Annotated in this window: 61 protein-coding genes and 1 riboswitch (2 of these 62 cut by a window edge); of the genes, 17 read left to right on the top strand and 44 right to left on the bottom strand. The window is 61.8% G+C overall.

Going from position 1 to position 55227, the window contains the following annotated elements:
- The 5 genes from I2C21_RS06760 to ptsP all read left to right on the top strand — a co-directional run.
- On the top strand, positions 1 to 328 hold the 3' end of the coding sequence (locus I2C21_RS06760; RefSeq protein WP_101692324.1) for a DeoR/GlpR family DNA-binding transcription regulator. 431 nt of this gene lie to the left of the window's left edge; the window shows 328 of its 759 coding nt (coding positions 432–759); its start codon lies beyond the left edge, outside the window; its stop codon occupies positions 326 to 328.
- Positions 325 to 1227: a 1-phosphofructokinase gene (gene pfkB, locus I2C21_RS06755; RefSeq protein ID WP_101692325.1), complete on the top strand. Its 903-nt coding sequence runs from the start codon at positions 325 to 327 to the stop codon at positions 1225 to 1227. The genes I2C21_RS06760 and pfkB overlap by 4 nt, the downstream gene beginning before the upstream one ends.
- 39 nt (positions 1228 to 1266) lie before the next feature.
- Positions 1267 to 3189 carry a PTS fructose transporter subunit IIABC gene (locus tag I2C21_RS06750; RefSeq protein WP_195278846.1) on the top strand — a complete coding sequence of 641 codons (1923 nt, stop codon included), beginning with the start codon at positions 1267 to 1269 and terminating at the stop codon, positions 3187 to 3189.
- A gap of 93 nt (positions 3190 to 3282) precedes the next feature.
- Positions 3283 to 3546 (top strand): HPr family phosphocarrier protein, encoded by a 264-nt coding sequence (locus tag I2C21_RS06745; protein ID WP_101692327.1) that lies wholly within the window; start codon positions 3283 to 3285, stop codon positions 3544 to 3546.
- 27 nt (positions 3547 to 3573) lie between these two features.
- Positions 3574 to 5295 (top strand): phosphoenolpyruvate--protein phosphotransferase, encoded by a 1722-nt coding sequence (ptsP, locus tag I2C21_RS06740; RefSeq protein WP_353654784.1) that lies wholly within the window; start codon positions 3574 to 3576, stop codon positions 5293 to 5295.
- Between the two features lie 66 nt (positions 5296 to 5361).
- Here the strand turns inward: ptsP and I2C21_RS06735 are convergent, their stop codons facing one another.
- On the bottom strand, positions 5362 to 6960 hold the full coding sequence (locus I2C21_RS06735; protein WP_101692328.1) for an MBL fold metallo-hydrolase RNA specificity domain-containing protein: 1599 nt from the start codon (positions 6958 to 6960) through the stop codon (positions 5362 to 5364).
- 55 nt (positions 6961 to 7015) lie between these two features.
- Positions 7016 to 7228 (bottom strand): hypothetical protein, encoded by a 213-nt coding sequence (locus I2C21_RS06730; protein ID WP_101692329.1) that lies wholly within the window; start codon positions 7226 to 7228, stop codon positions 7016 to 7018.
- 172 nt (positions 7229 to 7400) lie between these two features.
- On the opposite strand from I2C21_RS06730, the gene I2C21_RS06720 reads away from it, so the two are divergent.
- Positions 7401 to 9056, top strand: a complete 1656-nt coding sequence (locus tag I2C21_RS06720; RefSeq protein WP_353654787.1) for an S-layer homology domain-containing protein — start codon at positions 7401 to 7403, stop codon at positions 9054 to 9056.
- Between the two features lie 116 nt (positions 9057 to 9172).
- Here I2C21_RS06720 and I2C21_RS06715 read toward each other — a convergent pair whose 3' ends face one another.
- The 3 genes from I2C21_RS06715 to I2C21_RS06705 all read right to left on the bottom strand — a co-directional run bounded on the left by I2C21_RS06715 (position 9173) and on the right by I2C21_RS06705 (position 12383).
- Positions 9173 to 9379: a PspC domain-containing protein gene (locus tag I2C21_RS06715; protein ID WP_101692331.1), complete on the bottom strand. Its 207-nt coding sequence runs from the start codon at positions 9377 to 9379 to the stop codon at positions 9173 to 9175.
- A gap of 145 nt (positions 9380 to 9524) precedes the next feature.
- Positions 9525 to 11660, bottom strand: a complete 2136-nt coding sequence (locus I2C21_RS06710; protein ID WP_195278844.1) for a sensor histidine kinase — start codon at positions 11658 to 11660, stop codon at positions 9525 to 9527.
- A gap of 21 nt (positions 11661 to 11681) precedes the next feature.
- A complete protein-coding gene (locus tag I2C21_RS06705; RefSeq protein WP_101692333.1) occupies positions 11682 to 12383 on the bottom strand; it encodes a response regulator transcription factor in 702 nt (233 codons plus the stop codon).
- A gap of 291 nt (positions 12384 to 12674) precedes the next feature.
- Between I2C21_RS06705 and I2C21_RS06700 the strand changes: the two genes are divergently transcribed.
- Positions 12675 to 13745, top strand: coding sequence for a DmpA family aminopeptidase (locus I2C21_RS06700; protein WP_286167223.1), 1071 nt, complete (start codon positions 12675 to 12677; stop codon positions 13743 to 13745).
- Complete coding sequence (locus tag I2C21_RS06695) at positions 13738 to 15054, top strand: sodium-dependent transporter (protein WP_186963111.1); 1317 nt, start codon at positions 13738 to 13740, stop codon at positions 15052 to 15054. The genes I2C21_RS06700 and I2C21_RS06695 overlap by 8 nt, the downstream gene beginning before the upstream one ends.
- A 43-nt stretch (positions 15055 to 15097) precedes the next feature.
- Here the strand turns inward: I2C21_RS06695 and I2C21_RS06690 are convergent, their stop codons facing one another.
- The 4 genes from I2C21_RS06690 to I2C21_RS06675 all read right to left on the bottom strand — a co-directional run bounded on the left by I2C21_RS06690 (position 15098) and on the right by I2C21_RS06675 (position 18621).
- Complete coding sequence (locus I2C21_RS06690) at positions 15098 to 16408, bottom strand: [Fe-Fe] hydrogenase large subunit C-terminal domain-containing protein (protein ID WP_195278842.1); 1311 nt, start codon at positions 16406 to 16408, stop codon at positions 15098 to 15100.
- A gap of 31 nt (positions 16409 to 16439) precedes the next feature.
- A complete protein-coding gene (locus I2C21_RS06685; protein WP_101692337.1) occupies positions 16440 to 16862 on the bottom strand; it encodes an ATP-binding protein in 423 nt (140 codons plus the stop codon).
- 5 nt (positions 16863 to 16867) lie between these two features.
- On the bottom strand, positions 16868 to 17209 hold the full coding sequence (locus tag I2C21_RS06680; protein WP_195278841.1) for a DRTGG domain-containing protein: 342 nt from the start codon (positions 17207 to 17209) through the stop codon (positions 16868 to 16870).
- A gap of 227 nt (positions 17210 to 17436) precedes the next feature.
- Entirely contained in the window at positions 17437 to 18621 is a 1185-nt protein-coding gene (locus tag I2C21_RS06675) for a DEAD/DEAH box helicase (protein WP_101692665.1), read from the bottom strand.
- A 297-nt stretch (positions 18622 to 18918) separates the two neighbouring features.
- Between I2C21_RS06675 and I2C21_RS06670 the strand changes: the two genes are divergently transcribed.
- Entirely contained in the window at positions 18919 to 19995 is a 1077-nt protein-coding gene (locus I2C21_RS06670; RefSeq protein ID WP_101692339.1) for a 6-phosphofructokinase, read from the top strand.
- Between the two features lie 66 nt (positions 19996 to 20061).
- Here the strand turns inward: I2C21_RS06670 and I2C21_RS06665 are convergent, their stop codons facing one another.
- The 4 genes from I2C21_RS06665 to murA form a co-directional block, all read right to left on the bottom strand.
- Entirely contained in the window at positions 20062 to 21789 is a 1728-nt protein-coding gene (locus I2C21_RS06665; RefSeq protein WP_101692340.1) for a phospho-sugar mutase, read from the bottom strand.
- A gap of 115 nt (positions 21790 to 21904) precedes the next feature.
- Complete coding sequence (gene rlmH, locus I2C21_RS06660; RefSeq protein ID WP_101692341.1) at positions 21905 to 22387, bottom strand: 23S rRNA (pseudouridine(1915)-N(3))-methyltransferase RlmH; 483 nt, start codon at positions 22385 to 22387, stop codon at positions 21905 to 21907.
- Positions 22388 to 22417: 30 nt separating this feature from the next.
- On the bottom strand, positions 22418 to 23206 hold the full coding sequence (locus tag I2C21_RS06655; protein ID WP_186963113.1) for an MBL fold metallo-hydrolase: 789 nt from the start codon (positions 23204 to 23206) through the stop codon (positions 22418 to 22420).
- A 100-nt stretch (positions 23207 to 23306) separates the two neighbouring features.
- Positions 23307 to 24602 (bottom strand): UDP-N-acetylglucosamine 1-carboxyvinyltransferase, encoded by a 1296-nt coding sequence (murA, locus tag I2C21_RS06650; RefSeq protein WP_193535894.1) that lies wholly within the window; start codon positions 24600 to 24602, stop codon positions 23307 to 23309.
- A gap of 396 nt (positions 24603 to 24998) precedes the next feature.
- On the opposite strand from murA, the gene I2C21_RS06645 reads away from it, so the two are divergent.
- A complete protein-coding gene (locus I2C21_RS06645; protein WP_101692344.1) occupies positions 24999 to 25196 on the top strand; it encodes an alpha/beta-type small acid-soluble spore protein in 198 nt (65 codons plus the stop codon).
- A 65-nt stretch (positions 25197 to 25261) separates the two neighbouring features.
- On the opposite strand, the gene obgE is transcribed toward I2C21_RS06645, so the two are convergent.
- From obgE to I2C21_RS06500, 29 genes are all read right to left on the bottom strand, one after another.
- On the bottom strand, positions 25262 to 26539 hold the full coding sequence (gene obgE, locus I2C21_RS06640) for a GTPase ObgE (protein ID WP_193535892.1): 1278 nt from the start codon (positions 26537 to 26539) through the stop codon (positions 25262 to 25264).
- Positions 26540 to 26688: 149 nt separating this feature from the next.
- Entirely contained in the window at positions 26689 to 26973 is a 285-nt protein-coding gene (rpmA, locus tag I2C21_RS06635) for a 50S ribosomal protein L27 (RefSeq protein WP_101692346.1), read from the bottom strand.
- 48 nt (positions 26974 to 27021) lie between these two features.
- Positions 27022 to 27348, bottom strand: coding sequence for a ribosomal-processing cysteine protease Prp (locus I2C21_RS06630; RefSeq protein ID WP_186963114.1), 327 nt, complete (start codon positions 27346 to 27348; stop codon positions 27022 to 27024).
- A 7-nt stretch (positions 27349 to 27355) separates the two neighbouring features.
- Positions 27356 to 27667: a 50S ribosomal protein L21 gene (rplU, locus tag I2C21_RS06625; RefSeq protein WP_101692348.1), complete on the bottom strand. Its 312-nt coding sequence runs from the start codon at positions 27665 to 27667 to the stop codon at positions 27356 to 27358.
- Positions 27668 to 27826: 159 nt separating this feature from the next.
- Entirely contained in the window at positions 27827 to 29044 is a 1218-nt protein-coding gene (locus I2C21_RS06620; RefSeq protein WP_195278840.1) for a M20/M25/M40 family metallo-hydrolase, read from the bottom strand.
- An 8-nt stretch (positions 29045 to 29052) separates the two neighbouring features.
- The gene (locus tag I2C21_RS06615) at positions 29053 to 30072 is read right to left on the bottom strand and encodes an ABC transporter substrate-binding protein (RefSeq protein ID WP_195278839.1); all 1020 of its coding nucleotides are present in this window, start codon (positions 30070 to 30072) and stop codon (positions 29053 to 29055) included.
- Positions 30073 to 30094: 22 nt separating this feature from the next.
- Positions 30095 to 30850 carry an ABC transporter permease gene (locus tag I2C21_RS06610; protein WP_101692351.1) on the bottom strand — a complete coding sequence of 252 codons (756 nt, stop codon included), beginning with the start codon at positions 30848 to 30850 and terminating at the stop codon, positions 30095 to 30097.
- Entirely contained in the window at positions 30847 to 31623 is a 777-nt protein-coding gene (locus I2C21_RS06605; protein WP_235964112.1) for an ABC transporter ATP-binding protein, read from the bottom strand. The genes I2C21_RS06610 and I2C21_RS06605 overlap by 4 nt, the downstream gene beginning before the upstream one ends.
- Positions 31605 to 32264, bottom strand: a complete 660-nt coding sequence (gene tenA / locus I2C21_RS06600; protein WP_186963116.1) for a thiaminase II — start codon at positions 32262 to 32264, stop codon at positions 31605 to 31607. Before tenA ends, I2C21_RS06605 begins: the two co-directional genes overlap by 19 nt.
- Positions 32261 to 32902, bottom strand: a complete 642-nt coding sequence (locus I2C21_RS06595) for an HAD family hydrolase (protein ID WP_195278838.1) — start codon at positions 32900 to 32902, stop codon at positions 32261 to 32263. The genes tenA and I2C21_RS06595 overlap by 4 nt, the downstream gene beginning before the upstream one ends.
- Positions 32895 to 33554: a thiamine phosphate synthase gene (gene thiE / locus I2C21_RS06590; protein WP_195278837.1), complete on the bottom strand. Its 660-nt coding sequence runs from the start codon at positions 33552 to 33554 to the stop codon at positions 32895 to 32897. The genes I2C21_RS06595 and thiE overlap by 8 nt, the downstream gene beginning before the upstream one ends.
- Positions 33535 to 34371, bottom strand: a complete 837-nt coding sequence (thiM, locus tag I2C21_RS06585; protein WP_195278836.1) for a hydroxyethylthiazole kinase — start codon at positions 34369 to 34371, stop codon at positions 33535 to 33537. The genes thiE and thiM overlap by 20 nt, the downstream gene beginning before the upstream one ends.
- An 8-nt stretch (positions 34372 to 34379) precedes the next feature.
- Positions 34380 to 34916, bottom strand: coding sequence for an energy coupling factor transporter S component ThiW (gene thiW, locus I2C21_RS06580; protein ID WP_186963119.1), 537 nt, complete (start codon positions 34914 to 34916; stop codon positions 34380 to 34382).
- A 13-nt stretch (positions 34917 to 34929) separates the two neighbouring features.
- Positions 34930 to 35226 (bottom strand): thiamine-binding protein, encoded by a 297-nt coding sequence (locus I2C21_RS06575; protein ID WP_101692358.1) that lies wholly within the window; start codon positions 35224 to 35226, stop codon positions 34930 to 34932.
- Positions 35223 to 36023 carry a bifunctional hydroxymethylpyrimidine kinase/phosphomethylpyrimidine kinase gene (gene thiD / locus I2C21_RS06570; protein WP_195278835.1) on the bottom strand — a complete coding sequence of 267 codons (801 nt, stop codon included), beginning with the start codon at positions 36021 to 36023 and terminating at the stop codon, positions 35223 to 35225. The genes I2C21_RS06575 and thiD overlap by 4 nt, the downstream gene beginning before the upstream one ends.
- A gap of 121 nt (positions 36024 to 36144) precedes the next feature.
- A riboswitch (TPP riboswitch) is annotated at positions 36145 to 36251 on the bottom strand.
- 53 nt (positions 36252 to 36304) lie between these two features.
- Positions 36305 to 37699, bottom strand: a complete 1395-nt coding sequence (locus I2C21_RS06565) for a sodium-dependent transporter (protein WP_101692360.1) — start codon at positions 37697 to 37699, stop codon at positions 36305 to 36307.
- A gap of 163 nt (positions 37700 to 37862) precedes the next feature.
- Entirely contained in the window at positions 37863 to 38141 is a 279-nt protein-coding gene (locus tag I2C21_RS06560; protein WP_101692361.1) for a DUF6514 family protein, read from the bottom strand.
- 261 nt (positions 38142 to 38402) lie between these two features.
- Entirely contained in the window at positions 38403 to 38849 is a 447-nt protein-coding gene (locus tag I2C21_RS06555; protein ID WP_101692362.1) for a hypothetical protein, read from the bottom strand.
- Positions 38850 to 38861: 12 nt separating this feature from the next.
- Positions 38862 to 39926, bottom strand: coding sequence for a type IV pilus twitching motility protein PilT (locus I2C21_RS06550; RefSeq protein WP_101692363.1), 1065 nt, complete (start codon positions 39924 to 39926; stop codon positions 38862 to 38864).
- Between the two features lie 32 nt (positions 39927 to 39958).
- Entirely contained in the window at positions 39959 to 40360 is a 402-nt protein-coding gene (locus tag I2C21_RS06545) for a hypothetical protein (RefSeq protein WP_145996844.1), read from the bottom strand.
- Positions 40353 to 40682 (bottom strand): type IV pilus modification PilV family protein, encoded by a 330-nt coding sequence (locus I2C21_RS06540; RefSeq protein ID WP_186963122.1) that lies wholly within the window; start codon positions 40680 to 40682, stop codon positions 40353 to 40355. Before I2C21_RS06540 ends, I2C21_RS06545 begins: the two co-directional genes overlap by 8 nt.
- Positions 40679 to 41176, bottom strand: coding sequence for a DUF4860 domain-containing protein (locus I2C21_RS06535; RefSeq protein ID WP_101692366.1), 498 nt, complete (start codon positions 41174 to 41176; stop codon positions 40679 to 40681). The genes I2C21_RS06540 and I2C21_RS06535 overlap by 4 nt, the downstream gene beginning before the upstream one ends.
- A gap of 35 nt (positions 41177 to 41211) precedes the next feature.
- Positions 41212 to 41547, bottom strand: coding sequence for a hypothetical protein (locus I2C21_RS06530; protein ID WP_101692367.1), 336 nt, complete (start codon positions 41545 to 41547; stop codon positions 41212 to 41214).
- Between the two features lie 27 nt (positions 41548 to 41574).
- A complete protein-coding gene (locus I2C21_RS06525) occupies positions 41575 to 42621 on the bottom strand; it encodes a type II secretion system F family protein (protein WP_193535876.1) in 1047 nt (348 codons plus the stop codon).
- Positions 42622 to 42645: 24 nt separating this feature from the next.
- Complete coding sequence (locus I2C21_RS06520) at positions 42646 to 43566, bottom strand: transglutaminase-like domain-containing protein (RefSeq protein WP_235964110.1); 921 nt, start codon at positions 43564 to 43566, stop codon at positions 42646 to 42648.
- Complete coding sequence (locus I2C21_RS06515) at positions 43563 to 44318, bottom strand: sortase (RefSeq protein ID WP_193535874.1); 756 nt, start codon at positions 44316 to 44318, stop codon at positions 43563 to 43565. Before I2C21_RS06515 ends, I2C21_RS06520 begins: the two co-directional genes overlap by 4 nt.
- A 23-nt stretch (positions 44319 to 44341) precedes the next feature.
- On the bottom strand, positions 44342 to 45556 hold the full coding sequence (locus I2C21_RS06510; RefSeq protein ID WP_193535872.1) for an AfsR/SARP family transcriptional regulator: 1215 nt from the start codon (positions 45554 to 45556) through the stop codon (positions 44342 to 44344).
- A gap of 188 nt (positions 45557 to 45744) precedes the next feature.
- Positions 45745 to 46362 carry a TatD family nuclease-associated radical SAM protein gene (locus tag I2C21_RS06505; RefSeq protein ID WP_193535870.1) on the bottom strand — a complete coding sequence of 206 codons (618 nt, stop codon included), beginning with the start codon at positions 46360 to 46362 and terminating at the stop codon, positions 45745 to 45747.
- A gap of 48 nt (positions 46363 to 46410) precedes the next feature.
- Positions 46411 to 47181 carry a TatD family hydrolase gene (locus I2C21_RS06500; protein WP_195278834.1) on the bottom strand — a complete coding sequence of 257 codons (771 nt, stop codon included), beginning with the start codon at positions 47179 to 47181 and terminating at the stop codon, positions 46411 to 46413.
- 105 nt (positions 47182 to 47286) lie between these two features.
- Between I2C21_RS06500 and I2C21_RS06495 the strand changes: the two genes are divergently transcribed.
- Positions 47287 to 48243, top strand: a complete 957-nt coding sequence (locus I2C21_RS06495; RefSeq protein WP_195278833.1) for a hypothetical protein — start codon at positions 47287 to 47289, stop codon at positions 48241 to 48243.
- 81 nt (positions 48244 to 48324) lie between these two features.
- On the opposite strand, the gene I2C21_RS06490 is transcribed toward I2C21_RS06495, so the two are convergent.
- Complete coding sequence (locus I2C21_RS06490) at positions 48325 to 49269, bottom strand: NAD(P)-dependent oxidoreductase (protein WP_195278832.1); 945 nt, start codon at positions 49267 to 49269, stop codon at positions 48325 to 48327.
- Between the two features lie 411 nt (positions 49270 to 49680).
- On the opposite strand from I2C21_RS06490, the gene I2C21_RS06485 reads away from it, so the two are divergent.
- The 5 genes from I2C21_RS06485 (at position 49681) to I2C21_RS06465 (ending at position 53632) form a co-directional block, all read left to right on the top strand.
- Positions 49681 to 49917, top strand: coding sequence for a hypothetical protein (locus tag I2C21_RS06485; protein ID WP_101692375.1), 237 nt, complete (start codon positions 49681 to 49683; stop codon positions 49915 to 49917).
- 88 nt (positions 49918 to 50005) lie between these two features.
- Entirely contained in the window at positions 50006 to 50695 is a 690-nt protein-coding gene (gene vanR, locus I2C21_RS06480) for a VanR-ABDEGLN family response regulator transcription factor (RefSeq protein WP_186963128.1), read from the top strand.
- A gap of 94 nt (positions 50696 to 50789) precedes the next feature.
- A complete protein-coding gene (locus tag I2C21_RS06475; RefSeq protein WP_195278831.1) occupies positions 50790 to 52310 on the top strand; it encodes a Mur ligase family protein in 1521 nt (506 codons plus the stop codon).
- Positions 52297 to 53136: an epoxyqueuosine reductase gene (locus tag I2C21_RS06470; protein ID WP_195278830.1), complete on the top strand. Its 840-nt coding sequence runs from the start codon at positions 52297 to 52299 to the stop codon at positions 53134 to 53136. The genes I2C21_RS06475 and I2C21_RS06470 overlap by 14 nt, the downstream gene beginning before the upstream one ends.
- Before the next feature lie 67 nt (positions 53137 to 53203).
- Positions 53204 to 53632, top strand: coding sequence for a CBS domain-containing protein (locus I2C21_RS06465; protein ID WP_101692379.1), 429 nt, complete (start codon positions 53204 to 53206; stop codon positions 53630 to 53632).
- Between the two features lie 12 nt (positions 53633 to 53644).
- Here the strand turns inward: I2C21_RS06465 and I2C21_RS06460 are convergent, their stop codons facing one another.
- The gene (locus I2C21_RS06460; RefSeq protein WP_101692380.1) at positions 53645 to 54685 is read right to left on the bottom strand and encodes a M42 family metallopeptidase; all 1041 of its coding nucleotides are present in this window, start codon (positions 54683 to 54685) and stop codon (positions 53645 to 53647) included.
- Positions 54686 to 54770: 85 nt separating this feature from the next.
- Here I2C21_RS06460 and ybaK point away from each other — a divergent pair, with 85 nt between their 5' ends.
- Positions 54771 to 55227 carry the 5' portion of a Cys-tRNA(Pro) deacylase gene (gene ybaK, locus I2C21_RS06455; RefSeq protein WP_101692381.1) on the top strand. 20 nt of this gene lie beyond the right edge of the window, so the window shows 457 of its 477 coding nt (coding positions 1–457); its start codon is at positions 54771 to 54773; its stop codon lies off the right edge, out of view.

Genomic DNA, 55227 nt, shown 5'->3' with positions numbered 1-55227 from the left:
GCTCAAGCTGGGCACCGAGGCCATCGTGGGCGCGGAGGCCATTGCCGCACTGGAGCGCTACAACTTCACCAAGGCCTTTCTGGGAATCAACGGCATTGCCCTCCGGCAGGGATGCACTACCCCCGACGCAGAGGAGGCCGCAGTCAAGACCCGGGCGGCAGAGCAGGCCTACCTCACCTATGTGCTGGCCGACTCCAGCAAATTCGGCAAGGTGACGGCGGTGACCGTCCGTCCTCTCAGCCAGGTCTGTATCATCACCGACACGCTGCCCGACGAGAGCTTCCGCGCCCATGCCGTCATCAAGGAAGTAGGAGAAACGCACCTATGATCTACACCGTCACCTTTAATCCGGCCATCGACTATGTGGTCCGCATGGACCGTCTGGAGCCGGGAAGCATCAACCGCGCCAGCCAGGAGCTGATCCAGTTCGGCGGCAAAGGCATCAATGTCTCCACCGTCCTGGGCAATTTGGGAACGGAGAGCGTCGCTCTGGGTTTTCTGGCCGGGTTTACCGGCCGGGCCATTGAGGCCGGCCTCTCCGCCGCAGGAGTACGCACAGACTTTATCCACCTGCCGGAGGGATTCACCCGGATCAATGTCAAGATCAAGGCGGGGGAGGAGACCGAGCTCAACGGCCGGGGACCCGCCATTCCCCCGGAGGCGCTGGAGGCCCTGTTCCGCAAGCTCGATGCGCTGACCGGCGGGGATATTCTGGTACTGGCCGGTTCCATTCCCGCCTCCCTGCCCAGTGACATCTACGAGCGCATTCTGGAACGGCTGGATGGCCGGGGCATCTCGGCCGTCGTCGACGCCGAGGGCGATCTGCTGGCCAACGTGCTCAAATACCGTCCCTTCCTCATCAAGCCCAATCGACTGGAGCTGGGCGGTATGTTCGGACAGACCCTGGAGACACTGGACGAGGTCCGCGCCTGCGCCGCCAAACTTCAGGAGCGGGGCGCCCGAAATGTGCTGGTCTCCATGGCAGGGGATGGGGCCATCCTTCTGGATGAGACCGGCCGCTTCCACCAGGCCCCGGCAGCCCGGGGCACCGTACGCAACTCCGTGGGAGCGGGTGACTCCATGGTCGCCGGTTTCCTGGCCGGATGGCTTGATTCGGGCCAATATGAGTCCGCCCTGCGCCTTGGGACGGCCGCCGGCGGGGCCACCGCCTTCTCCGACGGTCTTGCCTCCCGGGACGCGGTCGAGGCCGTCCTCCGTACCCTCTGAGCATTGTTTCTTCAAACCTGATTTGAAAGGATGAGAGTCATGCGCATCACCGACCTTCTGCGCGCCGAGAGCATTCAGCTCAACGCGTCGCCTGCCGATAAGGCCGCCGCAGTGGACCTGCTGGTGGCCCTGCACAGCAAGGCGGGCAATCTGACCGACCAGGCCCTCTATAAAAAGGACATTCTGGCCCGGGAAGAACAGAGCACCACGGCCATCGGCTGCGGGATCGCCGTCCCTCACGCCAAGAGCGCCGCGGTCAAGCGGCCCGGCCTCGCGGCCATCACCGTTCCCGGCGGCGTGGATTATGACGCCCCGGACGGCCAGCCCTCCACCCTCTTCTTTATGATCGCGGCCCCCAAGGACGGGGGAGACACCCACCTGGAGATCCTCTCCCGGCTGATGGTCATGCTGATGGACGAGACCTTCTGTCAGCGCCTGCTCTCCGCCGGGGATGTGACGGAATTCCTGGCCTGCATCGACCAGCAGGAGGCCGAGAAGTATCCCGATGAGGTGCCCGCTCCCGCATCGGCTCCGGAGCAGGCGCAGGAGCAGGGCTACCGCATCGTGGCGGTCACCGCCTGCCCCACCGGCATCGCACACACCTATATGGCCGCCGAAGCGCTGGAGAAAAAGGGAACCGAAATCGGCATTCCCCTCAAGGCGGAGACCCAGGGCTCCGGCGGAGCCAAAAACATCCTGACCCGGGACGAGATCGCCGGGGCGGATGCGGTCATCATCGCCGCGGACAAAGAGGTGGACCTGAGCCGCTTTGACGGCAAGCATGTTCTCCGGGTACCCGTGGCAGAGGGCATCCACCACCCGGAGGAGCTCATCCGAAAGGCCCCCGACGCCCCCATCTACCACCACACCGGCGCCGTCGTCCAGGAGGAGATCCGGGAGAGCCTGGGCCGCAAGCTCTATAAGCAGCTCATGAACGGCGTGTCCCATATGCTGCCCTTTGTCATCGGCGGCGGCATTCTCATCGCCCTGGCCTTCCTGCTGGACGATCCCTCCATTGACTACGCCAACTTCGGTACGAACACCCCGCTGGCCGCCTGGTTCAAGAACATCGGCGGAGTTGCCTTCAACTTCATGCTGCCCATTCTGGCCGGCTATATCGCCATGGCCATTGCCGACCGGCCCGGTCTGATGGTGGGCTTTGTGGGCGGTTCGCTGGCCGTATCGGGCGCCACCTTCCTGCAGCCCGGCGGCGGCTCCATTTCCGCCGGATTCCTGGGCGCCCTCATCGCCGGCTTTGCCGCGGGCTATCTGATGCTGGGACTGCGCAAGCTCTGCGACCGGCTCCCCCGGGCCCTGGAGGGCATCAAGCCCGTCCTCATCTATCCGGTGGTAGGTCTGCTGATCATCGGCCTCTTCATGTGTGTGGTCAATCCCTTTGTGGGCATGCTGAACAACGCCCTCTACGCCGGCCTGGCCTCCATGAACGAGGGCAGCCGTGTGGTCCTCGGCTTTGTGGTAGCCGCCATGATGGCCATTGATATGGGCGGCCCCTTCAATAAGGCTGCCTACCTCTTCGGCACCTCCACCCTGGCCACCGCGGACATCGCCGCGGGAGGCTCCGGTGTGATGGCGGCTGTGATGATCGGCGGCATGGTCCCGCCCATCGCCATCGCTCTGGCCACCACCTTCTTCGGCAACCGCTTTACCCCCGAGGAGCGCAAGTCCGGCCCGGTCAACTATATCATGGGCCTGTGCTTTATCACAGAGGGTGCCATTCCCTTTGCCGCCAGTGACCCGCTCCGGGTCCTGCCCGCCTGCATCCTGGGCTCCGGCGTGGCCGGCGCGCTGTCCATGCTTCTGGGCTGCGCCTCCCCCGCGCCCCACGGCGGACTGTTCGTATTCCCGGTCATGCACAATGTGCTGGGCTATTTTGTGGCCCTGGCTGTGGGCTCCCTGGTGGGCATGCTGCTGCTGGCCATCCTCAAGCGCAAAAAAGCGTAAATCCACCTCTTCTGTCCCCGGACGATCCGGGGACAGAAGAGCCCCTAACCATCCATACCAACCCTGTGTTTATGAAGAAAGGAAGATCTGATTATGGTATCCGCCAAGACTACGATCATCAACCCCATGGGCATGCACATGCGTCCCGCGCAGCTCTTTGTCAAGACCATCACCCCCTTTGGCTGTGATGTCACCGTGATCGCCAACGGCCGCGAGATCAACGCCCGCAGCATCATGAACCTGATGGCCGCCTGCATCAAGCAGGGCACCGAGATCGAGATCTGCTGCAACGGCTCCAACGAGGCCGACTGCCTCAAGGCCGCCGTGGCGCTGGTGGAGTCCGGCCTGGGCGAATAAGAGCCCGATCAGCCGGGAGAAAGGAACATGACTATGACGTTACACGGTGTGGGCGCCTCCGCAGGCATTGGAATCGGCACAGCGGTCTGCGTGCGGGAGCAGAATCTGGACTATACCTCCGTTCCCTTTTCCGGGGCGGAGCAGGAAAAGGCCCGGCTGCGCGCGGCGGCAGACCTCTTTACCCAGCGCACCCAGGCCATGGCCGATGACATAACCAACCGCTTGGGGGAGGCCGAGGCGGCCATCCTCACCGGTCAGATCATGATGCTGGAAGATCCCTTCATGCTCTCCCAGATGGAAGAGGCCATCGACGCCGGCAAGTGCGCCGAAGAGGCCCTGGACACTGTCTGCCAGACCTTTATCGCCATGTTTTCCGGGGTAGAGGATGAACTCATGCGTCAGCGCGCCGCCGATATCGGCGATATCCGCACCCGGATGCTGGGTATCCTGCTCCACGCCGAGAGCGTGGATCTGGCCGCCCTGCCCGAGGGCACCGTTCTGGTGGTCCACGATCTGACCCCCTCCATGACGGTGAGCCTCTCCAAGGAGCATGTATGCGCCATCCTCACCGAGGTGGGCGGACAGACCAGCCATTCGGCCATCCTGGCCCGGGCCCTGGAGGTCCCCGCGGTACTGGGCGTGCCCGGTCTGCTGGACGCCGTCCAGGACGGTATGACCGTGGCCGTGGACGGCACCGAGGGTGCCGCGCTCCTCTGCCCGGACGAGGCCACCCTGGCTGCCTTCCAGGCCCGCCGGGACAAGTGGCTGGAAGAGCGGGCTCTGCTCCAGGTCTATCGGGACCGGGATACCCGCACCGCCGACGGCCGGCACGTGGACCTGTACGCCAACATCGGCAGCGTGGCCGACGCGAAAGCGGCCGCCGAGGCGGGCGCCGAGGGGATCGGACTCTTCCGGACCGAGTTCCTCTTCATGGACCGCACCGCCCTGCCCGACGAGGAGGAGCAGTACCAGGCATACGCCCAGGTCTCCGACCTCATGGCTGGGAAAGAGGTCATCATCCGCACGCTGGATGTGGGCGGCGACAAGGGCATCGCCTATCTGGAGATGGAGCGGGAGGAGAACCCCTTCCTGGGCCACCGGGCCATCCGCTACTGTCTGGACCGCCCCGACCTCTACCGGGTGCAGCTGCGGGCCCTGCTCCGGGCCGGCGCCCGGCGCGGGAATATCAAGATCATGCTCCCCCTGGTCTCCGGGGTGGAGGAGGTCCGGGGCGCCCGGGCGCTTCTGGAGGAGTGCAAGGCTCAGCTCTCCGCCGAGGGTTTGGCCTTTGACCCCCACATCTCTTTGGGCATCATGGTGGAGACGCCGGCCGCGGCACTCATCGCCGACTTGCTGGCCCGGGAGGCCGACTTCTTCTCCATCGGTACCAACGACCTGACCCAGTACACCATCGCCGTGGACCGGGGCAACGCCAAGGTGGAAAAGCTCTACACCTGCTACCACCCGGCCGTCCTGCGCAGCATTCGCTCGGTCATTGCCGCGGGAAAGGCCGCCGGAATCCCGGTGGGTATGTGCGGCGAGGCCGCCGCCGACCCCCGCATGATCCCGTTGCTCCTGGCCTTTGGTCTGGACGAGTTCAGCGTCAGCCCCTCGTCCATCCTGGCCGCCCGCAAGCAGATCGCCGATTGGAACGGTCCGGACGCCCTCCGGACCGCGGAACAGGCCATGGCTCTGGATACCGCCGCCCAGGTCTCTGACTTCCTGGCTCAGGCAAGCGCCTCTCTCTAAATGAACAAGACCGGCCCCCGCTCCTTGAAGGAGCGGGGGCCGGTCTTCTGTTGTTCCCGTGTATGCTCAGCGATCCCACTTGTCGATGAGGGCGCGGAGCTGGTCGGCAAATTTGGCCAGATCCTTGTTGGCGCCGCCCCGGTTGTGGGCGATGACCTCCATCAGGCGGCGGCCCGTCTCCTCCAGACGGCGATAGGCCGGGGAGGCCGAGTCCGCCACATAGACCGGCTTGGACTCCAGCACGATGCCGGGCGCCACGATCCGCCCGGTCAGCAGATCATAGACCTCCTCATAGTTGGCCGAGTGGGCCGAGAAGCCCCGCTCCCGCAGGGTCTGGGCATAGATCTCGGTGACATCCTTGTCGCCGTGGACCACAAAGACCTCTTTCGGCTTGGGCTCAAAGGCGCCGATCCACCGCAGCAGGCCGTCCCGGTCTGCGTGGGAGGAGAGGCCGTGGAAGTTGACGATGCGGGCCTTGACGGCGATCTCTTCGCCGAAGAGCTTGACCGACTTCACTCCGTCCAGCAGACGGCGTCCCAGGGTACCCTCGCCCTGGTAGCCCACGAAGACCACCGTACACTCTTTTCTCCACAGGTTGTGCTTGAGGTGATGGCGGATCCGGCCGGCGTCGCACATGCCGGAGGCCGAGATGATGACCTTGGGGGTCTGATCCAGGTTCAGATTTTTGGACTCCTCACTGGTCTCCGTAATGTTGAGTCCGGGGAAGCGGAAGAGGGCCCCGCCCCGCAGGGCCTCAATGGCCTCCTCATCCAGATAGCCGTGCAGGTCTCCGGAGAAGATCTTGGTGGCCTCACCGGCCAGCGGAGAATCCACATAGACCGGGAAATTGGGGACCGATTTCACCATGTGCTGCTCCTTCATCTCCCGGATGAAATAGAGCAGCTCCTGAGTGCGGCCCACGGCAAAGGAGGGGATCACCACATTGCCCCCCTGGCCCAGTGTCTCGTCAATGATCGCGGCCAGCCGCTCGGTATACTCGGGGTCCTCCTCCATATCGTGGTTGCGGTCGCCATAGGTGGATTCCGTGAGGACATAGTCGGCCTCCCGGATATACTGGGGATCCCGGATGATGGGCTGGTCCCGGTTGCCGATGTCGCCCGAGAAGACGATCTTCCGTGTCTCATCTCCCTCGGTAAGCCACACCTCTGCGCTGGAGGAGCCCAGCAGATGCCCGGCATCGGTAAAGCGCACCTTGACGCCCGGCTCAATCTCCAGCACATCCCCGTACTCACAGGTCACCACATGGGAGAGGGCCGCTTCGGCGTCCGCCACGGTATAGAGGGGTTCCACCAACTCCTTGCCCGCGCGCTTGCCCTTCTGATTCTGCCACTGGGCGTCGCTCTCCTGGATATGGGCCGAGTCCCGCAGCATGATGGAGAGCAGCTCTCCGGTCAGGCGGGTGCAGTAGATATTTCCCGTAAAACCCTGTTTGACCAGCAGCGGGATCCGCCCGGAGTGGTCGATGTGGGCATGGGTCACAATGACATCGTCGATATAGCCGGCGTTAAAGTCCAGCTCCCGGTTATCCCGCTCGTCTCGTCCCTGCTGGAGTCCGCAGTCCACCAGAATTTTCTTTCCGCCGCACTCCACGCAGTGGCAGCTTCCGGTCACCGCCTTGGCTGCGCCAAAAAATGTCAGTTTCATACCCCACCTCCTTGTACATTTTGTACAATCATTGTACCCTATTCCGCCTCTTATGTCAATCGCAGCTGTGGAGGGCTTCCTCCAGGCGGCGTTCCAATGCCCGGTAGGAGGGGCAAAAGACCTTTCGTCCCACGGCCCGGGAGAGAGCCTCGTTCCAGAACGGCAGGGGGTAACGCTCCCCCTCCTGTAAGACCAGCAGCGTCCACAGCCACAGGGGAGAGGGCTTTGCCCCCAGCCGCTCCAGCCGGGCAAGGATCGGATTTTCCACACCATATCACCTCTTGGCAGTCTATGATACCCGGCACAGCGTGGTCGACTGTCCCGGTATTGTTTTAAGCACACTACTATGCAACCTGCATATTGTATCGAAGTCCTCCATTCAATATAATGAAATAAATTTAGAAGGAGGTATTTTTCTATGAAAAAAAGGCGCCTCATCCATTTGGGCATCCATACTCGCCGGTGCCCTGTGTCTCTCTCTTTTCCCCGCAACCGCACTGGCCGCGGAGGGAAGCCTGTCCAATTTTAAACGTACCATTCCCTATACCAGCGGACAATTCACAGATGTATCGTCCGATGCGTGGTACGCCGAAAGTGTACGCTCTGCCTGTGAATTTGGCCTGCTCTACGGCAGCAGTGCAACCACGTTTACGCCCTCCGGAAATGTGAGTCTTGCCCAGGCCATTGCCCTGGCCTGTCGTCTTCATAGTATTTACTATGCGGACCAGGCCGTATTCTCAAACGGAGCCACCTGGTATCAGCCTTATATTGACTATGCCATTCAGAATGGGATCCTGACTGCCGGCACCTATTCCGACTACAATGCAAATGCGACCCGCGCCCAATTTGCATCCATTCTGGCCGCTGCGCTGCCGGAATCTGCCCTCGCCCCCATCAATGACACTACTTCCATCCCCGATGTCTCCGCTGCGGACAGCTATGCCGACGCCGTCTATCGCCTCTACAATGCCGGCATCATCAAAGGAAAAGACCGCTACGGAACCTTTGCGCCGGAAAGCTCAATCCAGCGCGCCGAGGCGGCCACGATCGTCACGCTCATGGCCGACCCTTCCATGCGCACATCCTTCACGCTGGACTTCAAACTCACACCGCAGGCCCTGCAGGGTGTTTGGCGCTATGAGGAGCGGGACCCCGATTCCGACTACGTGGAATACCGGGAGCTGATCTTTGACGGGGAAGAGTCCATCCGCATTTTCTACCACGAAAATTATAGCGGCATAGATCACACTGTTCCTAAAACCGGCTATGATCTGTATAGCCGCGGCCGGGTGACCACAGAAGAGAAAGCTACCTTCACCAATCCGAATGCCTCGGCCGCCGCCTATGCGCAGTGGGGTATCTTTACCAATGATTTTGTGGACTGGCGGGGCAGTGGTGACGCCAAACGCCTTACTGGGCGGATCAGTGACTATGTATCGGAACTCAATTTGGAGGAGGGGTATCTGGTCTTGGTAGACATGGCCTATGTCTCTCCCACATATCGCCGCTATGAGCGTGTCTCCACCGAGCCGGTCTCCGATCTGCGTACCGGTGCGGAAAGCCAGATCAAAAATCTGGGCGCACTTCTCGCCACTCCTGTTCCCGCCCCAAATCCCGAGCCGGAGACGCCGGAAGAACCGGTGCAGGCGGATCCCATCTCCTTCGGCACCATATCTCTTCAGTATATCTATGACCGTCTGAAATTCCCCAGCACGATGAACGTGTTAGAGATGCGCTATGGTCCCTATGACCGCGTTGCCTACTATGCCAATCTGCCCGATTGGACCAAGCCCAGCGGAAATATTCTCAGCCTGAACCATGACTACTATGTGGTCAAAGTAACGCTTCAGGCCGCCAACTCCCTGGGCGCCCTGGTCACGGATACCTATGTATTCCTGTTTGATCTGACCACCGGAAAAACGATCTATGACTTTGAAAATTGGGCCCATGAGCGGGTGGAAATGTCCTGGGGCGCCACCAAGTCGGAATACATGAGTCTAGAGAGTGAAGCGCTTTTCCTGGCCGCCTCCGTAAAATTCCAGCTCTTTACGGAAGAGGAGACCCAGAGCATTGTCCGCACCGTTACCTCCGGATAAAGAAGCACACTGTTCTGCAAAAAATTTGGCCCCCGCTCCTAACGGAGCGGGGGCCTTGGCATATCCATCCAAAAATGCTGGCAGCCGTATTTGATTTGGATCCAAATTCCTCCCGCTCAGCTTCCCGGGTAGAGGGTGCTTTTACGGGGCAGGAGGAACGCCGCGATGAGATAGAGGATCAGCGCCGCCCCCTTGAACCACATCAGCAGTACCATCACCACCCGTACGAGGGTGGGGTCCAGGTTAAAATACTCGGCAATGCCGCCGCATACGCCAAACAGCAGGGCCTCCCGGCCCTCTGTCCGATAGAGCTTTTTTTCCATGAGCTTGATCTCCTTCCATAGGGCGCAGGGACACATCCGCCCTTCCGCACCGTTTTCCTTGTCTCTAAGATACCAGACGAGCGTTAAAGGATCGTTCGTCCTGTCTTAAAATTGGATAAAAAGGAGATAAAGAATCTCTGATGCCTCACAAAAGCATCTCGGATTCCCCACTCTGTTCCGGCGGGGAAAGGGGCTCCTCAGGCGCGGCCGGCAGCGAGACCTCCGCTTTGAAGAGATCGCCGTCAATATCCAGCCGGAAGGAACCGCCCTGAAGCTCCGTCAGGCTCCGTGCAATGGAGAGTCCCAGTCCGGAGCCCTCCGTACTGCGGGCGGTGTCGCCCCGCACAAACCGCTCCATCAGCTGTTCCGGCGGGAGATTGAGGGCTGCCCGGGAAATATTCTTCACCGTCAGAAATACCCGCCCATCCCGTGCCGACAAATCCAGGTAGACCCGGGTGCCGCTCAGGGCATATTTACAGCAGTTCCCTAACAGATTGTCAATGACCCGCCACAGGTGGCGGCCGTCGGCCAGAATGACCCGGCTGCCATCGCCCTGGTCCAGTACAGGGGTCAATCCGGCCTGGGCAAATTTCTCCTCATATTCTCCCATGGCCTGCTGCACCAGCTGTCCGAAGTCCAGCCGTTCCAGCGACACGGGCAGTGTCCCCGTCGAGGCCTTGGACGCCTCCACCAGGTCCTCCGTCAGCTTTTTCAGCCGCTGGGACTTCCGGTCCAGCACCTCCAGGTACTCCAGGGCCTTGGGCTCGGTGATCCCCACCTTTTTGAGCAGATCCACATAGTTGATGATGGAGGTGAGCGGGGTCTTGAGGTCGTGGGAGACATTGGTGATAAGCTCGGCCTTGAACCGCTCGCTCCGCAGCCGTTCCTCCACCGCATGGGTGATGGAGACCCCCAGGGCGTTGAGCTGTTGGGCGTGCTCTTTCAGGTCCCGGTACATCCCCCTGGTGTCGATCTGCACCTCGCTGCCTCCGCTGACGATCTCCTCCGCCGCGCTCCGGATCTCCTTCCACTGGCGCACCCACCGGCAGATGCCCCAGAGCACCAGTCCCTGATAGACCGGAATCAGAATGATGGTCGCTCCGGTCAGCACAGTGCCCACCAAATAGAGCAGGAAAATCCACACGGCCCGCCGGGTGATGGGCCAGTGGAGCATCACCTCCCGGAAGAAATGCCCCACCCTGGCGCACAGATGCCAGCACAGGGTATTGCGCAGCAGAATCCCGTTTTTCCACCGCTTCATGGTGCTCATAAGCGCCGCCAAAACCAGGCCCACTTCGGCCATGGTCAGCACGCCCAGGCCAATGCCCGCCCGGAGAGAAAGCCCGTGCTGGTTGATGTTGGTGGTGATGGGATCTCCCGCCGCCTGCGGGATGCAGAAAAGGAAGCTCGCCCCCAACAGGTAGAGCTCATAGGGGATCCTGTCCTGCCAGGAGAGGGGCAGCATTTGACTTTCCTCGGAACAGAATGCGATGCTCCTCCAGAGCCACACCAGCCCCACCAGGGTCAGTGTCAGGGAGATGAGACACAGCACCGTGACCGGTCCCAGCCAGTTCTGGATCCCGTCATAATTCTCCTTCGCCGTCCAGATGGAGTCCCGCACGGTCAGGGGATCGGTCACACCGCTCTCCACCACCAGGCTCGCGGTGTGGACGCGGCTGTCCTGGTCCTCGGTCCAGATCCACCGCTCCATGTCTGTGTCGTAGGAATAACCATATTGTCCCGCTCCGGCTGCGTCTGCCGGGACCACGGGACTGAATTCCACATACTTTTCTCCGGTCCAAACCTGGAGGATCTCATAACTGTCAGTACTGTCCCAGCGGCTTTGATCCTCATTGTACAGCTCATCCCCCTGGGTCACCGTAAAGGAGTAGGTATCCTGTCTGGCCAGATCGTCCAGGGTCTGCTCCTGATCCAGATTGCTCCACAGGATGGTCCCGTCGTCCAGCCGTACCCGGAAGCGGTAGTTGGTCTGCTCCGCCCGGAGCTTTTTCTCGATCTGCTGCAGCTGGAGCTCTTCCAGATATTCCAGGTCCTGTCCCCAGGTCTCCCGAAGGCGCAGCATCATGCCCTGCTCCACCGTTGCCCGGTAGGGCCACAGGGCGCTATACAGGCTGCCGCTCTGATAAAAATCACCGGCGGACCACAGATCGTCCCACCGGGACACCAGCAAAATACTGGACCAGAAGGCCAGTGCGCCGCACACGATACACAGTGCAGCGGCACAGCCCTTCCGAAATCCTCTGTTATGCTTTGCCCCCATGGGCGCCCCTCCCGTTCACGTTTAGATTTTTTCCATTTTATAGCCCAGTCCCCACACCACTTTGATGTACCGTGGGTTGGCCGGGTCGATCTCTACCTTCTCGCGCAGGTGCCGGATGTGTACCGCCACCGTGTTCTCCGAGCCCAGCGAGGGGTCGTTCCACACCTGTTCATAGATCTGCCCGGTGGAAAAGACCCGCCCGGGGTGCTTCATCAGCAGAAGAAGGATGTTGTACTCGATGGGGGTGAGGGAGACCCGTTCCCCATCCACGGTGACCGACTTGGCATTATCGTCCATCGTAATGCCGCCGTTGGAAAAAACGGCGCTGTTGTCCTCCGCCACCTTGCTGCGTCCCCCCAAGGTCGTGTACCGCCGCAGCTGGCTCTTGACCCGGGCGATGACCTCCACCGGATTGAAGGGCTTGGTGATATAGTCGTCGGCGCCGATGTTGAGGCCCAGGATCTTATCCGTATCCTCACTCTTGGCGGTGAGGAGGATGATGGGGATATTCGTGCTCTCCCGCAGCTTGGCGGTGGCCCGGATGCCGTCCAGATTGGGCATCATAACGTCCATGAGAATCAGATGGATGTCATGCTCCTTCACCATTTCCAGAGCCTCCAGTCCATCATAGGCCTTTACGGTGGCATATCCCTCGCTGGTCAGATAGATATCCAGGGCCGAGACGATGTCGCGGTCGTCATCGCAGATGAGAATGTTATACATGGCGCAGTTCCTTTCTCCTGATTGTAGTATACCGCCCCTTTTTTAAGAGACGGAACGGAAGTCTTTTAAGAAGCCTTTAAATTTCTCCATCGGATACGTCCCCATTTTACCCTATCTGTGGGAGAAAAAGCAATGGAAAGCCCAATCCCTCTTTCCACAGCACTTTTACACAGTAGCACACCTATGTATTTATGTTTTGCGCTGCTAAAATCTTCGATTGACTTTCCGCATCCTTTCCGGGATAATAGGGGAGGCAACACCCCATTTGCTTTACCAAAGGAGGAACCGACCTTGCATCAGCTCCGTGCGGCCGACTACGGCCTGTGTGTGGGCTCGCTTCCCAAGGGCCCCCACAACCGCATCACCGATGTGCCCGGCGTCACGGTGGGGCACTGTACGGTGGATACGCCCGCCCATAAGACGGGGGTGACCGTCCTCTTTCCCTGTCCGGAAAATCCCTTTGTCCACAAGTTGCCCGCCGCCGCCTTTGTCCTCAACGGCTTTGGAAAGAGCGCGGGACTTATGCAGATCCAGGAGCTGGGCACCCTGGAATCTCCCATTGCCCTGACCAATACCCTCAACGTGGGCCTGGTCCACGATGCGCTGGTGGAGTACATGGTCCGCCGCTGTGACCGCGAGGGGGTGTCCATGCGCTCGCTCAATCCGGTGGTGTGCGAGTGCAACGATTCCACCCTCAATGACATCCTGCACCGGGCCGTGGGGGAGAAGGAGGTCTTTGCGGCCATGGAGGCCGCCGGGGCCGACTTTGCCGAGGGCGACGTGGGCGCAGGCAAGGGCATGGTCTGCCACGATCTCAAGGGCGGGATCGGCACCGCCTCCCGCTGCCTGGAGGTGGATGGAAAGACCTATACTCTGGGCGTTCTAGTCCTGGCCAACCACGGCAACCTGCGGGATCTGACCATCGCGGGGGAGCAGATCGGCCCCCAGCTGGAGGAGCGCCTGCGCGTGGGCCAGACCGAGGATCAGGGTTCCTGCATCGCCATCGTGGCCACCGACCTTCCCCTGGATGCCCGCCAGCTGGAGCGGGTCGCCAAGCGGGTCAGCGTGGGGTTGGCCCGGCTGGGCTCCTACATCGGCCACGGCAGCGGGGAGGTCTTTTTGGCCTTCTCCACCGCCAACGCCTACGACCCCCGCGCGGAGGAAAAAATCCGCACGGTCTCTGCCTTCCGGGAGGACTCCATGGACCTTCCCTTCCAGGCTGTGGCCGAATGTGCGGAAGAGGCGGTGCTCAACGTGCTCTTTACCGCCCGCACCGTCACAGGCAGTCAGGGCAAGACCGTCCACGCCCTGACCGAGCTTTGGACCCCAAACACTTCCCAGGAGGCTTTCACTCATGAGTAAACAGACAAAATCCGGCCAGTTTACCAGCTCCGTCGGCTTCGTGCTGGCGGCGGTAGGCTCCGCCGTGGGCATGGGGAACATCTGGCTCTTCCCCTACCGCGTGGGCCAATATGGCGGCGGCGCCTTTCTCATCCCCTATTTCCTGTTCGTGGCCCTGTTCAGCTATGCGGGCCTGTCCGCCGAGTTTGCTCTGGGCCGTCTGACCGGCACCGGTACCTCCGGCTCCTTCGACTATATCCTCAAGCGCCGGGGACTGCGGGGCGGCTCCATCATCGGTATCATGCCGCTGGCCGGTGTGCTGGGCATCGCCATCGGCTACTCGGTGGTCGTGGGCTGGGTCCTGCGCTACTGCGCCGGGGCTATCACCGGCTCGGTCCTGCAGGGAGACGCCCAGGCCTATTTCGACACCCTGGCCGTGGACTTCGGCTCGGTTCCCTGGCACATCATCGCCGTGGCTCTCACCGCGCTCATCCTGATCCTGGGCGTCGAGGGCGGCATTGAGAAGATCAGCAAATTCATGATGCCCACCTTCTTCGTCCTCTTTGTCATCATCGCGATCCGGGTCTTCTTCCTGCCCGGCTCGGCGGGCGGATATGCCTACCTCCTCAAGCCGGACTGGAGCTATCTGGCCAATCCCAAGACCTGGATCTACGCCATGGGACAGGCCTTTTTCTCCCTGTCCATCAACGGAGCCGGAATGCTGATCTACGGCAGCTATATGCGCAAGGATGAGGACATCATCAAGCACTCGGGCTACACCGCTATCCTGGATACCATTGCCGCGCTGCTGGCCGGCTTTGCCATCCTTCCCGCGGTCTTTGCCTTCGGCATCGACCCCACCAGCGGCCCCTCCCTCATGTTCGTCACCCTGCCCCAGGTCTTTCAGAAGATGCCCGCCGGACAGCTCTTTGCCATCATCTTCTTCATCTCGGTCTTTTTTGCCGGAATCACCTCTCTGGTGAACATGATGGAGGCGTGCAGCGAGGCCCTGTCCAACCGGCTGCACTTCTCCCGTACTGCCGCTGTGGTCACCATCTCGGTCATCGTCTTCGGCGTATCGGTCTTCCTGGAGTCCCTGCCCAAGATGGGCTCTTGGCTGGATGTGGTCACCATCTATATCTCCCCCTTTGGCGCAGTACTGTGCGCGGTGTTCATCTATTTCCTGCTGGGGATCGAGCCCCTGCGGGAGGAGCTCAACCGCGGCCGTTTGAAGCCGCTGGGCCGTTCCTTCCCGGTCATCGGCTATTTCTACGTCCTGGTTTCCGCCGTAGTTGTGATCTGCGGTATTGCCATGGGCGGTATCGGTTAATCAAAAAGGCGCTTACCCAGTTGGGTAAGCGCCTTTTTTGCCTTTATTCTGTTTCCGCCTTTTTCTGCCGGAAGGGGGGAGGGAGATAGACATCCGTCCCGCCCGGTCCGGCCACATCCCGCATACGCTCCCGTACCCGGAAAATGCAGTCGTCCAGAGAGGCCCGCCCCAGCACCACATCCTCCGCAAAGGCATGGCAGTTGGGTGCGCCGCAGGAGCCGCAGTGCAGTCCCGGCAGGCGGGACTCCAGCGCCTCGATCCGCAGGTGCTTGGCCATGGCCTCCGCCCGGTCTTCATCCAGACGGAAGGCAGGACTATACTGAAGGATCCGGCTGAATTGCAGATCCTTCTCCTCCTCCTGACTCAGGGGCTGGACGCACCGGTCCACCGGCTGCTGCTTCATCATCCGGCGGATGCGCATACGGGCGGCATATGGGTTCTCCACATTTAGGCATCCGCCCACACACCCCTGGGTACAGGCCGAAAGCTCGATGAACTCCACCTCGGGCTGGCGGCCGTCTTCAATCTCCTCCAGCATCTGGATGGAATTCTCAATTCCATCCACCGCCAGATACTTATTGGACCCCCGCGCATGACATTCCCCGCTGCAGATGGCCACGCCGATTCCGGTTGCACCGGCCGAGAGCATGGGCTCCGGCTCTTCCAGCAGCTCCATGGCCCGCAGCAGCGGGATGTAGATGTCACGGATCGCAAAAGCGCCATCCAGTACCGGGGACTCCAGTCCCTCCGGCCGGTGGCAGGCCGTGGCCTTGGCCGGACAGGGGACGATGGCAAAGACCCCGATCTCCTCCGGCGGCAGTCCCGTTTCCTTCTCCGCCTCCCGGCGGGCCAGGGTGGCCGCCAGCTCCATGGGCAGGATGAGGGGGTCAATGTGCTCAATGAGCCGCGGGAAACGGATGCGGATCAGCCGCAGGATGGTGGGACAGTTGGCCGAGATCAGGGGCACGGGGCTTTTCTCCTCCGTCCCCCGGCGGGAGGTGTATTCCGCCAGCAGCTCCGCTGCTTTGGCGGCCTCAAACACTTTATGAAAACCGATTTTTTTCAGTCCGTTCAGCACCAGGTCGATGTCCCACATGTGCTGAAACTGACCATAGAGGGCAGGTTCCGGGATTGCTACACAGTAACGGTAGTCACGCAGCCGCTCCAAATTATCGCTCACCGATTTAATGGCGCGGTGGGGGCACACCTGGATGCAGCGCCCACAATCGATACACCGGTCCGACAAGATCAGAGCCTTTCCCCGCCGGACCCGGATGGCCTCGGTCGGGCAGTTCTTGATGCAGGTCGTGCAGCCCCGGCAGCGGTTCCGGTCCAGGACAACAGAGTGCTTCATCGCAGTATCAACTCCAGGTTCCACGCAGGCATCATCCGATCTTGAGCTTCATGGTGACCACGGTCCCTTTGCCCACCTCGGTCTCAATGTTCATCTCGTCAGAGTAGCGCTTCATATTGGGCAGGCCCATACCGGCGCCAAAGCCCAGACTGCGCACCTCGGGGCCGGCGGTGGAATACCCCTCCTCCATGGCCTTTGCCACGTCGGGGATGCCCGGACCTTCGTCGATCATTTTCAGGACGATCTGGTCCAGCGTAACCTCCACCTCGGCGCGCCCGCCGTTGGCGTGGATGACCATGTTGATCTCACCCTCATACATGCAGATCGCTGCCTTGCGGATGACATCGGACGGAAGGCCCAGCTTCTTCAACGTCATCTTCATCTTGCTGGAAGCCTCACCAGCCTCGATGAAGTCGCCTCCCTCCACAGGGTATACCAATTTAACAGGTTCCATCGGATCTAATTCCCCCTTAATCCATTGCTGTAAAGCAGCCCGCAGGCGCTGTACATACGCTCGCCGCAGGTCATGACCACAATGCCACGATCCTGCGCCATCTGAATAATGTCCTCATCCGGGCGCTTGCCCCGGACAAAAACGATGCACTTGATGTCCGTCATCTCTGCCGTACGCACCACCTGCGGGTTGACCAGACCGGTCAGCAGCAGATTTTGGTTATGGACAAAGGCCAGCACATCGCTGAGAAAGTCGCTTCCGCAGGCAGAAACGACCTCCTGATCTAACCGGTCCTCTCCACAGAGAACAATGGCATTGAGGACCTCCTTAACCTGATGCAGTTGCATAAAAAGACCTCCGCTTCGTGGAATATATTGAAAAGTAAACTTGGAGTTCTAGCTATTTGGTATTTTACCACAGAACGCCGAACGGTGTAAAGAATTTCTTCATAGAAGTTGACACAAAGCGGTAAAATCTCTGAAAAAGCAAATCTTTTTCCGTAATTCGGAATCCTAAGCAAAATGGCTGTGCCCGCGGCATCGCCGCGGGCAGCTCTGCTTCCTTAAAAGACGGCTTACGCCTTTTCCTCCACCAGCATCAGGCATCCGTCCTGGTCATAGCGCAGGCGCTGGATCTCGGCCTTGGTATTGCTGACAATACTGTCCATCCGGATCCCCTCGGTGATGTTGGCCACAAAGGTATAGGCCACTCCGTGGCGCTTGGCGCGGCCGGTCCGGCCGATGCGGTGTGTATAATTCTCCATCTCATCGGGCACATCATAGTTAAAGACCGCATCCACATCGTCGATGTCCAGTCCCCGGGCCGCCACATCGGTGGCCACCAGTACCCGCAGCTCGCCCTTCTTGAACTTGTCCAGGGTACGCTCCCGCACCCGCTGCTGAATGTCCCCGTGGATGGCCTCGCAGGAGATCCCACGCATCTTCAGAAGCCCCGCCAGGCGATCGGTCATGTTCTTGGTATTGCAGAAGGCGATGGCCCGCTCATACCCGCCGTGGGTAATGAGAGCGGCGATGGTATCCAGCTTCTGCTCCCGGTTGTCCAGATCGATCCGGTACTGCTGGATGTCGGGCTTGGAGTCCTCCACCGGGCGGACGGTGATCTCCACCGGGTCGCGCTGGTAGACCCAGGAGATATCCATGACCTCCCGGGAGATGGTGGCCGAGAACATGCCCATATTCTTCCGGTGCTTGATCTGATCCAGGATGCGGGTCACATCCCGCACAAAGCCCATGTCCAGCATCCGGTCGGCCTCATCCAGCACCACGGTCTCCACCTTGTCCAGCCGCACGGTGCGCCGCTTCATATGGTCCATGAGGCGGCCCGGAGTGGCCACCACGATCTGGGGCCGCTTCTTGAGCTGGGTGATCTGCTTTTCAATGGGCTGTCCGCCGTAGAGGCAGGCCACCCGCACGCCCTCCTTGAAGGCACACAGATCCCGCAGCTCATCCTGGATCTGAATGGCCAGCTCCCGGGTGGGGGCCAGGATCAGTCCCTGCACATCGGTGGATTCCGGGTCGATATGCTCCACCATGGGAATACCGAAGGCAAAGGTCTTGCCCGTTCCCGTGGGGGCCTTGGCGATCACGTCTCTCCACTGCATGAAGTAGGGGATGGCACCCGACTGCACCTGTGTGGCCTGCACATAGCCCTTCTTCTCAATGGCCTTCATTACGGCCTCGGAGAGCCCGAGGTCGGCATAGTTGGACAGGCCTTCCACCTGTTCGCCGTTGATTTCCATCATAATACGTTCCTTCCTTTCGCTGTGCCCGATTCAAGGTCCCCATCCATCGGCACACACGTCCGGAACGCCGTTTTCCCGGCGCGACCTCAAATCACAGGGAAGGTTTCTCCCTCGGCTCATTTGCATTCCTGCAATTTTTTAATTGTAACATATAAGGCGATTTTATGCAACTAAAGCCGGGGATTTCCGTGCATTTCCCGCCATAATCCCCCTTCGGGGCTTGACAGGAAACGACCAGACTCCTATGCTGAAGAAAAGCGGATGGAGCGATACAGAAAAGGAGGCATACAGCCAATGAAAAAACGAGTGGGTATCCTCACCTCCGGCGGGGACTGTCCGGGTCTCAACGCCACACTGCGGGGTGTTGCCAAAGCGCTCTACCAGCGCATGGGAGATCAGGTGGAGATCATCGGCATTGCAAACGGCTATCACGGCCTGATCCATGGAGACTGGCGGGTCATGGAGCCCCGGGAGTTCTCAGGCATCCTCACCGTGGGCGGCACCATCCTGGGCACCCGGCGCACCCCCTTCAAGCTCATGCGGGTGGTGGGGGAGGACCAGGTGGACAAGGTCGCCGCCATGAAGCAGCACTATCAGGAGATGAAGCTGGACTGTCTGCTCTGCCTGGGCGGAAACGGCACCCACAAGACCGCCAACCTCCTGGCGGAGGAGGGGCTCAACATCATCGGCCTCCCCAAGACCATCGACAATGACATCTACGGCACCGACGTCACCTTCGGGTTCCACTCCGCGGTGGACATCGCCACTGAGGCCATCGACCGGGTGCACACCACCGCCGGCAGCCACAGCCGCTGCATGGTGGTGGAGCTGATGGGCAACAAGGCCGGCTGGCTCACCCTCTATGCCGGCATCGCCGGCGGCGCGGATATCATCCTCATTCCCGAGCTGCCCTATACCATCGAAAATGTCTGCGCCGCCATTGAGCGCCGGGCCGCCCAGGGAAAGACCTTTTCCATTCTGGCCGTGGCCGAGGGCGCTATGGATGCCTGCGAGGCCCGCATGAAGAAAAAGGAGCGCGCGGCCAAGCGGGCAGAGGCGGGCTATACCACCGCTACCAACCGCATTGCCAAGCAGATCGAGGAGCTGACCGGGTTTGAGACCCGGGTCTGCGTCCCCGGACACATGCAGCGGGGCGGCAGTCCCTCCCCCTATGACCGAGTGCTGGCCACTCAGTTCGGCTCCTACGCCGCCAAAATGGTGGAGGACGAAAACTACGGCATTACCATCGCCATGAAGAACAACCATGTGGGTGAAAATAAGCTCAAGGATGTGGCCGGCAAGAGCCGCCTGGTCCCGGAGAGCCACGGCATGCTGGAGGTGGCCCGCCGCATGGGCATCAGCATGGGCTGAACACACAGGGAAGGACCCGGGGCAGAAGCGATACTTCTGCCCCGGGTCCCTTTGTTTCTGTGACTCTTAGCCCTTCAGGCTCTCGGCCCAGGCGGCATACTTGGCCACCTTCTCGTCACACACGGCCTTGTCCGCGCCGTTGGCCAGGATATAGACCTTGACCTTGGGCTCGGTGCCGGAGGGACGGACGATGATGCTGGTGCCGTCGGCCATCTCATAGCGCAGCACGTTGGAACCGGAGAGCTCCATGGTGCTCTTGGCACCGTCGGAGACCCGGACCACGCTGCCGTCCTTGTAGTCCTTCTGCTGCTCCACGGCCACACCGGCGATCTCCACCGGGGGATGCTCCCGCAGGCCGGCCATCAGGTCAGCCATCTTCTTCAGGCCGTCCAGGCCGGGCATGACCAGGTTGAGGGTCTTCTCCCCGTAATAGCCGTACTTCTCAAAGCATTTCTGAAGGGCGTCGTACAGGGTCATGCCCTGTCCGGCATACCAGGCCGCCATCTCGGTGAGGAGCAGGGCGGCGGTGACGGCGTCCTTGTCCCGGACATAGTCGCCCAGCATATAGCCGTAGCTCTCCTCGTAGGAGAAGATGACCTTCCCCTCGCCGGAGGCCTCCAGCTTGTTCTTCTTCTCGGCCATGAACTTGAAACCGGTGAAGGTATCAAAGCACTTCACGCCGTTGGTCTCGGCCACCTTGCGTGCCATCTCGGTAGTGACGATGGTCTTGAGGGCCACCGCATTGGCGGGCAGCGTACCCGCGCGCTTCCGGGCCCCGATGAGGTAATCCAGCAGCAGCACGCCGGTCTGGTTGCCGGAGATGACGATATACTCGCCCTGGTCGTTGCGGACCATGATGCCCACCCGGTCGGCGTCGGGGTCGGAGCCCAGGATGAAGTCGGCGCCTTCCTTCTTGGCCAGCTCCACCGCCAGGTAGAATCCCTCGGGATTCTCCGGGTTGGGGGAGACCACGGTGGGGAAGTTTCCGTCCACCACCATCTGCTCCGGTACGCAGAGCACATGCTTCATGCCCAGACGGCGCAGCGTCTCGGGAATGAGCTTGTAGCCTGTCCCATGGAAGGGGGTGTAGACCATCTTGAAGGTGTCCGCCACCTTCTCCACGGCGGCCTTGTCGTTCATCTGGCCCATGACATTGGCGAGGAATTTCTCGTCGGTCTCCTCTCCCATCAGGGTGATCATGCCCTTGGCCACCGCCTCATCGTAGTCCATGCGCCGGATGGAGGTGAAGAGATCCAGCTCCTCCATCTTTTTCGCAATGGCCGCGGCGTGGTGGGGGGGCAGCTGGGCGCCGTCGGCCCAGTAGACCTTATAGCCGTTGTACTCCTTGGGGTTGTGGCTGGCCGTGACGTTCACGCCGGCAATGCAGCCGTACTCCCGCACCGCGAAGGACAGCTCCGGGGTGGGGCGCAGGGACTCGAACAGGCGCACCTTGATGCCGTTGCCCGCCATGACGCAGGCAGTCTCCCGGGCAAACTCCTGGGAGTGGTTGCGGCAGTCAAAGCACACCGCTACGCCACGCTCCACGGCCTCGCTCCCCTCGGCCAGGATGACCTCGGCAAAGGCCTGGGTGGCATGGCGGATCACGTGGATATTCATCTGATGCAGGCCCACGCACATGGTGCCCCGCAGGCCGGCGGTGCCGAACTCCAGAGGGGCAAAGAAGCGGGACTCGATCTCTTTTTCATCGTTGGCAATGCTCTGGAGCTCAGCCTTCTCCTCCTGGGAGAGGGCGGGGCTGTTCAGCCACTGCTCATATCGTTCACGATAGGACATGGGAAGGACCTCCAATCCATTGATTCACAAGTATAGACGGGCTCTGACATGGTTATTATAGCGCAAAAAGGCCGCAAATTCCAGCCGAATTTTAGGACTTTCTCCAGAAAGGTCCTTATTTATGATAGCTGGACCCCTCATTGATCTTGAAGCCGCGGTAGATCTGCTCCAGCAGCATGACCCGGGCCAGGTGATGGGGGAAGGTCATGGGCGACATGGAGAGCTTGACCCACGCCTGGGCCTTGATGGAGGGATGCAGACCGTAGGAGCCGCCGATGAGAAAGACCAGATGCTTGGCGCTGTTCTGGCTCCAGTCGGCCAGGAGCCGGGCCACCTCCTCGCTGGAGCGGAGCTTTCCCTCCACGCACAGGGCAACCAGGCTGGCGCTGGGGGGGAGCTTGGCGCGAATGGCGTCGGCCTCCTTTTCCAGCGCGGCGTCGATCTGTCCCTGGGAGGGGTTCTGGGGCAGGCGCTCCTCGGGTAATTCTACCACCTGGAGCTTACAGTACCCGGACAGGCGCTTGACATACTCAGCGCAGGCCTCCAGGTAGAATTTTTCCTTCAATTTCCCCACACAGATGAGGTGCACACTCAGCATGTTCTCTTCTCCTCTTGGCACAGTATGTACTCAGACCACATAGGTCTGTCCCACTTCGGCCCGGGGGGCCACTTCCAGCCGCACATCCCGGCCCACGGCCGCCCCCTGCCGCTCCAGCGCGGCCGAGACCGTCTCATAGGCCCGGGCAGGGGTGTTGTTCTCCTTGGAGAGGTGGGCCAGCAGTATGGTATTTGCTCCCTCCCGCACGGCGGAACAGATGAGCTCGGCGCCCGCCTGGTTGGACAGGTGGCCCCGCTCACCCAGCACCCGTGCTTTCAGAAAATAGGGATAGGGGCCCGACTGTACCCACTCCACCTCGTGGTTGGTCTCAGCCACCAGCAGGTGGCTGCCCTTGATCCCCCGGCGCACCTCCTCGGTGGGACAGCCCAGGTCGGTGACCACCGCCGCCTTCCGCCCGCCCGCCGAGAGGGCATAGCCATTGCTCTGAGCCGTGTCGTGGGGGGTGGCAAAGGTCTCCACGGCCACGCCGCCCACCTCAAAGGATACCCCCGGGGTGAAGGCGTGCATCCGGGCCTCCAATGTGGGGATGCGGCAGCACAGCGCCCCCGCCGTGCCGTGGCTGGCATAGACAGGGAAGGAGAGCTGTTTGGCCAGCGTGGTCAGGCCGCAGATGTGGTCGGAGTGCTCATGGGTGACCAGCACGCCGGACAGACTCCCGGGATCGATCCCCAGCCCTTTGAGCGCCGTTGTGATCCGCCGGGCCGAGATCCCTGCGTCCACAAGGATATGGGTTGTGCCATCCGAGACCAGCGTGCAGTTGCCGCTGGAGCCGCTGGCCAGTGTCGTCAGTGTCAGCAAAAAAATCGCTCCTACTTTCTATGGTCCAAAATCCGAAAAAAGGGGCGGCGGAAATCCGCCGCCCCTCAGTGCGTCAGCATTCTCGTTGGAAAAAGGCCGGTCAGCCCGCAGTGGCCTCGCTCTGCTCCTCATCGGGAGTGATCACCACGCGGATATCCGCGCCCACCCCGGAGAGCTTGCGGACAATGTCCTCATAGCCCCGCTCAATGTGGTGGATGTTGCTGATCTCAGAGGTGCCCTGGGCCGCCAGAGCGGTGATGATCATGGCGGCACCCGCCCGCAGGTCACAGGCGCGCAGCCGGGCTCCGGTGAGCTTCTCCACACCCTCGATGACCGCGATCTTGCCGTCCACCTGGATCTGTGCGCCCATGCGGCGGAACTCGTCCACATAGCGGTAACGGTTGTCCCACACGCCCTCGGTGACCACGCTGGTTCCCTGGGCCAGGCAGAGCACTGCGGCGATCTGGGGCTGCATGTCGGTGGGGAAGCCCGGATAGGGCAGGGTCTTGACGTTGGTACGGGTCAGCTTGCCGGTGCGGCGGACCAGCACCGCGTCGTCCCGCTCCTCCACGTCCACGCCCATCTCCACCAGCTTGGCGGTGATGCACTCCAGATGCTTGGGGATGACGTTCTTAATGAGAACCTCACCGCCCGCGGCCGCCACGGCCGCCATATAGGTGCCCGCCTCGATCTGGTCGGGGATGATGGAGTACATCCCGCCGCCCAGACGCTCCACGCCGCGGATCTTGATAACATCAGTACCGGCGCCCATGATGTCGGCGCCCATGGAGTTGAGGAAGTTGGCCAGGTCCACGATGTGGGGCTCCTTGGCGGCATTTTCAATGACCGTCAGGCCCTCGGCCAGGGTAGCCGCCAGCATGATGTTCATGGTGGCGCCCACCGAGACGATATCCATATAGACAGTGGTACCGGTCAGCCGGCCGCCCTTGGCCTTGGCGTGGATATAGCCGCCCTTTACGTCCACATCGGCCCCCATGGCCACAAAGCCCTTGATATGCTGGTCGATGGGACGGCCGCCCAGATCACATCCGCCCGGCGGGGGAACCTCCGCGCTGCCGAAGCGGCTGAGGAGGGCCCCGATCAGGTAGTAGGAGGCCCGGATCTTGCGGGCCAGCTCCTCCGGGACCTTGGAATTGTGGATATGGCTGCAATCAATGTCCACCGTCGTCCGGTTGACGGTGCGCACATCGGCGCCCAGATCCTGAAGGATATTCAGGATCAGCGTAACGTCGCTGATCTGCGGGATATTCTCGATCCGGCAGACGCCGTCCACCAGCAGGGTGGCCGGGATAATGGCAACGGCCGCGTTCTTCGCGCCGCTGATGGAAATCTCACCAAAAAGCGGTTTCCCGCCGTGAATCACATACTTTGTCAAGACCGCACCTTCTATTCTCCAGTCCGGGAGGACCCGGCAGTAAAACGGCCGGACGAATTGCGCCCGGACCCATCATTATGTCATGTTCCCGGCGGCCGAAAGGCCGCCCATCTCAATGCTAAGATATTATAGCATCATACCCCTGTAAAATCAAAACAATTTTCTTCAAAAACAAAAAGAGTCTGAACCCTTCTCTTTATAACTATACCAAAAACATGCCCCATAGAAACGCTTTTTATGCTACGCGTCCAAATGAAAGCAATTAGTGACGGCTTGAGGCTGTTTCCAGTTTTACTATGAATTAGCAATCAAGAAAAACACATAGAAATCGCCTTCGGGGCAAAGCTATGTTCGGATTCTCAATCCAAACAAACAACACGTAAGGAGATGCATGTTATGTCTACCAATTCTAATCAGCCTTCTGTCCCCAATGCCCGCGAGGCCCTCAACAAGTTTAAGATGGAGGCCGCTTCCGAAGTCGGCGTCAACCTGAAGCAGGGCTATAATGGCGACCTGACCAGCCGTGAGGCCGGTTCCGTGGGCGGCCAGATGGTCAAAAAGATGATCCAGGCCTACGAGAACTCCATGAAGTAATCTTTCCCCAGATACGGACCTGTCATAGATGGAGCCGGGCGGCAAATGCCGCCCGGCTCCGTTTTTTATTTCTGATATTCAAATTCCAGGTTGTAGAGGGAGACGATATCCCCGTCCTGAATCCCCATCTCCTCCAGCCGGTCATAGAGGCCAGACTGGCGGAGCATCTTGTCAAACCAGCTTCTGGATTCGAAGTCCCCAAAGTTGGTGTTGGCCATCAGGCGCTGGAGCCAGGGGCCCTCCACGATCCAGGTGTCGTCCTCATGGCGGATGTCCAGCGGCGCGCTGGTATCCACCTGGGTGGGCCGCTCCACATAGGTGGGCTCATAGACCGTAATGGGGGGCAGGTCCTGCAGCTCCTTGGCTGCGGCGAACATCAGCTCCCGGGTGCCCTGGTGGGCGGCCGCCGAGATCTCAAAGAAGGGCATGCCCAGCCCCTCCACATGGGCCTTGAGGGCCTCCAGGCCGGTACGGTCGGCGGCGATGTCCACCTTGTTGCCCGCCACGATCATCCGGCGGGAGGCCAGCTCGGGGGAGTACTCCTGGAGCTCGGTCTGGATGGCCTCAAAGTCGGCCACCGGATCACGGCCCTCGCTGCCCGATACATCCACCACGTGGATGAGCAGGCGGCAGCGGTCCACATGCCGCAGGAAATCATGGCCCAGGCCGGCGCCCTCACTGGCGCCCTCGATGATGCCGGGGATGTCGGCCAGGATGAAGGACACCCCCTCGTCCACATACACCACGCCCAGGTTGGGGAAGAGGGTGGTAAAGTGGTAGTTGGCGATCTTGGGTTGGGCCTTGGACACCACCGAGAGGAGGGTGGACTTGCCCACGTTGGGGAATCCCACCAGGCCCACATCGGCCAGGAGCTTGAGCTCCAGAATCACGTCCCGGGTCTGACCGGGCAGGCCAGCCTTGGCAAAGTTGGGCACCTGGCGGGTGGGGGTGGCAAAATGCTTGTTGCCCCAGCCGCCCTTGCCGCCCCGGGCCAGCACAAAGGGCTCGTCCCCGGACATATCGCAGATGATCTCCCGGGTCTCAGCGTCCCGGACCACGGTGCCGCGGGGGACCTTGATGATGAGGTCCTCGCCGTCCTTGCCGGTGCAGCGCTTGCCGGAGCCGTCCATGCCGTTTCCGGCGCTGTACTTTCTCTTGTAGCGGAAGTCCATCAGCGTGGACATATGCCCGTCCACCTGAAGGATGATGTTGCCGCCCCGGCCGCCGTCGCCGCCGTCGGGTCCGCCGGCCGCCACATACTTCTCCCGGTGGAAGGCCACCGCGCCGTTTCCGCCGTTGCCGGAGCGGACGGTGATCTTCGCGGTATCAATAAATTGAGGCATCGTAAAATCCTCCTGTTCTATCAGTGGGCGGACAATGTCCGCCCCTACACGGTTTCTCTTCGGTAGGGGCGCACATTGTGCGCCCACGGTCCTATCTTACAAAAAGAGCCCCGAACGGTTTCCGTCCGAGGCTCTCTCATACCCGATTGTTACTGGGCGATCTCCACGATGGAGACCTGCTTGCGATCCTTACCCAGACGCTCGAACTTGACCTTGCCGTCCTTCAGAGCGAACAGAGTATCGTCGCTGCCCTTGCCCACATTGACGCCGGGGTGGATGTGGGTGCCGCGCTGACGGACGAGGATGTTGCCAGCCAGAACGAACTGACCGTCGCCGCGCTTGACGCCGAGACGCTTGGACTCGGAATCACGGCCGTTACGGGTGGAGCCGACGCCCTTCTTGTGGGCGAAGAACTGAAGACCGATTTTCAGCATTGTCGTACACCTCCAGACATGTGTGTCGATGATGCGCGATGGAGAAGGTCAGTCCTCCTCCACCACGAGAATGTGTTGCGGATACTCCTCGTGCAGCTCGGTGAGGTAGAGCATCAGCGCTGTCAGAAGGGTCTGACAGGTGCTCTCGTTGCTCTGGCTCAGGCCGCCGGGGAGCCTAAGGGAAACGCTGTCCTCCCGGACCTTGACCGAGGCCTCCAGACCGAGTACGTCGTTGACGGCGCACTCTGTCATGCGGATGGCGCTGGTCACCGCCGCGCAGACGATGTCGCTTCCCGCTTCAGCGTAGCCGCTGTGGCCCTGGGCGGTAAAGCCCACCACGCGGTCGCCTTCCATGCGAAAGGATATGGTAGTCATATCCGGATTACACGGAGATCTTGCCGATGGTCACCTTGGTGTAGGGCTGACGATGACCCTGGCGCTTGTGATAGCCCTTCTTGGGCTTGTACTTGAAGACCATGATCTTCTTGCCCTTGCCGTTCTTCACCACGGAAGCGTCCACCTTGGCGCCAGCCACCACGGGGGTGCCGAAAGTAGCCTTCTCGCCGTCGATGACAGCCAGGACCTGATCAAACACGATGGCGTCGCCAGCCTCGTTGGGCAGCTTCTCGACGAAAATGGTATCGCCCTCCGCCACCTTGTACTGCTTGCCGCCGGTCACAATGATTGCCTGCATTCTGATTTCACTCCTTCATAACGGACTCGCTCTCAGGGGCGGGAAGAGGGGGGACCCCGCTTCCGCTTGCAAACCCAGTCAAAGCGGCTCTAATAGTATATCAATGCCTCTTTGTATTGTCAATCATTTTTGCGAATATATTCTGTTTTCCCTCTATTTCTACGCGCAGGGGTTCCGGAGCGCCCCCTTCTGCCGGGGCAGCAGCCCCAGGGTCAGCGCGCACAGGGCGGTGCGCTGGCGGATGGATGGGATGGACACCCGCTCCCGGGTGGTGTGGATATCCTCGGCCAGGGCGGAGAGGGCGTCCACCGTGGGCACCCCGAAGGTGCTCAGGTAGGCCCCGTCGGTGGCGGAGGGATCGCTGATCTCCCGAGCGGTGAGACCCAGAAGGCGGCAGGGCTCCTCCAGGAGCGTCCAGGCCCGGTGGTTGGCCTCCCCCGGCTCCATGGCGGGGAAGAGAGTGCGGTACTCCACCTTCACCCGGCACCCATCTACCGTGACCTGTCCCGCCATGGCATCCAGCTTTTCCTGGATGGCGGCAAAATCCCGGTTCTCCGGAATGCCCGCACAGCAGAACTCTCCCCGGGCCTCTCCGGCCACCACACCGTTGGGGCGGCCGCCTGAGATGGGGGCCACATTGAAATAGATCCCCCGCTCCAGGTCGTTGAACCCATAGAGCCGGATGATCTGATGGGCCAGCTCCAGCACCGCGCTGCGCCCCTCCAGATAGGCCTTCCCGGCGTGGGCCTCCCGGCCCTCCACCTGGATGGAGCCCAGGATCACGCCCCGGCGGCCGGTGACAAAGCAGGGCTGTCCCTCCCGCTCCCGTCCCCCCTCAAAGACCAGGGCACAGTCGGCTCCCGCCGCCTCCCGGCGGTAGAGCTCCCGGCCGGACTGAGATCCGGTCTCCTCATCACAGGTAAAGAGGTATGTCAATTCCCAGGGCGGGAGCAAACCCGCCTTTTGCAGGATCAGGGCGCCGAACAGGGAGATGAGCACCCCGCTCTTGCAGTCTCCCGCGCCCAGGCCCCAGGCCCACTCCCCCTCCACATGGAAGGGGTATTCCGCCGCCGCGCCCAGTCCGAACACCGTGTCCAGATGGGCCGCCAGAAGGACACGGCCCTGGACCGGTCCCTCCGGCCGCACCCGGGCCACCAGATGCTTTCCAAGGCCGGGGGCCGGAACCTCCTCGATCTGTGCCCACAGTTCCTCCAACAGGGGACGCAGAAGCTGCCGCACCGCCTCGTTTCCCGCCTCCAGGCCGGTACCGCTGTCCTGAGCACACAGTTCACCCAGGAGAGTAAGCTGCCGTGGGAGGACCTCCTCCGCCCCGGTCAGGGCCAGACGGAGAAGCGTTTGCTTTTCCCGCTCGTCCATGGCCGCTCCTATTCGCCCAGGAGGTCCACCATGACCTCCGCCGGGTCAAAGCCCTCCTGGATCATGCCCACCGACTGGAGCCAGTCGATGTTCTCCTGCCAGACCGCCTCGTCCTGGGAGAGGAAGGCGCCGCCCTCCCGGTCCATCAGGGGCAGGAGCACATCAAAGCTCTTGCGCTCCACCGACTCGGTGAGGGGGAAGTTCTCCTCGTCCTGATTGGCCAGCAGCAGCTGGAGGGCCTCCTCCGGGTCGGCCTGCATGTCGGCAAAGCCCTTCTCACAGGCCCGCAGGAAGCGGGTGTAGGTGTCCCGCTTCTCCTCCAGCTGTTTCTCTCCGGTGACCAGCATCAGGGAGTAATAGTTGGGCACCCCGTAGTCGGTGACCTTCATCACATCCATGGGGAAGCCCTGCTCCTCCAGGGCGGGGATCTCGTGGTTGAGGAAGCACCCATAGGTGGCGTCCACGTTGCCGGTGGTCATGGCGCTCATCAGATCGAAGCCCACGTCGATCATCTCCACGTCCTCCAGGGACGCCCCCACGCTCTGGAGCATCTGCTCCACCGCCACCTCGCCGAAGCGGGTGCCCGAGTAGCCGATGGTCTTACCCACCAGATCGGAGGCGCTGTGGATCCCCTGCTCCGCCAGGGAGCAGACCACGGCCACCGGCTCCTGCACCACCGCGCCCAGCACCTTCACAGGCACGTCCTCGTTGGCCTTGGCGATGATGGTGTCTTCCTGGTAGTAAAAACCGATGTCGGCCTTGCCCGCCGCCGTCATGGTGAGAGGGTCGCTGGTGTTGGAGGGGAAGAGGATGTTCACCTGCAGGCCCTCCTGGGCAAAATATCCCTTTTCCTCCGCCTCGTAGAGGAAGGCGTGGACCGCGTTGGGATACCAGTCCAGCACTACATCCACGGTCTCCAGTTCTTCCCCGCCGGCAGAGGGGGCGGGAGTCTCTCGCTGGGCCCCGCAGCCCGTGCCGCTCCACAGCAGCAGGGCGCTCAGGCCCAGGGCCAGTTTGCGTCGTCTCATGGTTCCATTTCCTTTCTGTGTCTCAGGATTCGCCCCGCCAGCGGACGATCTTCTTTTCCAGCAGAGCCACCACCCCCACCGCCAGCATGGCAGCCAGGGAGAGCAGCACGATGGGGGCAAAGACCCCCGCGCCGTTGAGCTGGGTCATCATCCGCCGGGAGAAATAGCCCAGCCCGCTCTTGGCTCCCAGCCACTCACCGATAGCCGCGCCGATGACGCTCATGGGCACAGCCATCTTCACTGCGGAGAAGAAGTAGGGCAGGGCACAGGGCACCTTGATGCGCAGAAAGATATCCCGCCGGGTGGCCCCGTAGGTGAGGAGAAGCTCGGCCATCTCGGTCTGGGCCGAGCGCAGGCCGTCATACACCGTGATGGTGATGGGGAAAAAGGTGATGAGCACCGTCACCAGCACCTTGCTCCAGATCCCATACCCGAACCACAGCACGAAGAGGGGGGCAATGGCGGTGGTGGGGATAGTCTGGGAGATCACCACCAGGGGATAGAGCATCCGGCGCACCAGGGCGCTGGCGTCCATGGCCACCGCCAGAGCCAGGCCCAGCACCAGGGAGATGGCAAGTCCGATGGCGGTCACTCCCATGGTGGCGGGCAGATGGACCGTAAAGAGGGGCCCCCGCAGCTCCCACAGCGTCTGGAGGATCTGAACGGGAGAGGGGAGGATATAGGCCGCATCCAATCCCATGGCCCCCGCCTGCCACAGCAACAGCAGGGCGAAGAGAAAGATCAGGGCCGGAAGATTGGTCCTGCACGCACGTTTCATACCGCCACCTGCTTTCTCAGCAGCGCAATGAGCTGCTCTTTCAGCTCCACCATGGCCGGGTCCTTCAGGCAGGACCGGTCCCGGGGATCGGAGGCGGGCACCGGGATCTCAGTCAGGGCACGGATGGGGGTGGACTCCACCACCAGCACACTCTGGGAGAGGAAGAGGGCCTCCTCCACATCGTGGGTAATAAAGAGGATGGTCTTGTGGTGCCGCCGCCACTGGTCCAGGAGCCACTCCTGCATGGAGATGCGGGTCAGGAAGTCCAGCGCCGAGAAGGGCTCGTCCAGAAGGAGGAGGTCGCTGCCCGTGAGCATGGTGCGGGCAAAGGCAGCCCGCTGGCGCATCCCCCCGGAGAGCTCCTGGGGCATCTTATCCCCGCAGCCGGGCAGGCCCACATCGGCCAGTGCCTCCTCCGCCCGCTCCCGCCGCTCCTTCCGGCTGTACCCGCCCTGGATCTCCAGGGGAAGGGCCACATTCTCCCCCACGCTCCGCCAGGGGAAGAGCAGGTCCTTCTGGGGCATATAGCCGCAGTAGCCCTTGCGTCCGGCAATGGGCGTGCCGTCTACCCGGATGGTCCCGCCCTTGGGGGCAAGCAGACCGTTGGTCATACGGAAGATGGTGCTCTTTCCGCAGCCGCTGGCCCCGATGATGCAGTGGAAGGAACCGGGCTCCACCTGAAAGGAGAGACGGTCGATGATGTCAAAATCCTCGCTGGGGTACTGGTAGGAGACCTCCTCAAAGGCCAGCGCGCTCATGCTTCCAGTTTCCATGCCATCTCCCAGAAGCCCAGCTCATACCGGCTGCACGCCACAAAGATCTCCTCCAGCCGGCGGTACTCCTCCTCACTGCACCCTGCTGCCAGGGCGTCCATCCGCTCCACCAGGGCGCGGTTGGTCTCCTGATACTCCTCCGAGGAATAACCCTGGACCCACTCACCGTAGAAGGGGTGCTCCAGCGCGCCGGGCCGTGCGGCCAGACGTGTTCCGATCTCCGCATAGCTCCAGGAGCAGGCCAGAATGGCGGCCACGATCTCTGCCGGACCGCCCGCGGCAGCAGCCGAGAGCATGTAATTGGTGTAGGAGAGGTTGGGCAGAGCGGGACGCACCGCGAAGACCTGCTCCTCCGTGATGCCCAGGCGGGCCATGTAGGCCCGGTGGATCTTCATCTCGCCCCCCAGGATGGCATCCACGTTGGCCGAGAAGAAGCGCATCAGCTCGGGGCTGCGGGCCTTTACCACGCCCCAGGCAAAGACGCGGGCGTAATCAAAGAGGTACAGATAGTCCTGGAGCAGGAAGTAGCGGAATTTTTCCACCTCCAGGGTGCCGTCCCCGATCCCGGTGACAAAGGGATGGGCATGGCAGGCCTCCCAAATGGGTCGGGCGGCCTCATAAAGACGCTGGGTCACAGTCATAGAACGCAGTTCCTCCAATCGGTGATGGTCTCATGGGCGAGGGCGCACACCTGGGGCCAGTCCCCGGCGTAGGCCTCCTCGGCCACGCCCACCACGTAAAATCCCGCCTCCCGGGCGGTGCGTACGGCGTAGAGCGCATCCTCAAAGATGGCGATCTCACCCGGCGCCGCCCCCAGACGGCGGGCGGCCTCCAGATAGATGTCCGGTCGGGACTTGCCTACTCCCAGGGTCTCGCAGCTGAGGAGGAAGTCAAAGCATCCGTCCACCTCCAGCCGCTCCAGGCAGGCGTGGGAGAGGGGCTCAGCCGTGGCGGTGGCCACACAGAGGCGGACCCCCCGGTCCCGGAGTCCCTCCAGATACGCCTTTACGCCCGCTTTGAGGGGGATGTCCCGGCGGTAGTGGTCCTCCATGACGGCGTGCATCTCCTCCACAATGGCCGCAGGCGGGCCCGGGATGTGGAAGGTCTCCATAAAATAGGCGGCCGACTCCAGCATGGTCATGGGGCCGATGGGGGCCAACTGCTCCGCCGTAGGAGAAACGCCCCGCTGTTCCAGATAATCCCGGCCCAATCGCCGCCAGTATCCCATGGAGTCCACCAGGGTGCCGTCCATGTCGAAAATGCAAAAGCCCTTATCCATGGTCCGCCACTAGCTCCTCGGCCAGGGTGCGCAGATGGGCGGTGGCCGCGCCGGGATCAGGCTGGGCAAAGATGGCGGAGACCACGGCCACGCCGTCCACCCCGCTCCCCTGGAGCTGGAGGAGGTTGTCCGCGCTGATGCCGCCGATGGCCACCACGGGGATGTCCACCGCGTCGCAGATGGCCCGCAGCGCCTCCACCGTCAGGCTCTTGGCGTCCTTCTTGGTGGTGGTACCGAAGACCGCGCCCACGCCGATGTAGTCGGCCCCCGCCTGCTGGGCGGCCAGGGCGGTCTCCACCGTGTTGGCCGAGATGCCCAGGATCTTATCCGGGCCGATCATGGCGCGCACATCCTTGCCTACGATGTCGCTCTGGCCCACATGGACGCCGTCGGCATCGCACTCCAGGGCCACTTCAATGGAGTCGTTGACCACAAAGGGCACGTGATAGCGCCCGGCCTGCTCTTTGAGGATCTCGGCCTCAGCCAAAAAGGCGTCGTGGTCCATCCCCTTCTCCCGGACCTGAAGGAAAGTGGCGCCGCTGCGCAGCACCTCCTCGGTCACCTCGGGGAGGGTGCGCTCCCCCAGCCAGCTCCGGTCGGTCACAGCATAGAGCAGCATGGCGCTGCGGATCTCATCCCTGGTAAATTTCATAGCGTACTCCTTCTCTCAGTTCGTCCTCGGTCAGATTAAACACCGCGTCGATCAGATCGGTGCGGAAGGTGGCATTTCCGGTGCCGTTTTGGAGGCGGCGGGCCTCGGCCCTCTCTCCCGCCAGATCCATGGCGGCCACGGCGGCGACCGCTGCCGCCAGCGGGCGCTCCGGGTTGGCCCCGCAGAAAGCCCCCAGCAGGGCGGTGAGCATACATCCGCTCCCCGTCACCCGGCTCATGGTGGGCACGCCGCCCCGGATCAGAACGGTCTGTGTTCCGTCGGACAGGATGTCCACCTGGCCCGAGAGGGCGGTCACCGCCCCCGTAGACTCCGCCAGACGGCGGCACAGCTCCACGCCCCGGGAGAGATTCTCCTCGGTGACCGCGTCGCCGGCCGACACGTCCACACCGCTCCCGCCCTCTGCGCCCAGGGCCAGGGCGCGGATCTCGGAGGCATTGCCCCGGATCACGGTGAAGCGCAGCTCGGCGAGGAGGCGGCGGCAGGCCTCCCGCCGCAGGGAGGTGACCCCCGCCGCCACCGGGTCCAGTACCACCGGGATGCCCAGCTGGTTGGCCCGCTTTCCGGCCAGGAGCATGGCCTCCACATCCCCGATGGCGCCCAGGTTCAGGACCAGGGCCTGGACCCCCGCTACGGCCTCCTCCACCTCACGGATGTCGTGGGCCATGGTGGGAGAGCCGCCGGCGGCCAGCAGGATATTGGCGCAGTCGTTGACGGTCACAAAATTGGTAATGCACTGGACCAAGGGGGTACGCTCCCGCACCGCCCCCAGGCAGGAGGCAAGTTCCGTTCTCTCCATGCTTCACCTCAGCGCTTGAGCTGCTCCAGCATCCGATCCAGTGCACCGGAACGCTTGAGGAGCAGGATAACGGCGCAGCCCATCAAGCCGCCCACAGCGGAGGAGGGCAGGTAAGCCGGGATGTAGAAGAAGGGGGACTGGGCGTCCAGTCCGTAGAACTGCTTCATCAGGGGATAGGCCACCATGGCGCTGATAAAGCCGGTGCCGATGACCTCACCCACATAGCCCATCCACAGCTTCTGGGTCTTCTGATAGAGCAGCCCCGAGAGGAACGCGCCGAACACGGCGCCCACCACCGCCTGGATGGTCCGCCCGGTGAGCATCCGCAGCAGTCCCGTGAGCAGGGCCGCCGCAAAGCCGTACCAGGGTCCCAGGAACACCGCGCCCAGGATGTTGCAGAAGTGCTGGAAGGGCGCCATGGAGGGGAAGTAGACAAAGGTGGAGAGTACAAAGCCCAGGCCCGCCAGCATGGCGGCCAGTACCATCCGGCGCACGGAAAGGCTGTTGGCACGGGTCATGGTATGGGTATCCGCAGTCACTTTCATTTCGGCAGCCTCCTCAACGATTCTGATATTTGCCCGTCTTGTCGTCGATGGTCCACACGCCGTCGGGCTTATAGCTGATCTTCACATAGCTCATCACGCTGGGGGCACCGGCTTCCACGCAGATGCGGCAGCACTGTTTGACGATGTCCAGAAGCTCCTCCAGATCGCCCTCCAGCGTGGTCTCGAAGGGCCCCACCACATAGTGCAGCCCTGTGGAGGCCAGATAGGCGATGACCTCGTCCACGATCCGCCGGGTCTCCTCCTGCTCCATCACCTTGGGCAGGACCTGAATGGCAATGCTTGCGTTCATTGTACGCTTCCTCCTTCTGCAATGGCGTAGTTGTGCTTGAGCGGGCCGCTGCCCTGGCCCAGATCCAGCTGGGCCTCCATGGCGGCGGTAATATAGGTCTTGCCCTTCCGCACTGCCTCGGGCAGCTCCTCCCCCAGGGCCAAGAAGGAGGCGATGGCGGAGGAGAGGGTGCAGCCCGAGCCGTGGTTGTTGGGATTGTCCACCCGGGGGGAGCGGAACCAGATGGCCTCGCCCTTCCACCAGAGGAGATCGTCCGCCGTATCGCTCCGATGGCCGCCCTTGACCAGTACGCCCCCGGGGACCCGCTCTCCAATGGTGCGGGCGGCACGGAGCATGTCCGCTTCGCTCTCCACCGCAAAGCCGCACAGCCGCTGGGTCTCGGGGAGATTGGGCGTGATCACCGCCGCCAGGGGGAAGAGCTCCTCCATCAGCGCGGTGAGGGCAGTGTCCTGCATGAGCGCGCTGCCGCTGGTGGCCACCATCACCGGGTCCACCACAATGCGCTCTGCCCGGTATTCCCGCAGCTTGGCGGCAATGACGCGGATGATGTCAGCGTTGGAGACCATGCCGATCTTTACCGCATCGGGCCGGATATCCTCAAACACGCAGTCCAGCTGTGCGCCCACAAAAGCCGGGGTCGCCTCCAATACCTCCCGCACGCCGGTGGTATTCTGGGCCGTCAGGGCGGTGATGGCGCTCATGCCATACACCCCCAGGCAGGTCATAGTCTTCAGGTCGGCCTGGATCCCGGCGCCGCCGCTGGAATCACTGCCCGCGATAGTCAAAACTCGTCTCATCTGCTTGCCTCTCCTTTTTTCGTTTGGATTTCTGTGGGGCAGACCAAAAAAGGCGGGATGTCCCAACTGGGACATCCCGCCTCAAGCGTTTCTCTATGCTCCTCCGTACGAAGGAGAACCGCACGAAGTCTGTGCCGCGTCCCTACGTTGGCATTACCCACATCAGGTAAGGTCGAGGGACTCGCCCCTCCTCTCAGCCCCCTCGCGGGAGCTCCCTTGCGTGTTTTATTGTAGGACGAACGAAACCTTCTGTCAATCCCTATTTCCGGGGATACAGGCAATCAGCCCTTGGGGGCAAACTTATCCCAGTAGCCCATGAAGAAGATGATGAGCACGATCACAGGAAGGACAAAGGTAAAGTAAACGCGCAGCTTTCCGGGGAAGCGGGCGCCCTCACCCTGGTTGGCCTCCTTCAGGAAGTTCTCATAGCCCCAGCCGTATTTGTCGGAGACACAGCAGAAGAGCAGATAGACCACCGAGCCCAGAGGCAGCAGATTGTTGCTGACCAGGAAATCCTCCAGGTCCATGATTCCCATGCCCAGCACCTTCACGCCGCTCCACAGGTTGTTGCCCAGCAGGCAGGGCAGGCTCAGCAGGAAGATGAGCACCAGGTTGGCCAGCACCGCCTTGCGCCGGGAAATGGCCCACTTGTCCATCCAGCAGGCCAGAATGTTCTCAAAGACCGCCGTCACGGTGGAGAGGGCCGCAAAGAAGAGGAACACAAAGAACATGGCGCCCCACAGCCGGCCACCGGGCATGGCGTTAAAGACATTGGGCAGGGTGACAAAGATCAGATTGGGGCCCGCGTCGGGCTGCACCCCGAAGGCAAAGGCCGAGGGGAAGATGATCAGACCCGAGATGAAGGCCACACAGGTATCCAGGATACCCACGCTGATGGCCTCGCCGAACAGGCGGCGCTCCTTGCCGATGTAGCTGCCGAAGATGGCCATGGCGCCGATGCCCAGGCTCAGGGTAAAGAAGGCCTGACCCATAGCGTCATAGATGGCACGGAACAGGCGGAAGTTCCCCTCGCCGTCGTACATCAGGTTGTGGAAATTGGGCACCAGATAGAACTTCAGGCCCTCTATCGCCCCAGGAAGGGTGACGGCGCGCACCGCCAGCACCACCAAGAGCGCCAGCAGGCAGAGCATCATGGCCTTGTTGATCTTCTCCACGCCATTTTGCAGTCCCCGGCTGCACACCAGCATGCCCAGCACCACCACAATGGCCATAAAGAGCAGCTGGATACCAGGGGTGGCCACCATCTGTCCATAGGCATCCGCCACACCGGCGGTATCCAGACCCTCAAAGCGACCCAGCACCATCTTGCAGAAGTACAGCAGAAGCCAGCCGGCAATGGTGGTATAGAACATCATGAGCAGGTAGTTGCCCGCCATACCGAACCAGCCGTACCAGTGCCACTTGCTGCCCTTGGGCTCCAGCTGCTGGAAGGAGACGATCACACTCTTCCGGCTGGCTCGCCCCACCGCAAACTCCATGGCCATGATGGGCAGACCCATCACCACCAGGAAGGCCAGGTAGATCAGCACGAAGGCTGCGCCGCCATACTGTCCCACAATATAGGGGAAGCGCCACACATTTCCCAGGCCAATGGCGCACCCGGCTGAGATGAGCACAAAGCCCAGCCGGGACGCAAAGGTCTCTCTCTCTTTCACATCCGTTTCCTCCTTGCCTCTTTTGGGCACAACGCCCACACATATGTTGACATTTTACCCCGTTTTCCCATCAACTGTCAACCTTGCTTCTTTCCCTTTGCACACCCTGTTTCCATAAAAATACCGGAGGCCGGATCATCGATCCGGCCTCCGGTATCCATGCTTATGCGAGCCAATCCAGGACCACATCTCGCAGGGTGGAAGGAGTTACCGTGTTGCGCAGCAGGAGTTCCATTAATTCATCAATGCGGGAAACGCTTACGGTGACATGGGGGAGCTGTGCTCCCTCACTTCCATCCGCAGCCGCGATCTTTACGCCGTAGCTTTCACAGGCGAACCCATCACTCACACACATTTGGTCCACCAAGATGTAATAGTCGAAGCAGTACTTTTGACCGTCCTCACCCTCCTCAGTGCGCTGCCCGACGTACAATTCCCTCATCTTGCGCCTTCCCCTCCTTATATCAGATCACTTCCAATGCAATTATATTGTATTTCCTACGGCACGGAAAGAAAAATCGTTCGCAATTTTCCCACAGAACTGCCATTTTTCCACACATTTCCCCAAATTCCACGACCGTCAACCGCGACATTTGTCAAATTACGCCGCTTCATCGGGAACTTGGTCGCACACTTTTTCTTTTCTGGCTGCAAAAATCCCGCCGGGCACCCGGAGAAACCGGGCCCGGCGGGCTGCTCTCTATTACGCTTTTCCGCTCAACCGTTCATCCACACATTTGATGAGCTCCAGTACGCTGGCATACTCCTGCCGCGGCGTCCCATCCAGCCAGTCCAGAAATCCCTGCCAGGTGGTATTCCGCCGGGTGATGACATACAGCTGAAAGGTGGCTGCTTCGCCCCGGGCGGCCTCCACCTCTTCCCGGGACATGCCGCTGTTCAGATCTTTGGCGACCAAGTCGCTGCACCCCTCTCCCCGTCCGGGGCAGAAGGTACGGGTGCGCTCAAAGGCCTGAGGAAAATTCTGTGTATCCAGCACTTCCTCCAGCTGGAGCAGAAGTCCGCCGATATCGGAAAAGGAAAAGGGACGCAGCAGGCGGCGGCTCACGACCCGGCCGCAGATACGCCCGTCCGTCACCTGATCCACACAGATCCGGATGGCTGCGTCATAGTGGTTCATATTTGCCGGCATAGCTTCTCCTCCTCACCGTACTGCGGCAAGCCGTTTTTGCATCCATTCGCTGTTGATGCTGTGGCGCAGGGCCTCCTCTTGGCTGATGCGTCCATTCTGCACCAGGCGCAGCAGGCTCTGGTCCATGGAGACCATGCCCTCCGCCGCACCCTGGGAGATCACATTGTCGATCTGATGGGCCTTGGACTCCCGGATCATATTGCGGATGGCGCTGTTGACCACCATCACCTCAAAGGCCGGGGTCAGCCCCCCATCCACGGTGGGCACCAGCTGCTGTGAGACCACGCCTTCCAGCACCATGGACAGCTGGGTGCGGATCTGCTGCTGCTGCTCCGGCGGGAAGGAATCCACGATCCGGTCAATCGTACTGGACGCCCCCACCGTGTGCAGCGTGGAGATGACCAGATGGCCGGTCTCGGCGGCGGTGACCGCCGCCCGGATGGTGTCGGCGTCCCGCATCTCGCCCAGAAGGATGATATCGGGGGCCTCCCGCAGGGCGGCCCGCAGCGCGGCATCGTAGGATGCCGTGTCGGTGGACAGCTCCCGCTGGGTCACCACGCTCTCCTTGTGGTGGTGGAGGTATTCAATGGGGTCTTCAATGGTGATAATGTGGCTGTTGCGGGTGGAGTTGACTGCGTCCACCAGACAGGCCAGTGTGGTGGTCTTGCCGCTGCCCGCCGGGCCAGTGAAGAGCACCATACCCCGGGTGTAGCGGGAAAAGGCCATCACATTGTCCGGGATTCCCATGGCCTCCCGGTCAGGCAGCGCAAAGGAGACCACTCGGATCACCAGTCCCAGGGAGCCGCGCTGCTTGAGGGCGTTGACCCGGAAGCGGGAAAGGCCCCGCACGGCAAAGGAGAAATCATCGTCCCCCACCTCCAGCAGGCGCTTCATATCCCGCTCTCCCGCCAGGTGGTAGAGCTCTTCCACCAGGGCCTGAATGTCAGGGGGGAGGAGGCGTTCCCCCTCTCGCCGGATCAGGCCATGGATCTTATAGGCTGCCGGCATACCGGCAATGATGAGAATATCTGAGGCAGAGCGGGCCACGGCCCCCTCCAGGATCTCCAGAATGGTCATGCTTTTTCCTTCTTTCAGCGGGTGGGGCCGGTTCACTCGCCCAGGCCGCCATCCCACAGGTTCCACTGGTCTTGGATCTCACTCTCGTCGGGCCCGCTGGCCACCACTTCCCAGTGTTCAATGGTAACGCCGCCCTCCATCGCGCCCGACGGAATGCGTCCCAGCGTGATGTGAAGAGACTGATTCCCCTCCATGGGGATCCACTCGTCCAGCTCGGTCTCATTCCCGGAGGCAAAGGCGGCATACCGCTGGGCTGCCTCCCGGTCGGCAGCATAGTAGGACTGCACCGTCTCTGCATTGATCTCCGAGAGGGCCAGGTCCGCCTTGGCGGTCGTCAAAGTCAGTGCCGCAAAAATAGACAGAGTGAGCACCAGCAGCACCGTAATGATGGTGATGATCCCCACTCCAAAGGGAGATTCCTGCCGTCTATCCAAGGTAGGTCACCCCTTCCAGCTCATAAACCTGGATATCGTCTTGATAGATGGCGATATCCAACTCGTTCCCACGCACCGCGCACTGGGCACTAAATCCATTGTCCTCTTCCCTGCGCTGCGCGGGCTCCTCCCCGGTGGCCTTCCACTCCTCGGCGATGGATTGGGCGAGATAGACCGCCTGGGTGAGACGCGTGCTCTCCTGGCTGATACGGCGGGCATGGACCAGAAGGCCCACGCAGACCGCCGCGCACAGGGCAAAGATCAGGAGATTGCACACCAGCTCGATGAGAAAGAGGTTGGCTTTTTTCGGTCCGTAACTCATCCCAACACCTCCCCGCCGGGTACCGTGTTCACGCCCATCCGGGACGTGACGCTGGCGGAACAGACCTCGCCATCCTCCGCTGTCACGGTGATGGTGAGAAGATCTCCCTCCAGCGTCAGCTCCATACGATCCAGAGGCAGAATGGCTACGCCGTCCTCGGCCTTCATGCCGCTGTCCTTCTCGGCGTAGAGCTCCCGCAGCTGTCCGTCATAGACATACAGGACCGTATGGTAGTCGCTCTCGCCGGAATCGGTCAGCTCCAGGGCGGGCAGGTACTCAAAGGAGCCTACCCCCACACTCCAGGACCGGCGAACCTGATTGATCAGATAGGACAGTGCCGTGCGCTCCGTCTCGTTCCCGTCGGAGACCGCTACCACGTCCCGATAGACTCCGCTGCCCAGCAGGGTGATCCCCATGGCCAGGATAAAAAAGAGGGCGCACAACACCACGACCAGAGCGGAACGCAGTCCGCGCCCTTCACTTGAGAGTTTCATAACTGGTCACGCTCCTTCCAAAATGGGCCGCCCGCTCATTCCAGAACGGGATCCCCCTGCCCTGCCGCGGGCAAAACCGTGATGTCGGGCATCAGGTTGGAGGCGATGTACTGATAGTCCACAAAGATCCGGCTCTCATCAATGGATACGCCATAGCGCTCCTCCAGATCGGCCAGACTGGCCGGGTAGCTTCCCTCCAGCGCATAGCACTGGACTGCCGCACGCCGGACCGCACGTTCTGTCATGACCAGGCTCTCCTGGTCTGCCTTTCCGCCCAGTCCTCCCGCCGCAGCAAAGAGAAATACAGGCAGTACAACGACCAACAGCACCAGGGGCAGGGCCCGGCGCAGGGTATGTCTGGACTGGAACAAAAAAACACCTCCCAAAAACGGTCTTTATCAACCGCCGATGGCGGAGAGCACACCCAGCAGGGGCAGCATCACGGACAGGAGCACCAGTCCCACCGCCAGACAGAGGATGATGACCAGGCCATACTCAAAGCGGCTGAGGAGCAGCGAGAGCCGCTCATCGGCGTCAGCCTGACAGCGGCGGGAGAGCTCTTCCATGGCCTGCTCGGACACGCCGGCCCGGAAACCGGCACTCAGAAGCCCCGCCTGAAGACCGGTAAAGAGCCCGCAGCTCTCCACCGCGTCAGCAAAGGCAGTCCCTGCCGCCATCCGGTCCCGGCAATCCTTCAGGGCGGGGGCGATCCCCGTTCCGTCCAACAGGTCACAGGAGCGGTCCATGGCCTCATCCAGCGGGAGACCACTGGAGAGCATCAGCGCCATGGCAGAGGCAAAGCGGCTGCGGTCTACCGCCCGATAGGGTGCGGTCCCGGAGAGCAGACGGCTCAGAGCAGCCTGCCCCTTGGCGGTGCGAAACATCCAGAGCACCCACACCGCAGCAGCCACCAGCACCACCGCAAAGGCGGCAGCCACATATTTACTCACCGCGCCAAAGGTCATCAGACCCCGGGCAACGGGGGACAGACTCACACCCAGCTGGCTGAATACCTGCTGGAACACGGGCAGTACCCGGGATACCAGGGCCAGAAAAACCACCGCGATGAGCACCGCCATGGCCGCCGGATAGGCGATGGCCCGCCGGAGGGACTGCTGAGTATCCGCCTCCCGGCGGTAGTACGCGGAGAGGGCCGAGAGCACCTGGTCCAGCCGACCGGAGGCCTGCCCGATCTCCACCATGCGCAGCATATAGTGGGGGAATACTCCGGTCTCCTCCAGTGCCGCGGAGAGCGCACGTCCTTCCAGCAGAACGGCGTGCATCCGCTCCAGCAGTTCCTTCTCACGGGGGGATCGGGCGTCCTGGGCCAGGATGCCCACACTCTCCTCCGAGCCGATGCCGGCCTGGACCATCAGAGAGAGCTCATAACAGAATACAGAGAGCTCATCCGGGCCAAGCACCTGGGGCTTTGCCGTCTTTTTCATTCTTTTCGCTCCCTTTCCGCTCCTTTAATAGGCGTATTTCTGGGAATAATTGCTGGGGGTGGTCACGTACTTCATGATGGAGGCGCTCCCCTTGCCGGTGGAGACAAAGGTGGGGTCCATCATGGTCCAGCTCTTACCGTCAAAGTAGATGGCATTCTTGATCCAGCCCACACCCTCCACATAGACGTCGATCCAGGCGTGGTAGATCTTTCCCGCATAGCCCACGACCAGCTTGCAGGGAATGTCCTGAGAGCGGAGCATGGTGGCCATGACCGCCGCATAGTCAAAGCAGATGCCCTTGCGCGCAGCCAGCACCTTATCCACATCGGGCAGATAGCCCGTGGGCGGATTGGCCGCCAGGTCGTAGTCGTAGCTGAAGTTGCTGGTCACCCAGTTGAAGATCGCGCTTACCTTGGCCAGATCATCGGTGGCGCCGGCATTCTGCACGATCTCTTTACCCTTGGCCACCGTGGTGCTCTTTTCCGTAAAGTTCACATACTGGTTGGGGTAGAGGAAGGGCAGAAACTGGTTGCGCAGCTTCAGAGAGACGCTGGTGCTGTACGCCTGGGCATACTTCGTGCCGGAGGTGTTCTCAAACACCTTGACAGTGTAGCTTCCGTCTCCCTCGGTCAGAGGAAAGGTCTCATAGCTGCCGGTATTGTTCAGGTTATAGGTATAGGTCGTGCCGCCGCTCTTGGTGATCTGCACTTTGATGCGGACATTTTTTCCGCCTGTGTACTTGACCTGGATAAATCCCTCGCTCAGATTGGACGTATCCACGGCGGCTTTCGCGTTGGAGAGGACGGTGACGCCGCTCTGCATAACGGTCTTGGACGGAATGTTGGAAGCCTCCGCCCAGGTCTGAAATACCGTGCCGGCAACGCCCGCCGTCAACACCAGGGCGAGAACTGCGGCACCAACGCGCTTTTTGATGGGTAGATTCAAGGTGTTACCTCCTCAGTTGGAATAGGGGAAGGGTCCGCCGTGCCGATGTCCAGCCAGGCGGGGAAATCGTAGTTTTCGTCATAGGGCAGGATATCCACCTGCCGGGCGCGCACCACATAGCGGTGGTCCGCCACGCCAATGGGCGTACAGGTGGTCAGGGTCAGGCAGGAAAAGCCCTGGCAGTAAATAACGCTCCAGTCATCCGGCTCAATGATCTTGGTCTGATCCCAGACATACTGGTAGATGTGCGTCTCATCCACCAGATAGAGGCAGTCGCCCGGCCCGATGGTGTGCAGGTAGTAAAAGGGAACGTCGTCCGTGATCTGGCCGTTGCGCACCCAGTTCCGGTGGCCCGCAATGGACACATTGCCCCCAACCTCATCCGGCATCTGGGCATAATCATACAGGCCCTCCCCCTGGAGAAGGGTCTGCTCGTCCACACCGTCCAGGACCGGGACGTCCACATCAAGCTTTGGAATCACCAGGCGCATACTGCCGCTCACATAGGCCTTGCGCTTTTCGCTGACAAATACTTTATCCTGAGGGAGTCCCCCGTCATCCGCCTCCGGCCAGGGCATGGGCGTGGCGGAGGGGGAGGGGAGGACCTCCGGCGTGGGCTGGGACTGTGCCGTATACCGCGGTGTGGGCAGTGGGGCCGGCCGGCTGCTTTTCCACACAGCAGCGCCGGCCAGCACCAGCAGCACAGCGGCGGCGGCAAAACAGAGCACCGCCCAGAGTTTGCGTTGTTTCATGGAAAACCCGGCTCCTTTTTCGCTCACGCCATCTCCAGCTCCCGGATGCGGTAGGAGATCTTGAGGAAGCTGCGCCGGTGCTGCCGGTAGAAGGCAGCGACGATCCGCTCCATAACCATGGTGGAATCCTCAAAATTGGCCGCAGGCAGCATCACGACATACTGTGCCCCGCTGTACCGGGAGACCACGTCCCCCCGCCGCAGGCCGTTGGTGAGGATGGCAAGAAGCTGATCCATCGTGTTGTTGAGCGCCCCCAGTTCCGGCATTCCGCCTCCAGGCAGAGAGACCGTCAGAAGCGCCAGATGGACGCAGGTCCCGTTGCGGGCAGCCCGGCGGGCCTCCAGACGGTAGGCCTCCCGGAAGAAGCCGTATTCGCACACAAAGGCACCGGGACGGATGGCGGTCTCCTTCAGGCTCTGCTGAATGACCGCCAGATCGGTCTCCAGGCTCTTTTCCGTGTCCATAATGGCGGTATAGAGATCCCGCAGCTCGGCCGAGGGCGTGACGCCCAAACTCCGGTAGAGCAGATCGGTGGCCATCTCATAGCGCTCCAGCGCGGCGGCATCCCGTCCCTGCTTCACCAGAGAGCGCACCACCAGGATGTGAAGCCCCTCGTCCAGGGGATCCAGCTCGCTGGCACGGCTGCACAGGGCGGTCATCTCTTCAAACTGCTCGTGCTTTTCCAGAAGGGCGGCATACTCCTTCACCGCCCGGACAAAAAGGGCGTGGTAGTGGGTGGACAGGGGGATCACCCACATATGGTTTTCCTGCTTGGGCAGGAAATCCCCTTTGTACAGTTCGGCAGCCTCCCGGTAACAGGCCATCCGCTCCTCATCGCTCCGGTCTTTCTCCTGGGCGCGCAGGCACAGTTCTTCAAAGCGGTCGGCGTCCACCACGCACTCGATCTCCCGGTTCCAGGAGTAAGAGCCGCGCTGGGACAGGATCGGGGGCATATCGCTGGGAAACAGGGGCTCGAGCATGGCACGAACCCGGTAGAGCAGGGTTTTCAGCGCATTGACGGGATTGGAGCTGTTCTCTTCCGGCCAGAACAGTTCGATCAGCTCCGACTGGGATACATTCCGATCCCGGTGTATGATCAGATAGCAAAGGACATTCCAAGGTTTCTGCGAGCGATTGATCTCATCGGTCAGGAGATTTCCATCTACCTCTATACCGAAACCGCCCAGCATAGAGACCGAGACAGACATCCGTTTCGGTACGGCGGCTGGCTGTTTCATGTGACGTTCCTCCCTTACTTTGGGACAAAGCGTGCGGCTGACATATCCTCTTTCTTCTCTTGTATGTACGCATGATTCGTTCCATTCACACACACGTGTGGCATGATACAACTATCATTATATCAGCTTTCCCCCGAAAAAGGTAGTGCTTTTCCCACTTTAAAACGCCAAAATATGGCGGTATACCCTTACTCAGGGATGTACGCTCTGACCCGGAGCCGGGCGCCCAGACTCTCGGCCAGCGTGCGGCAGCGCTGGATCTCCTCCGGCGTCTTGTCCTTATCCACAATGGTCATGACCACATGGGGCACATACGCCGTAGCCCGGCGGGTGAAGTCCAGCATGGCCTCCCAGCCCTGCACTCCATCCTTGGGCTGGGTCACGGCGCAGTACTCCTCCGCCGTGGAGCCGTTGAGGGAGATGGATACCGTGTCGATCCGCCCCGCCAGATCCGCCGTCACATCCCGGCCCTGGATCAGGTTGGCGTGTCCATTCGTGTTGATGCGCACCGGGGGAAGTCCGGGGACCTCCTCCTTCAGCCGGTCCACCAGCCACAGGATATCGTCGGTGCGGAACATGGGCTCTCCAAAGCCGCAGAACACCAGCTCCCGATAGGAGGGGAGATCCCGTTTCCGCAGGTCATCCAGAGCCTCCTCCCGGGTGGGCTCGTGCTCCAGCCACAGGTCGTCGGCGTAGATGCTCCCCTTGTGTCCGTTGTGGCGCAGGCAGAAGACACAGGCGCAGTCGCAGCGGTTGGTGAGGTTGACGTAGAGCGCGCCTTCATATTCATAAGATATGGTCATCATACAGATTAACTCCCTTCGATCCGGCCCCTGGGGCCGTCATGGTGCCTCTTATGCCTCGAGGCGGAAAAAGCGTCTTCCGTTTTCCGTCGTGATGCGGGCCACTTCTTCCGTGCTCAAACCCTTGATCTGGGCCACGGTTTCCGCCATGCGGTAGAGGTAGCCCGAGTCGCACCGCCGCCCCCGGAAGGGCTCCGGCGTCATATAGGGCGCGTCGGTCTCCAGCATGATGTGCTCCAGAGGCAGCCACTCCAGCACCTCCAGCGCACGCCGGGCCTTTTTAAAGGTGATGTTCCCGGTGAAGGAGAGTATCCACCCCATCCGGACCAGGATCTTGGCCTCCTCCACGCTGCCCGCATAGCAGTGGAACACGCCCCGGGCATTGGGATGGGCCCGGGCAATATCCAGGCAGTCCTGGTGGGCGTCCCGGTCGTGTACGATGGCGGGGAGGTCCAGCTCCTCCGCCAGGGAGAGCTGCGCGTCATAGAACTCCCGCTCCTTGGCCCGTCCCTCCGGGTCCTTCACCCAGTAGTAGTCCAGTCCGATCTCGCCGATGGCCTTCACCCGGGGATGGGCCGCCAGGGTGCGGATGGCATCCAGATCCGCCAGGGAGACCCCCTCCAGGTTTTCCGGGTGATACCCCACCGCGGCGTAGAGGAAGGGATAGCGCTCCGCCAACTCCACCGCAAAGCGGGATGTCTCCAGATCACAGCCCGGATTGACCACCAGCTCTACCCCCCGCTCTGCAAGGCCCTCCAGGACCTGATGACGGTCGGCGTCAAACGCATCGCTGTCATAATGGGCATGAGTGTCAAAATACATGTTCTCCGACCTCTCTTGTCAAAAATCATACGGGGGCGTCTAGTGTTTTTTACCTCTGTTTATGATACAATGATTTTTACTCGAATGCAAGGGAGCGAATCTGTCATGTCTGCTGCAACCAGTTCACTTACCGCCGCCTTTTCCGCCTTTGCGCGGGAGGGCGGTTATCTGCTCCGGGACAACCGGATCTACGGCGCCTGCCGCCGGTATCCCTTTGAGGCCGCACTGGCCTCCCACGGCCGGGGCGCCGTGTGCTTTTTCTTTCGGATCAACGGCATTTTATCCACCGATCGACTAAAATCTCTGCGGGAGACTCTGGGCCAGGGCTGGACCATCGGCGTGGTCTCTTCCGGCACATACAGTCTCACCTACAAGCCCACCCGGGAGCAGAGTGAAAGTCCTGATTTTGCCGGGGCCGTGGAACACATGGCCAAGGCACTCCAGGCGGACCGCATCCCAGTCCCCGATACCTGTCCCCTTTGCCAGAAAGCGAGTTGTGACGCTCTGGCCAAAGTACAGGACTTTGGCTTTGGTCCCGTCCATCGCTCCTGTCTGCGCAAGGCGGAAAAGACGCTCCGTCCGGTACGCGCCTCCGGGAGCCGTGCTCTCGGCTTGATCGGCGCTCTTCTCGGCACTCTGGTCGGACTGATCCCGTCCATATTCACCATTGTGCTCCTGGACCGGGTCTTTCTGCTGGCCTATGCCATCCCGCCGCTGTGCGCTTTCCAGGGGTATAAGCTTCTACATGGGCGGATGGACCGCCACGCCCCGCTGGTGACCGCCGCCCTCTTCTCCCTGGCCGCCACCCTGCTCCTGGGACTGGGGCACTGTGCCTATGCGGCGCAGGGCCTCTCCGCCCCCGCACAGCTGCTGGAGCTCTGGTCCGCCCGCTATGGCCTGGGTGAGCTGCTCAAAGAGCTGCTCGTCTGGGTCTTTGGCAGCTGGCTGGCCTGGGGGCAGTTCAGCCGTTCCTCCGGCTATGCCGCCCACTCCATCCAGACCTCTCTGGATACCATGACCGACCGAAACGGCAAGGCACTGGCCTCCTCCAAGCGCGCCTGATCGTATCTCTTCCCCATCCAAGCCCATGATTTGACATGGACCGGCGTGGCCCTCTGAGCCGCGCCGGTCCATTTGATTTTCTCAGCAGACCACATGAATGGGGCTGCCGGCCAGCCAGGCCCGCAGGTTTTCACAGACCAGGGCGGCCCGCTTCTCCATGGACTGCCCGGTGGCAAAGGCCACATGGGGCGTGGCCAGCACATGTCTGGCGCGCAGGAGGGGATGATCCTCGGGTACCGGCGGCTCCATCTCAAACACATCGATGCCCGCGCCGGCAATGCGTCCCTCGTTCAGGGCGTCGGCCAGGGCCTGGGAGTCCACCACACTTCCCCGGGCGGTATTGATCAGCAGCGCGTTGGATTTCATCCGCCCGATGCGCTCGGCGTCCATCAGTCCTTTTGTCTCCTCCGTGGCCGGGACGTGGAGGGAGACGATGTCGCACTCGGACAGCAGGGTATCCAGATCCACCTGTTTGACCCCCGGCAGTGTCTTGGGGGAGCGGTTGTAGCCGTATACCTCACAGCCAAAGGCGTTTGCGATGGCGGCCACCCGGCTGCCGATGGCACCCAGGCCGACCACGCCGAACTTCTTTCCCTCCAGCTCAAAGCCCACCAGTCCGCTCTTGGTCCCGCCCCGGCGGACCACCTCGTCACAGGCGCCCAGGTTCCGGCCCAGCGCGATCACCATACCGAACACCAGGTCCGCCACAGCCGCCGTCGAGTAGCCGGCACAGTTGGACACGGTGATCCCCCGCTCCCGGCAATAGGCGAGATCCACATGGTCCACACCGGTAAAGGCCACATTGATGTATTTCAGGTTGGGGCAGTGCTCCATGACCTCCCTGCGGTATGGAAAATTGGACAGGATCACCGCGTCGGCCTCTCTGGACCGCTCGATCAGGGTGGGCACGTCCTCCGCACGGGTATCATAGGCCACGACCTCCATCCGGCCGTCCACCGCTTTTTCTACCATGTCCAGCAGCTTTTCCTGCTCAATCCCCAGAGGTTCCAACACCATCAGCTTCATCGCATATCGCTCCTTCCGCCCCATATTAACTCGGTCGTTCTGTTGTCTGCCGGTTGGCCCGGCGGGGTCCATTATAGGCCTTTTTTTCTTCCCCCGCAAGCGGCAGAGCTTCCGCCCATTACGCCGCGTCAGACAGCTCCTCCCGCGCCTCCTGTTCACTGTCCGCCGAGAAGCAGAATCGCCCGGCATGGTCATATACCTCCACATGTCCGCAGACCCATCGAAATTCGTAATACATCAGGAGACGCCCCTTTCTGTTCTGAGAAGTTGTCTTTAGCATATGCCTTCTACAGTCCATTAAACCGGACTCTGACACGCATGTTCCGGTTTTAGACTTTTTTAATCCTTTCTTTAAGGCCCTTTCAGGCTTGCGCGGTATACTGGACCCAACCCGAGAAAGGAGCGATAGCGATGTTGACACTCACACTATGTACGGCGGCCCTCTTTCTTCTGGCCCTGATCGGTCTGGTCCTTGTGGCGGTAGGCCTGCCCTTTGCGGTCCTCTTTTTTGCACTGCTTCCCCTGGCGCTGCTGCCGGTGGGGGCGGTCATGCTGCTTTTGGGCCTGCTCCGCACACCCCGGCAGGCAGAACGGATCCTGCCCGGACTGGTGGTGTTTCTTTTGGGTCTGGCTCTGCTCTACCATTAACTTTTTCTTACGTTTCCCCCCACTTCTTGACTTGTGTCCCGGCAGACGGGTATAATGTCGATACGATTTCTGAGAAGGGGGAGTGCCCATGGAAACCCATATTCTGGTGGTGGACGACGAGCCGGAGATCGCCGATCTGGTGGAGGTCTATCTCCAGAGCGAGGGCTTTACCATCCACAAATGCGGCAGCGGCACCGCCGCGCTGGAGGTGGTGCGCTCCGTCCCCCTGGATCTGGCTATTCTGGACGTGATGCTCCCCGATATCTCCGGCTTTACCCTTTGCAGCGAGATCCGCAAGGAACACCATTTCCCCGTGCTCATGCTCACGGCCAAGGTGGAGGACTCGGACAAGATCACCGGGCTGACCATCGGCGCGGACGACTACATCACCAAGCCCTTTAACCCCCTGGAGCTCATCGCCCGGGTCAAGGCCCAGCTCCGGCGCTATACCCGTTACAACGAGACTGACAAGAGCGCCGGGGAGGTCATCGACTTCAACGGTCTAGTCATCAACCGCTCCACCCATGAGTGCTGGCTCTACGACCAGCCTCTGGTGCTCACCCCCATCGAGTTTGACATCCTTTGGATGCTCTGTGAGAACCGAGGACAGGTTATCTCAGCGGAAAAGCTCTTTGAGTCGGTCTGGAAGGAGAAGTATCTGGACCGGAACAACACGGTCATGGTCCACATCCGCCGCCTCCGGGAGAAGATGGGGGAGCCCTCCCGCAATCCCCGTTTCATCAAGACGGTGTGGGGCGTGGGCTACAAAATCGACTGATATAACAGGCGGAGCCGGGACGGCTTCGCCTTTTCTTTTGCCGGTGGGTATGCTAAGATATACAGATACCGAATCTACACGGGTGGTGACCGATATGCAACGACCCCGCCTTCCGCTGGGCGATTACTATCAGCTTCTTCTTCAGCACGGCCTGCTGGCCGGCGACGCGCCTCTTCCCACCGTTCTGGAGCGCACGGTGGAACTGGTCTCCTGCGACTCCCAGAAGGTGATTCCAGGCACCCTCTTTCTCTGCAAGGGCGCGGCTTTCAAGGGACAATATCTGGCCGACGCCATACAGCGCGGGGCCTTTGCCTATGTGAGCGAGCGCCCCTATGAGGAGGGGGGAGACGTCCCCTGCATTCTGGTCCGGGACATCCGCACCGCCATGGGCCTGCTGGCCGATCACTCCCACGGCCATCCCTCCGGCCGCCTTACCATCACCGGGATTACCGGTACCAAGGGCAAGACCACCACGGCCTACTATATCAAATCCATTGTGGACGCCTGGCGGACCGGTCAGGGCCTGCGGGAGAGTGCCATCCTCTCCACCATCGTCACCGACGACGGGCTGGAGCGCCGTCCCGCCAAGCTCACCACTCCGGAGCCTCTGGATCTCCAGCGGCACCTCCTCAACGCGGTGACCGCCGGGAGCGAGTATGTGACCATGGAGTTCTCCAGCCAGGCCCTCAAATACGGCCGGGTCATCGGGGTGGATCTGGCCTGCGCGGTGTTCCTCAACATCGGCGAGGACCACATCTCCCCGGTGGAGCACCCCGATTGGGCGGACTATTTTGCCTCCAAGCTCCTCATCTTCCGGCAGGCCCGTACCGCCTGCGTCAATCTGGACTGTGACCACGCCGCGGACGTGCAGGAGGCCGCCTCGGTCTGCCAGCGGGTAGTGACCTTCTCCCAGCGCTCCGCTGACGCCGACGTCTATGCCAGCGACGTGCGCAAGGTGGGCCACACCATCCGCTTCCATGTGCGCACCCCCCGGTATGAGGGGGAGCTCACCCTGGGCATGCCCGGCCTCTTCAATGTGGAGAACGCGCTGGCCGCCGTGGCGGTGGCCGAGGCCTACGACATCCCCATGGAGGCGGTGGAGCAGGGTCTCCGCCAGGCCGCCGTGCCCGGCCGGATGGAGCACTATGTCTCGGCAGACGGGCAGGTCTCGGTCATCGTGGACTATGCCCACAACGGCATGAGTCTGGAGTACCTCCTCCGCTCCGCCCGGACCGAGTATCCGGGGCGGGAGCTCACCGTCCTCTTCGGCTGCACCGGCGGCAAAGGCATCGACCGCCGGGAGGGCATGGGGACGGCCGCCGGAGCCCTGGCCGACCGTATCCTGCTCACCGAGGACGATCCCGGCCCCGAGGAGGTCACCGACATCTGCGCCGACATCCAGCGCTATCTCACCCCCTTCGGCAAGGTGGGGGAGGTCATCCCCGACCGGGGGGAGGCCATCTCCCGGGCCATCCTGAACTGCCATACCCCGGCGGTGGTGGTCCTGGCCGGAAAGGGCTGCGAGCACCTGCAAAAGCGGCGCAACGGCCCGGAGCCCTGCGTCCCGGACGGCCTGCTGGCCCAGCAGGTGCTGGACCGCTATGACCGGGGCTGAGCTGAGCGCCGCCTTTGCGGCGGCCGGTGCGGCGGGCTGGGGCCATGTGGCCTATGAGCGGCTGCTCCCCGCCATGAGCCGGGAGGCACGGGAGCGGGTGGAGGCCCTGTGCCCCGGCGCTCAAAGCGTTCTGGTGGCCGCTTTCCCGTACTACGCCGGGCGGACGCCGGGCAATCTCTCCCTCTACGCCCGGGGGCGGGATTACCATCTGGTGATTACCGAGGCACTGACCACAATCTGTCATATGCTGGAGGAAAAATACGGATCGTATCGTTTTGTGCCCGGTGCGGACAACTCCCCCCTCCCGGAGCGGGAGGCCGCCCGCCTGGCTGGGCTGGGCATGATCGGGCGGCACGGCCTGGTGATCCTGCCGCCCTACGGCAGCTGGATCTTCCTGGGCACCATCCTCACCGATCTGGACCTTTCCCTCCCACCCGCTTTGCCCAGCGGGGGATGTATGGCGTGCGGCAAATGCCTCTCTGCCTGTCCCGGCGGCGCGCTGCGGGGAGATTCCTTTGATCCGGAGCGCTGCCTCTCCCACCTCACCCAGAAAAAGGGAGCGCTTCCACCGGAACAGGAGGCCCTGGTAGCCGCCCACCCGCTCATCTGGGGATGCGACGTGTGCCAGCTGGTCTGTCCCCACAACGCCGGAGCCGTGGAGACCCCGCTCGCCCCTTTCCGGGAGGATCGGCTCGATTCTCTCACCAGCGAGGCGGTGGAAGGCCTCACCAACCGGCAGTTCCGGGAGGCCTACGGAGAACGGGCCTTTGCCTGGCGGGGCCCGGCCGTCCTGCGGCGCAATTTAGCCCTGCAAAAAAAGAAGTGACAAACGCATAACCGCCGCCTGTTCTGGCGATACTCAGGTATCAAACACCAGAAAAGGCGGCGGTTTTATGTTGGTACGTGATTTGATGAATCCCCATGTGGTCTCCATCACCCCCGTGGAGAGCGCGGCCCTGGCGGCCCGGCTGCTCTCCCGGTATGATCTGGGGGCCCTGCCGGTGTGTCAGAACGACGGACGGCTCAAGGGCATGGTGACCGACCGGGACCTGGTCCTCCGGTGTCTGGCCCCCGGCGAAAATCCGGAGCGCCTGCCGGTGGGGGACATCATGACCCGCTCCTGCGCCTGGGTCAGTCCCAATGCCGACGTGCGGGAGGCCGCATCGGTCATGGCGGCGGCCCAGGTGCGGCGGCTGCCGGTGGTGGAGGACCGCCGGGTGGTGGGCATGGTCTCCCTAGGCGACCTGGCACGCAGCCGCACCTGCGATATGGAGGCGGGGGCGGCTCTGGCCAACATCTCCCAGGGCGTGCGCCGGGTATAGGGGTACGGGCCGTTACTGGCAGTCCAGGTAGCGCTCCACCAGGGCCATGGTTCCCAGCATGGCCTCCAGATGGGTGCGCTCCATGCCGTGGGAGGCCTGCACTCCGGGACCGATCAGGGCGGCAGGGGCATCCAGGCCGGACTTCCAGGCCACCGCCACATCGGAGGAGTAGTGGGGGTAGACGTCCAGCACGGCGGGAATGCCGTTCTCTTTGGCCAGAGAGACCAGGCGGCTCACCATCCCGTAATCAAAGGGACCGGAGCTGTCGGCGGCACAGATGGAGACATGGTACTCGTCGCAGTTCAGGTCGGCCCCCACACAGCCCATATCCACGGCCAGCAGCTCCTCCAGATCGGGGGAGAAGGTGGCCCCGCCGTGGCCCAGCTCCTCATAGACGGTAAAGGTCACCTCCACATTGCAGCGGGGGCGCTTGCCGCTCTCCTTCATCCAGCGCAGCAGGGTGAGCAGGATGGACACGCTCCCCTTGTCGTCGATGAAGCGGGACTTGAGGAAGCCGCTGTCGGTAAAGACCGTCTTGGGATCGTAGCAGATATAGTCCCCCACCTCGATGCCCAGGGCGCGTACATCCTCGGCAGAGTGCACCTTCTCATCCACCCGGACGTACATATTCTGCTCGTCCTGGGGCCGGGTGCGGGCGTCGTCAAAGACGTGGGCCGCCGGGGAGAGGGAGAGAATAGTACCGGTGTAGATCCGCCCGTCCCGGGTGTAGATCTTGCAGTACTCCCCGTGGAGAGAGGGAAGCACCGCGCCCCCCACCTTGGTGAACATCAGCTCTCCGGCGGGGGTAATGGCGCGCACCATCAGGCCCAGGGTGTCCACATGGGCGCAGATCCCGACGGTACGGGTCTGGTCCCGGCCCTCCACCAGGATGGTGAGGTTTCCCTTCTTGCTCCGGCGGGTCTCATATCCCATGGCCCGGGCCATCTGCTCGGCGGTCTCTACCGCCCGGGCGGTGAACCCGGTGGGGCTGTCCACCCCCAGGATGGCATGGGCGGTCTCCTTCAGACAGGGGATCATATGCTGAAAATCCATTTGAAACGTCTCCTTGCTTGTGGTATGGTAAAAAGCAGTTCCAGCATACCCCTATTCCAACGAAAAAGCAAGGAAGCGATCCATCATGGCAGAAGAAAAGACCAATGTCATGCGCCTTCTGGACCAGAAGAAGGTGCCCTATACCCCGCACCACTATGCCTCTCCCGACGGCGCGGTGGACGGCGTCACCGTGGCCGGGCTCATCGGCCGCGCCCCGGAACAGGTATTCAAGACCCTGGTGACCTGCGCCCCCTCCGGCGCCCACTATGTCTTTGTGGTCCCCGTCCTCCGGGAGCTGGATCTCAAGGCCGCGGCCAAGGCGGTGGGGGAGAAGTCCATCGCCATGCTCCGGCAAGCGGAGCTTCTCCCGCTTACGGGCTATGTGCACGGCGGCTGCTCTCCCCTGGGGATGAAAAAGCAGTTTCGCACCGTGCTGGATGCAAGCGCCCAAAGCCTGGAAACCATGGTGGTGAGCGCCGGGAAGATCGGCGCGCAGGTGGAGCTCCCGCCCGCGGAGCTGGCCCGGCTGGCCCGGGCCCAGT

The sequence above is a fragment of the Clostridium sp. J1101437_171009_A5 genome, from assembly GCF_015547905.1.
In the GTDB taxonomy this organism is placed as follows: Bacteria; Bacillota; Clostridia; order Oscillospirales; family Oscillospiraceae; genus Pseudoflavonifractor_A; species Pseudoflavonifractor_A gallinarum.
This window is presented reverse-complemented; position numbering and strand designations above follow the sequence as displayed.

Bases quoted from the DNA above. Each gene is read 5' to 3' on its own strand.
- pfkB (WP_101692325.1), top strand. From the start codon at position 325: ATGATCTACACCGTCACCTTTAATCCGGCCATCGACTATGTGGTCCGC.
- I2C21_RS06750 (WP_195278846.1), top strand. From the start codon at position 1,267: ATGCGCATCACCGACCTTCTGCGCGCCGAGAGCATTCAGCTCAACGCG.
- I2C21_RS06745 (WP_101692327.1), top strand. From the start codon at position 3,283: ATGGTATCCGCCAAGACTACGATCATCAACCCCATGGGCATGCACATG.
- ptsP (WP_353654784.1), top strand. From the start codon at position 3,574: ATGACTATGACGTTACACGGTGTGGGCGCCTCCGCAGGCATTGGAATC.
- I2C21_RS06735 (WP_101692328.1), bottom strand. From the start codon at position 6,960: ATGAAACTGACATTTTTTGGCGCAGCCAAGGCGGTGACCGGAAGCTGC.
- I2C21_RS06715 (WP_101692331.1), bottom strand. From the start codon at position 9,379: ATGGAAAAAAAGCTCTATCGGACAGAGGGCCGGGAGGCCCTGCTGTTT.
- I2C21_RS06710 (WP_195278844.1), bottom strand. From the start codon at position 11,660: ATGGGGGCAAAGCATAACAGAGGATTTCGGAAGGGCTGTGCCGCTGCA.
- I2C21_RS06705 (WP_101692333.1), bottom strand. From the start codon at position 12,383: ATGTATAACATTCTCATCTGCGATGACGACCGCGACATCGTCTCGGCC.
- I2C21_RS06695 (WP_186963111.1), top strand. From the start codon at position 13,738: ATGAGTAAACAGACAAAATCCGGCCAGTTTACCAGCTCCGTCGGCTTC.
- I2C21_RS06690 (WP_195278842.1), bottom strand. From the start codon at position 16,408: ATGAAGCACTCTGTTGTCCTGGACCGGAACCGCTGCCGGGGCTGCACG.
- I2C21_RS06685 (WP_101692337.1), bottom strand. From the start codon at position 16,862: ATGGAACCTGTTAAATTGGTATACCCTGTGGAGGGAGGCGACTTCATC.
- I2C21_RS06680 (WP_195278841.1), bottom strand. From the start codon at position 17,209: ATGCAACTGCATCAGGTTAAGGAGGTCCTCAATGCCATTGTTCTCTGT.
- I2C21_RS06675 (WP_101692665.1), bottom strand. From the start codon at position 18,621: ATGGAAATCAACGGCGAACAGGTGGAAGGCCTGTCCAACTATGCCGAC.
- I2C21_RS06670 (WP_101692339.1), top strand. From the start codon at position 18,919: ATGAAAAAACGAGTGGGTATCCTCACCTCCGGCGGGGACTGTCCGGGT.
- I2C21_RS06665 (WP_101692340.1), bottom strand. From the start codon at position 21,789: ATGTCCTATCGTGAACGATATGAGCAGTGGCTGAACAGCCCCGCCCTC.
- rlmH (WP_101692341.1), bottom strand. From the start codon at position 22,387: ATGCTGAGTGTGCACCTCATCTGTGTGGGGAAATTGAAGGAAAAATTC.
- I2C21_RS06645 (WP_101692344.1), top strand. From the start codon at position 24,999: ATGTCTACCAATTCTAATCAGCCTTCTGTCCCCAATGCCCGCGAGGCC.
- obgE (WP_193535892.1), bottom strand. From the start codon at position 26,539: ATGCCTCAATTTATTGATACCGCGAAGATCACCGTCCGCTCCGGCAAC.
- rpmA (WP_101692346.1), bottom strand. From the start codon at position 26,973: ATGCTGAAAATCGGTCTTCAGTTCTTCGCCCACAAGAAGGGCGTCGGC.
- I2C21_RS06630 (WP_186963114.1), bottom strand. From the start codon at position 27,348: ATGACTACCATATCCTTTCGCATGGAAGGCGACCGCGTGGTGGGCTTT.
- rplU (WP_101692348.1), bottom strand. From the start codon at position 27,667: ATGCAGGCAATCATTGTGACCGGCGGCAAGCAGTACAAGGTGGCGGAG.
- I2C21_RS06620 (WP_195278840.1), bottom strand. From the start codon at position 29,044: ATGGACGAGCGGGAAAAGCAAACGCTTCTCCGTCTGGCCCTGACCGGG.
- I2C21_RS06615 (WP_195278839.1), bottom strand. From the start codon at position 30,072: ATGAGACGACGCAAACTGGCCCTGGGCCTGAGCGCCCTGCTGCTGTGG.
- I2C21_RS06610 (WP_101692351.1), bottom strand. From the start codon at position 30,850: ATGAAACGTGCGTGCAGGACCAATCTTCCGGCCCTGATCTTTCTCTTC.
- I2C21_RS06605 (WP_235964112.1), bottom strand. From the start codon at position 31,623: ATGGAAACTGGAAGCATGAGCGCGCTGGCCTTTGAGGAGGTCTCCTAC.
- tenA (WP_186963116.1), bottom strand. From the start codon at position 32,264: ATGACTGTGACCCAGCGTCTTTATGAGGCCGCCCGACCCATTTGGGAG.
- I2C21_RS06595 (WP_195278838.1), bottom strand. From the start codon at position 32,902: ATGGATAAGGGCTTTTGCATTTTCGACATGGACGGCACCCTGGTGGAC.
- thiE (WP_195278837.1), bottom strand. From the start codon at position 33,554: ATGAAATTTACCAGGGATGAGATCCGCAGCGCCATGCTGCTCTATGCT.
- thiM (WP_195278836.1), bottom strand. From the start codon at position 34,371: ATGGAGAGAACGGAACTTGCCTCCTGCCTGGGGGCGGTGCGGGAGCGT.
- thiW (WP_186963119.1), bottom strand. From the start codon at position 34,916: ATGAAAGTGACTGCGGATACCCATACCATGACCCGTGCCAACAGCCTT.
- I2C21_RS06575 (WP_101692358.1), bottom strand. From the start codon at position 35,226: ATGAACGCAAGCATTGCCATTCAGGTCCTGCCCAAGGTGATGGAGCAG.
- thiD (WP_195278835.1), bottom strand. From the start codon at position 36,023: ATGAGACGAGTTTTGACTATCGCGGGCAGTGATTCCAGCGGCGGCGCC.
- I2C21_RS06560 (WP_101692361.1), bottom strand. From the start codon at position 38,141: ATGAGGGAATTGTACGTCGGGCAGCGCACTGAGGAGGGTGAGGACGGT.
- I2C21_RS06555 (WP_101692362.1), bottom strand. From the start codon at position 38,849: ATGCCGGCAAATATGAACCACTATGACGCAGCCATCCGGATCTGTGTG.
- I2C21_RS06550 (WP_101692363.1), bottom strand. From the start codon at position 39,926: ATGACCATTCTGGAGATCCTGGAGGGGGCCGTGGCCCGCTCTGCCTCA.
- I2C21_RS06540 (WP_186963122.1), bottom strand. From the start codon at position 40,682: ATGAGTTACGGACCGAAAAAAGCCAACCTCTTTCTCATCGAGCTGGTG.
- I2C21_RS06535 (WP_101692366.1), bottom strand. From the start codon at position 41,176: ATGAAACTCTCAAGTGAAGGGCGCGGACTGCGTTCCGCTCTGGTCGTG.
- I2C21_RS06525 (WP_193535876.1), bottom strand. From the start codon at position 42,621: ATGAAAAAGACGGCAAAGCCCCAGGTGCTTGGCCCGGATGAGCTCTCT.
- I2C21_RS06515 (WP_193535874.1), bottom strand. From the start codon at position 44,318: ATGAAACAACGCAAACTCTGGGCGGTGCTCTGTTTTGCCGCCGCCGCT.
- I2C21_RS06510 (WP_193535872.1), bottom strand. From the start codon at position 45,556: ATGAAACAGCCAGCCGCCGTACCGAAACGGATGTCTGTCTCGGTCTCT.
- I2C21_RS06505 (WP_193535870.1), bottom strand. From the start codon at position 46,362: ATGATGACCATATCTTATGAATATGAAGGCGCGCTCTACGTCAACCTC.
- I2C21_RS06500 (WP_195278834.1), bottom strand. From the start codon at position 47,181: ATGTATTTTGACACTCATGCCCATTATGACAGCGATGCGTTTGACGCC.
- I2C21_RS06495 (WP_195278833.1), top strand. From the start codon at position 47,287: ATGTCTGCTGCAACCAGTTCACTTACCGCCGCCTTTTCCGCCTTTGCG.
- I2C21_RS06490 (WP_195278832.1), bottom strand. From the start codon at position 49,269: ATGAAGCTGATGGTGTTGGAACCTCTGGGGATTGAGCAGGAAAAGCTG.
- I2C21_RS06485 (WP_101692375.1), top strand. From the start codon at position 49,681: ATGTTGACACTCACACTATGTACGGCGGCCCTCTTTCTTCTGGCCCTG.
- vanR (WP_186963128.1), top strand. From the start codon at position 50,006: ATGGAAACCCATATTCTGGTGGTGGACGACGAGCCGGAGATCGCCGAT.
- I2C21_RS06475 (WP_195278831.1), top strand. From the start codon at position 50,790: ATGCAACGACCCCGCCTTCCGCTGGGCGATTACTATCAGCTTCTTCTT.
- I2C21_RS06470 (WP_195278830.1), top strand. From the start codon at position 52,297: ATGACCGGGGCTGAGCTGAGCGCCGCCTTTGCGGCGGCCGGTGCGGCG.
- I2C21_RS06465 (WP_101692379.1), top strand. From the start codon at position 53,204: ATGTTGGTACGTGATTTGATGAATCCCCATGTGGTCTCCATCACCCCC.
- I2C21_RS06460 (WP_101692380.1), bottom strand. From the start codon at position 54,685: ATGGATTTTCAGCATATGATCCCCTGTCTGAAGGAGACCGCCCATGCC.